The organism is Pseudomonas sp. GOM7 (genome assembly GCF_026723825.1).
Lineage (GTDB): Bacteria > Pseudomonadota > Gammaproteobacteria > Pseudomonadales > Pseudomonadaceae > Aquipseudomonas.
On the sequence record NZ_CP113519.1, the window covers coordinates 3,925,341 to 3,979,637 of the forward strand.

Genomic DNA, 54,297 nt, shown 5'->3' on the forward strand with positions numbered 1-54,297 from the left:
TGAGCAGCCCGCTGGGGGTGGAGCCAGGTGGCACCTGCAACAGGCGCTCCGCTTCCAGCCCCAGCGGTTGCTCCAGGGCCTCGTGCTGCAACCAGGCGGCGCTGACGACCAGCAGCGCGGCCAACAACAGGCCGCATTGCAGCAGCAGTAATAGCTTGCGTAGCACGGATCAGGATTCCAAGAGACGGCGAACGATGGCCTGCAGTTTACGGGTGAGCGTACCGACCGGCCAGTGCTGCGCCTGCAACGCGCGCACCGGCCAGATGCCGTACAGGCTGTTGCAGAGAAAGACTTCGTCAGCCGCCAGCAGTTCGTCGAAGGCAACATCGCGTAACTCAATAGGCACTCCGAGCACCTGCGCCTGCTCGATGATCTCGGCGCGCATCACCCCTGCCACGCCACAGCGCGACAGTTCGGCGGTAACCAGGGTGCCAGCGCTGACCAGGAACAGATTGCTATAGACGCCCTCGATGACCCGGCCACTGCCGTCACGCATCAGGCCTTCGGCACACTCGGCATCCTGCCACTCGGCACGCGCCAGTACCTGTTCCAGACGATTGAGGTGCTTGAGCCCAGCCAGCAGAGGCTGCTCGGCCAGACGGGTGGAACAAGGAAACAGGCGCACGCCCTGCTCGGCATGGGCAGCGGGATACTGCGGCAAGGGGGCTGCCTGGAGGATACGCAGCGGCTGGCAGGGCTGCGGCGGCGCATAACCACGCTGACCTTCGCCACGGGTGAGGATCAGCTTGGCCACGCCCGTGCCCAGTTGCCCAGCGAAGGCTTGCAGCTCGCCTTCCATTAGCGCCAGGTCGAGGGGAATGGACAGACGCCGGCAGCCTTCGCCCAGACGCGCCACATGCCGTGCCAGCAGCGGGATGCGGCCGCCACGCACGGCGATGGTCTCGAACAGGCCATCACCGTAAGCCAGGCCACGGTCGCGAACCGACAACTGCTCGCCGGGCGCGCCGTTGACCCAGCTCAGCATCAGCCGTGGTACCGACGGAACAGCAGCGAACCGTTGGTGCCGCCGAAGCCGAAGGAGTTAGACAGGGCAATCTCGATCGGCATGGCCTTGGCCTGGTGCGCAACGAAGTCCAGGTCACAGCCTTCGTCCGGCTCGTCCAGGTTGATGGTCGGCGGCGCGACCTGATCGCGCAGCGCCAGCACGCTGAAGATCGCCTCCACCGCGCCCGCCGCACCCAACAAGTGACCGGTCATGGACTTGGTCGAGCTGACCGCCAGCTTGTAGGCGTGATCGCCGAACACGCGCTTGACCGCTTGCGCCTCGGCAAGGTCGCCAGCCGAGGTGGAGGTGCCATGGGCGTTGATGTACTGCACCTGGTCGGCGTTGATGCCGGCATCGCGCAGGGCGTTGGCCATGCAGCGGGCGGCACCGGCGCCATCTTCGGGCGGCGAGGTCATGTGGAAGGCGTCGCCACTCATGCCGAAACCGATCAGCTCGGCATGGATGGTGGCACCACGCGCCTTGGCGTGCTCCAGCTCTTCCAGCACCAGGGCGCCGGCACCATCGGAGAGCACGAAGCCGTCACGCCCCTTGTCCCAGGGACGACTGGCCTTGGTCGGCTCGTCGTTGCGGGTCGACAGTGCGCGGGCTGCGCCGAAGCCGCCCATACCCAGGCCACAGGCCGCCATCTCGGCACCACCGGCAACCATCACGTCAGCCTCGCCATAGGCGATGTTGCGCGCAGCCATGCCGATGCAATGGGTGCCGGTGGTGCACGCCGTGGCGATGGCGTAATTGGGCCCCTGCAGGCCCAGGTGGATCGACAGGAAACCGGAAATCATGTTGATGATCGAGCCTGGCACGAAGAACGGCGAAATGCGCCGCGGCCCCTGCTCATGCAACACCTTGCAGTTGTTCTCGATATTGGTCAGGCCGCCGATACCGGAGCCCATGACCACACCGATACGCTCACGATTGGCATCGGTGATGTCCAGCCCGGAATCGCGCACGGCCTGGAAGGAGGCAGCGAGACCATACTGGATGAACAGGTCGAGCTTGCGGGCTTCCTTGGCGGAAAGGTACGGCTCGACATCGAAATTCTTGACCGACCCACCGAAACGGGTGGAGTAGGCGGACAAATCCATGTGCTCGATCAGGCCAATGCCACTGCGGCCGGCCAAAATGCCCTGCCAGCTGCTCGGCACATCGTTACCCAGTGGCGATAACATGCCCATACCGGTAACCACGACGCGTCTACGCGACACAGCAATCTCCTCTTGTTCTACTACTCAGGCGCACAGGCGCCTTGCACGTAAAGAAAAGCCGCACGCCTGTTGAGGGCTGTGCGGCTTCTGCAGCTCGGGAAGCTGACGGTGACTTATTGCGCGTGGGCAGTCACGTAGTCGATGGCTTCCTGAACGGTGGTGATCTTCTCGGCTTGCTCGTCCGGGATCTCGGTCTCGAATTCTTCTTCGAGAGCCATCACCAGCTCAACGGTGTCAAGAGAGTCGGCACCCAGGTCTTCAACGAAGGAAGCACTGTTGGTCACTTCCTCTTCCTTGACGCCAAGTTGCTCGGCAACGATTTTCTTGACGCGTTCTTCGATGGTGCTCATACCTTGTTTTCACTCCTAATTGGACAAATCCAGGCAGCTGGTAGCGGCCAAGTGTATAGAAAGGGTTTTTAGCATTTCAAGCTGAATGCCGGGGAGCCCCCAGGAACACTTCAACGATCTGTCTATAAACCTGTTGCAGCTTTATAACGGATTTTAGACAGCGACTATGACAGTTTTCTGATGGCTCGCGTCACATTCGAGAGCCTCCGGACGTTCGGAGGCCCCATTATCAGCTCATGTACATACCGCCATTGACCGGAATGGTAGCCCCGGTCACGTAACCTGCACCGTCGGAAGCCAGGAAGCCGACCACCTTGGCGATCTCCTCGGCCTGGCCCAGACGGCCCAGCGGAATCTGCGTCAGCAGCGCATCGCGCTGGCCTTCCGGCAGCTCACGGGTCATATCGGTGTCGATGAAGCCCGGTGCCACCGAGTTGACCGTGATACCGCGCGAACCCACTTCACGTGCCAGGGCGCGGCTGAAGCCTTCCAGCCCCGCCTTGGCCGCAGCGTAGTTGACCTGACCGGCATTGCCCATGGCTCCGACGACGGAACCGATGTTGATGATGCGCCCGAAGCGCGCCTTGGTCATGCCACGCAGCACGGCCTTGGACAGACGGTAGAGGCTGTTCAGGTTGGTATTGATCACGTCGTGCCACTCGTCGTCCTTCATGCGCAGCATCAGGTTGTCACGCGTGATACCAGCGTTATTGACCAGGATCAGCGGTTGGCCAAGATGTTGCTGAATATGTTCGAGCGTGGTGGCCACGGATTCGTCGTTGCTTACGTCGAGCACCAGGCCGGCACCTTCGACACCATTGGCCTTCAGCGTTTCGGCGATACGCTCGGCGCCCGAGGCGCTGGTAGCGGTGCCGATGACGATAGCGCCCTGACGGCCCAATTCCAGGGCGATTGCCTGGCCGATACCACGGCTGGCGCCGGTGACCAGCGCGACCTTACCTTGCAGACTCATGTTCGTTCTCCTTTCCTAAACCGTTTCAAGCCAACGCTGCGCGGGCGGCGGCAAAGGCATCGGGGGTGTCCAGATTATGGGTATTGATGCCTTTGACGCAGCGCTTGTTCAGGCCGCTCAGCACCTTGCCAGGGCCGCACTCCACCAGGTCGGTGACACCCTGTTCGGACAGGCGCACCATGGACTCTACCCAACGTACCGGGCTGTAGAGCTGGGCCAGCAGGTCGGCCTTGAGGGTAGCCAGATCGGACACCACGGCGGCGCTGACGTTCTGCACCAGCGGGATCTGCGGCGCCTGCCAGCTCAGCGCCTCCACCGACTCGGCGAAACGCTCGGCGGCCGGCTTCATCAGGGCGCAGTGCGACGGCACGCTGACCGGCAGCGCCATGGCGCGCTTGGCGCCACGCGCCTTGCACGCCTCGATGGCACGCTCGACGGCAGCCACGCTACCGGCGATCACCACCTGGCCGGGGGCATTGAAATTGACCGCACTGACCACGTCACCTTGCGCGGCGTCGGCGCAGGCAGCCAGCACGTCGGCATCTTCCAGACCGAGGATGGCAGCCATGCCGCCCTGCCCGGCCGGTACAGCCTGCTGCATCAGTTGGCCACGGCGCTCCACCAGCTTCACCGCATCGGCAAAACCGATGCTGCCAGCGGCAACCAGCGCGGAATATTCGCCCAGACTGTGGCCGGCAACGAACGACGGTTGGGCGCCGCCCTCGGCCTGCCACAGGCGCCACAGAGCGATGGAGGCGGTGAGAATGGCCGGCTGGGTCTTGTCGGTCTGGTTCAGTTGCGCTTCCGGGCCTTGCTGGGTCAGCGCCCAGAGGTCATAGCCGAGGGCTTCGGAGGCTTCGCCGAAGGTGTCGAGTACCAGCTTCTGCTGGGCACCGTGATCGGCGAGCATGGCCAGGGCTTGCGAACCCTGACCGGGGAAGACGAATGCGAGGGATGCAGACATGGATAGGTCCCTTGAGTCGAAAAACCAGCGCCAGGCGAGCCTGGCGCAGCAAACTGACAGTTGGATGACAGGCCGCGTGCCGCAGTCACATTCCGCTACGGCCAGCGCTCTGAAAACGTGACGAGTTTACAGCAACATGTCCTCGAGGCGACCATGCAGTCGCTGCGGCAGATTTTCCTGCACCTCGCGCAATGCGCAGCGAATGGCACTCTGAAAACCCTCCTCGCCAGCGGCACCATGGCTCTTGACCACAATGCCCTGCAAACCAAGAAAGCTCGCGCCATTGTGCTGGGCCGGCGCCAGATCATCCTTCAGGCGGCGCAGCAAGGGCATCGCCAGGGCGCCGATGGTCTGGGCGAACAGACCCTCGCTGAACAAGCGCTCGAGCCGCCCGGTGATCATCCGCGCCAGCCCCTCGCTGGACTTGAGCAGGATGTTGCCGACGAAACCGTCGCACACCACCACGTCGGCCTCTCCGCGATACAGGCCATCACCCTCTATGTAACCGATGAAATTCAGCCCCGAGGCCTGGCGCAAAAGGCTGGCAGCCAGCTTGACCTGCTGGTTGCCCTTGATGTCCTCGGTGCCGACGTTGAGCAGCGCTACGCGCGGCTGCTCGATGCCCAGCGTCTCGGCCGCCACCGCGCCCATGATGGCGAACTGATAGAGATGCTCGGCACTGCAATCGACGTTGGCGCCGAGATCCAGCAGGTAGCAATGACCCTGCTCGGTGGGAAGCGGGCTGACCATGGCCGGTCGGTCGATGCCCGGCAGGGTCTTGAGCAGGTAACGCGACAAGGCCATCAGCGCGCCGGTATTGCCGGCGCTGACACAGGCATGGGCGTGGCCCTGACGCACCAGCTCCAGCGCCACACGCATCGAGGCATCGGGCTTGCCGCGTAGGGCTTGGGCCGGGCGCTCGTTCGCGGTAATCACTTCGCTGGCGTGATGAATCTGCAGGCGCGCGCGGTCGACATCGCCGGACTGGCGTTCGAGCTGCTCTTCGATGAGGGAGGCTTGACCGACGAGGGTCAGGTGCAGCGAGGGACATTCGGCCAGCGCGGAAATGCAGGCCGGAACAATGCAGTGGGGACCGAAGTCCCCACCCATTGCATCAATCGCGATGATCGAGGCGGACAAGATTACTCGTCAGCGCCCTTGTCGATCACCTTGCGACCACGGTACACGCCTTCCGGAGAAACGTGGTGGCGCAGGTGAACTTCACCGGTGCTCTTCTCTACGGACAGGGTGTTCGCGTCGAGCGCATCGTGGGAACGACGCATATCGCGGGCGGAACGGGATTTTTTGTTCTGCTGAACAGCCATAACTCATCAACTCCTAAACGTTTGGGTCACGCTTTAACTGCGCCAATACACTGAACGGGTTGGACCGCGATACCTCGTCCTCGCCTGGCTCGGGCTCATCGAGACCGGCCGGCTGCTGGCATTCACCTGGGGCATGAGCGGGAACGATCGGCAAAGCAAGGAGCAGTTCATCCTCGACCAGACCAAGCAGCTCCAGCGGCTCTTCACCCACTTCCAGCACGTCGTAGCCCTTCGGCAAGGACTGAGTGTTCGCTCCAACCCGAACCACTGCGTATTCACATTCGCTGCGGATGGGTAGCGCGACCAGCTCCAGACAACGCTGGCAGACCATTTTGACCTCGACCTCGAGCTCACTGCGAATCACCACAGTTTTCTGCTCATCACGTGCGAAATGAAATTTCGCCTGCACTCTACCTGCCGTATCGGCAAGCGGGTCGCAGAGACGCTCCAGGCTGGCCAGTTCGAGCTGCCCTTCGAGGGTAGCTTCGCGGTCGGCGAGCTTGCGCGGATCAACGTGAGGTGGAATCGGCCCATTCAACATAGGCGCAGCATTCTAGGGATGCACCCTGCCCGTGTCAAAGGAAATTCGGCCTGTTTTAAGGCTCCGGCGATCAGTAGAATTTCCCGCCCGCCTATATGCATATATAAGGAAGAGAACATGCCCGCGCTGCTGCTCGCCTCCAGTTCGCCCTACCGCCGCGAGTTGCTCGGTCGCCTGCAACTGCCCTTCACCTGGCAGTCACCGAGCATCGATGAAAGCCGGCGAGAAGGCGAAGCAGCCGTAGACCTGGTCAAACGTCTGGCGGAAGAAAAGGCCCGCGCCCTCGCCGCCAGCCATCCCGATCACCTGATCATCGGCTCGGATCAGGTCGCCGTGCTCGGCAGCGGCGAGATTCTCGGCAAGCCCCACGACCTGCCGCGAGCCCAGGCGCAACTGCGCGCCGCCAGCGGCAGCAGTGTCACCTTCCTCACCGGCCTGGCCCTGCTCGACAGCACCAGCGGCAACTGCCAGGTAGACTGCGTGCCCTTTACCGTACTCTTTCGTGAGCTGAGCGACGAACGGATTCTGCGCTACCTGCAGCGCGAACAACCCTTCGATTGCGCCGGCAGCTTCAAGTCCGAAGGCCTGGGCATCAGCCTGTTCCGCAGCACCGAAGGCGAAGACGCCACCAGCCTGATCGGCCTACCACTGATCCGCCTGGTAGACATGCTGCTGAAGGCTGGTATGGAGGTTCCCTGACAATAGCGGCAAGCTTCAAGCGACAAGCCTCAAGTCGAAGCAAAAGTAACTGCGCTTGAAGCTTGAAGCTTGAAGCTTGCCGCTGCCTTTATCGCAGCGTCGGCCCCTGAAAGCCCATCCACAGCGCGATACGGTCGGCAACACTGGCGCCCAGACGCTTGGCGAAGCGGTCGAACGGCGTGTCACGCTGCGTGAAGTCGACCATTTCCTTCTCGCCGATCACTTCACGCGCCACGTAACTGGCACTGCCCAGAGCATCCACCAGGCCGAGCTGCAGCGCCTGCTCGCCCGACCAGACCAGGCCGGAGAACAGCTCCGGATGCCCCTCCACCTTGAGCCGGTCGCCACGCCCTTTCTTCACGCTGTCGATGAACTGCTGATGGGTGGTGTCCAGCACGGTTTTCCAGAAGCGCGTTTCCTCCTCCTTCTGCGGCTGGAAGGGATCGAGAAAGGCCTTGTGCTCGCCCGAGGTGTAGACGCGGCGCTCGACGCCCAGCTTCTCCATGGTGCCGACAAAGCCGAAGCTGGCCGCCGTGACACCGATGGAACCGACCAGGCTGGCCTTGTCGGCGTAGATCTCGTCGGCCGCGCTGGCAATGTAGTAGGCGCCGGAAGCACCCAGGTCGCTGATCACAGCATAAAGCTTGATCTGCGGATACTCGCCACGCAGACGACGGATCTCGTCATAGATATAGCCGGACTGCACCGGACTGCCGCCTGGGCTGTTGATGCGCAGGATCACACCCTTGGTGTTGGGATCCTCGAAGGCGTCGCGCAAGCTGCCGATCACCTTGTCGGCACTGGCCTCCTCGCGGTCGGCGATCATGCCGCGAATCTCGATCAGCGCAGTGTGCGACCCGGTCGTGGTCACCTTGCTCTGGTACAAGGTCGACAGGAACAACCCCAGCGCTACAAAAAGGTAAATGAAGGTCAGCAGCTTGAAGAAAATGCCCCAACGCCGCGAGCGACGCTGCTCCTGCACACCAAGCAGCAGAACCTTCTCCAGCAGCTTCCAGCTCTTGGCATCCTCACCATCCGACGACGATGACTTCCACTCATCCGACATCTTCACTCACCTCCATAGAAGGCTGCACATGCCGACCTTGCAGCCAGGCACGCAGCTCGTTGAACTCATTGATCGCCAGACATGGCGCACATTCACGCAGCACCGACAACGGCTGTGCCCCGAAACCCACCGCCACCGCATCCATGCCGGCATTGCGCGCCATCAGCAGGTCGAAGGTCGAATCCCCCACCATCAGCGCCTGCTCCGGCTGCACCCGGCAATGCGCAAGAATTTCGTGCAGCATCAGCGGATCAGGCTTGCTCGCCGTCTCGTCAGCGCAGCGGGTAATGTCGAAATAATCCAGCCAGCCCTTGTCCGCCAGCACCCGATTCAGACCATTGCGCCCCTTGCCGGTCGCCACCGCCAGACGATAGCCCTGCTCACGGAAGACCTCGAGCGACTCCTCCACACCCACAAACAACGGCGAAGGCTCGGTTTCCAGCGCCAGGTACTGCTCGCTGTAGGCACGCCGGATGGTTTCGATACGCAACGGCTCGTCGAGTTCCGGATAGAGGGTACGGATTGCTACCCCCAACTCCAGCCCGATGATGCCACGCACCGCGACATCACTGCAGCGCGGCACGCCAGCCGTGTCGGCAGCGCGATGCATAGCCTCGACGATACGGCCGATGGAGTCCACCAGCGTACCGTCCCAGTCGAAGATCAGCAGTCGATAGTCAGGCACTCAGACGCTCCAGGGTCTTGGCCCACATTTCGTCCACGGGCGCTTCCAGCTTGAGCACCCCGCCCTCGGGCAACGGCACGTGCAGCTCGTAGGCATGCAGGAACAGACGCTTGCCACCCAGCTCGCGAATCTCACGGGTGAAGTCATCGTCGCCATACTTGGAGTCGCCAGCGATGGAGTGCCCAGCATGCTTGGCGTGCACGCGAATCTGATGGGTACGCCCGGTCACTGGCTTGGCCTCGACCAGGGTGGCGAAATCGCCGAAGCGGCGCAGCACGCGAAACAACGTCAGCGCCTCCTTGCCCTCGTCATCGACCTCGACCATACGCTCACCAGAGCGCAGATTGCTCTTCTGCAGCGGCGCATTGACCTGCTTCCTGGCCGTCGCCCAGTGGCCACGCACCAGCGCCATGTAGCGCTTGTCGACGCCATCGCCACGCAACTGCTCATGCAGATGACGCAGCATGCTGCGCTTCTTGGCAATCATCAGCAGACCGGAGGTATCACGATCCAGACGGTGCACCAGCTCCAGATCCTTGGCCTCAGGGCGCAACTGACGGAAGGCCTCGATCACCCCGTAGTTAAGGCCGCTGCCACCATGCACGGCGATGCCAGCGGGCTTGTTGAGCACGATCAGCGCCTTGTCCTCGTAGACGATGGCCGCTTCCAGGCGCTCGAGCAGCCCCTGCGCCAGCGGTTCGGGCTCGTCGCGCTCGGGCAGACGCAACGGCGGCACCCGTACCACATCGCCGGCCTGCAGCTTGTATTCGGGCTTGATGCGCCCCTTGTTCACACGCACCTCACCTTTGCGCAGGATGCGGTAGATCAGCGTCTTGGGCACGCCCTTGAGCTGAGTCCGGAGGAAGTTGTCGATGCGTTGGCCGGCAAGTTCCGGTGCAACCTCGATCAGCTGGACGCCGGAGGTTGGAGAGGCAGGAGTAGTCATCGCGCAATCATAACAATTTTTTATGGAATTGAAGCACTTAATCATTACTGCTATAGTCGCGAACGCCGCCAAAAGCGGCCTGGCTTGCGGATGATCGCCAAACTTGCCATCCCCTGCCCGCGCAATCCTTTCGGGACGTGAGGCCGTCCGACGGATTCCTCGGTTTAGAACGGCCAAAAAGGCTGCGAAGAATTCGGAAATAAAGCCTTGAGTATGATGCGCGACTCGCCCGCCGGGCGGTCGTGATAATGACAACCGCTGCGGAATCCGCGCGGCACCCGATTTTCAGCGATACGTGTAGGGTGGAGATGTACAACAGCAGGCCTGCGTAGCCTCTGGCTTGATCAAAGACGCCTTATCTCGTCCGCGACCTGCAGTTGATTCCTCCTCCTGATTGAGTGCTTTCTGTCACCACAGCAAGCAGGAGACGTCCGTCGCGACCGCAGCCTCTGATGGCGCCGTCGCTCGACAGGGGAACGATTTACGACCGTTTCTGACGCGCCTGACACCGACCCTGAGAGTCGTGTGTGCCTAACGTGGCTTCCGCTAGCCCCGGAACCCATTGGTACCACATGAAAAGAATGCTCATTAACGCAACTCAGCCCGAAGAGTTGCGTGTTGCCCTGGTAGATGGCCAAAAACTCTACGACCTGGACATCGAGTCCGGTGCCCGCGAACAGAAGAAGGCCAATATCTACAAAGGCCGCATCACCCGCGTAGAACCCAGCCTCGAAGCCGCCTTCGTCGATTTCGGCTCCGAACGCCACGGCTTCCTCCCCCTCAAAGAAATCTCCCGCGAATACTTCTCCAAGGCCCCCGAAGGCGGCCGCGTCAACATCAAGGACGTGCTCAAGGAAGGCCAGGAAGTCATCGTCCAGGTCGAGAAGGAAGAACGCGGCAACAAGGGCGCAGCCCTGACCACCTTCATCAGCCTGGCCGGTCGTTACCTGGTGCTGATGCCCAACAACCCCCGTGCCGGTGGCATCAGCCGCCGCATCGAAGGCGAAGAGCGCAACGAACTGCGCGAGGCACTCAATGGCCTCAACGCTCCGGCCGACATGGGCCTGATCGTGCGCACCGCCGGCCTGGGTCGCTCCAGCGAAGAAATGCAGTGGGACCTCGACTACCTGCTGCAATTGTGGAGCGCCATCAAGGAAGCTTCCACCAGCCGCCCTGCCCCGTTCCTGATCTACCAGGAATCCAATGTCATCATCCGTGCCATCCGCGACTACCTGCGCCAGGACATCGGCGAAGTGCTGGTCGACAGCGTCGAAGCCCAGGAAGAAGCCCTGTCCTTCATCCAGCAGGTGATGCCGCAGTACGCCAGCAAGATCAAGCTGTACGAAGACAGCGTGCCGCTGTTCAACCGTTTCCAGATCGAAAGCCAGATCGAAACCGCCTTCCAACGTGAAGTGAAGCTGCCCTCCGGTGGCTCCATCGTCATCGATCCGACCGAGGCCCTGGTTTCCATCGACATCAACTCGGCGCGCGCCACCAAGGGCAGCGACATCGAGGAAACCGCGCTGCAGACCAACCTGGAAGCAGCCGAAGAAATCGCCCGCCAGCTGCGCCTGCGCGACATCGGCGGCCTGATCGTCATCGACTTCATCGACATGACTCCGGCGAAGAACCAGCGCGCCGTGGAAGAGAAGGTGCGTGAAGCCCTGGAAGCCGACCGCGCCCGCGTGCAGGTCGGCCGTATTTCGCGTTTCGGCCTGCTGGAAATGTCCCGTCAGCGCCTGCGTCCGTCTCTGGGCGAGACCAGCGGCATCGTCTGCCCGCGTTGCAACGGCCAGGGCATCATCCGTGACGTAGAATCCCTGTCGCTGGCCATCCTGCGCCTGATCGAAGAAGAAGCGCTGAAGGATCGCACCGCCGAAGTCCGCGCTCAGGTACCGATCCCGGTCGCCGCCTTCCTGCTCAACGAGAAGCGCAACTCGATCACCAAGATCGAACTGCGTACCCGTGCACGCATCGTCATCCTGCCCAACGATCACCTGGAAACCCCGCACTTCGAGGTGCAGCGTCTGCGTGACGACAACCCCGAAGCGCTGAGCGGCCAGACCAGCTACGAAATCGCCGCCACCACCGAAGCCGAAGACGCCGCTGCCCAACCGGCCACCGCGACCCGCACCCTGGTTCGCCAGGAAGCCGCGATCAAGGCCGCGCCGCGCAGCAGCGCACCGGTCGCCGCCGAGCCGCAACCGGCTCCGCTGGCGCCGACCAAGGCGCCTGAGCCGAGCCTGTTCAAGGGCCTGGTCAAGTCGCTGGTCAGCCTCTTCGCCGGCAAGGAAGAAGAAGCCCAGCCGGCTGTGGTAGAGAAAAAGAGCAGCGAGCGCCCGCCGCGCGAAGAGCGCCGCAACGGCCGTCAGCAGAGCCGTAACCGTGGCGGTCGTCGCGACGAAGAGCGCAAGCCCCGCGAAGAGCGCGGCGCGCGTGAGGAACGTGCTCCGCGCGAAGAGCGTCAGCCTCGCGAGGAGCGCCAGCCACGCGAAGAGCGTCAGCCGCGCGAAGGCCAGGAAAACCGTCGTGAGCGTCGCCCTCGCGAGGAGCGCGCACCGCGTGAAGAGCGCGTGCGCGAACTGCGCGAGCCGCTGGACAACAACGCCGCCGAATCGCGCAAGGAAGAACAACGCACCGAACGTCAGCCACGCGCCGAACGCCAGGAGCGTCAGCGTCCGCCACGCGAAGAGCGCCAGCCACGCCCGGAACAGGCCGAGGCCCTGCAGGACGAAGCGCTGCCGAACGACGAGCAACAAGGCGATGACGAGCAGGAGGGGGGGAACGAGAACGAGCGCCCACGTCGCCGCTCCCGTGGCCAGCGTCGCCGCAGCAACCGTCGCGAACGTCAGCGTGATGCTGACGGTAATCTGATCGAAAGCGCCGAGAACAGCGAGGCAGCCGGTAACAACGAAGCACAGACGGTCACTCCGGCAGCCACTGCCGCAGCCGCTGCCGTGGTTGCCGAAAGCGTCGACAGCAGCGAAAACGTGGCCAGCGAGGCTCCTGCGAGCGACGCTCCGGTTACTCAGGCCGAAGCCCCAGCAGCAGAACCCACAGCCATGCCGAGCGAAGCGGTCGAAGCCCCGGTGAGCGAGGCGTCTGCTGCCGAGGCCGAGCCTGTCATCGCCAGCGAAGCACCTGCCGAGGTTGAAGCGCCTGCCGAGCCTGAAACGCCGTCCGCCGAACCGCTCGCTCCAGCAGAGCCGGTGGTCGAGGCCGCTCAGGAGCCGGCTCCAGCTCCGGCGCCGGTCGAAGAGGCTGCTCCGGCTCCTGCGCCGGTTCCAGCCAACGCCACCGGCCGTGCCCCGAACGACCCACGAGAAGTGCGTCGTCGCCAGCGCGAAGCCGAGCGCCTGGCTCGTGAGGCCGCCCAGGCCGAGCAGAACGCTCCGGCACAGGAGGCTGCAGCCGAACCCGCTGCCAGCCAAGAGCCTGCCGAGCAGGCAAGCGAGCAGCCCAGTGAAGCCGTGGTGAACGACGAAGCGAAGCCGGAGGACATCAAGCACAACGCTTGATGGCCGCGCTTGCAACGCAAAAGGGGATGCTTCGGCATCCCCTTTTTCATGGGCAAAAAAAGGGGCGGGAAAAACCCGCCCACTTTTTGTCCCTAGTCCCTCTATTTCCCAACTCATCGTCCTGATGAATCGCTTCGTGCGATATTCCTGGCCATCTTCCTGACGACCTGTGCTTTTCCCTAAGCACGGGCTCGATATTACTCGCGCCCGTTTCGCGCTCAACCCCATACAAATCACCGGCATGTCATTTCGGCAAACAGAGCGTTTATAAAAACTCCCTTAGTATCAATCGCTTGAAAATTTCACACAGACAAATCGGAAAGAATCAGAGCCCGTTTGCCCTGAAGACTGACGCCTCATGTAAGCGATGACTGACAAGCAGCATCGAAGATCTGCTGCTCGACCGCCTGAACCTCTCAACAAGAAAGCTCTTCGGGCGATGTGACAAACGGCCGGTTTTGCGCTTCGCTCGCGATGCTTGCCAACCAGTCCAGCGCAGGCACGCCAGGAGTGCGTGCAGCGCTCAGGAATGCAGGAAAAAAGGAATGGCGACCAACAGGGTACCGGCCATCACCAGCCAGAGCGTGCTGCTCATCAGGTAGGGAGCGCCCATCAGGCCCATCCCACAGAGGAAAGGAATGGGCTTGCGCTGACGCCGCCCGTAGATGACGAAGCCCAGGCCGATGCTACCGAACAGCAGGCCCCAGAGCAGAGCTGCGCTGTCCATCAGGCGAACCTCGAAAAATCTGGCTTTCTGCGCTGCATGAACGCCGACAACGCCTCGACGGCCTCCGGCGAGCGCAGCCGCTGACTGAACAGAGCGCCCTCCTCTTCGATCACCCGGCGCAGGGCCTCACGATCCGGTGCTCGCATCAGGCGCTTGCTGTCGGCGACTGCCGAGGGCGCTAGCTCGAGAAAGCGCAACGCCATCTCACGGGCCTTGGCCAGCGTGGCAGGGCCATCGTCGAGTGCCTGATTGGCGATGCCCCAGGCGGCAGCCTGCTCGCCGCTGAAGCTCTGGCCGAGCAACAGCAGCTCGGCGGCCCGCGCATGCCCCAGCAGGCGTGGCAGGATCAGACTGGAGCCGTATTCGGGGCACAGCCCGAGGTTGACGAAAGGCATCTTCAATTGCGCGTCGCGGCTGACGTAGACCAGGTCGCAGTGCAGCAGCAAGGTGGTGCCGATCCCCACCGCCGGCCCGGCAACGGCTGCCACCACCGGCTTGGGAAAATCGAACAGAGCCCGCATGAACTGGAACACTTCGCTGTTCAGGCCGGAAGGTGGCGCCTGCAGGAAGTCGGCGACATCGTTGCCGCTGGTAAAGCAGTGCTCGTCTCCGCTCAACAGCACCACGCGTACTGCCGCGTCGCGGGCCGCCTCGTCCAGCACTTCGGCCATACCGGCGTACATGGCTCGGGTCAGCGCATTCTTCTTGTCCGGACGCTGCATGCGCAGGGTCAACAGGCCAGCGTCGCGTTCGATATGCAGATGTTCACTCATGCAATGCTCCGAAGCCGTAGGCACCTGGGTCTACGCGTGGGTGAGAAAGGCGTCGGCAAACATCTGGCCGCGCGGCAAACCCGCCATGTACAGGCGCCGCGCAAAGCTGTCGAGTGCCTTGGGTTGGCCGCAGAGTAAGGCGAGGGTCTGCCGCGAAACAAGGCGCAGTTCGGCCAAAGCAGCCGGCAACTGCGCCGCCGTGATCAGCTCGACCTGCAGGTTGGCATGCGCCTCGGCCAGTGCTTCGAGCTCGCTGGCCAAATAATGCTCGGCCGGTTCGTGCGCCAGATGCAACAGGCGGATGGCGCCCCGATGTTCCTGGCGCAGCGCCTCACGCAATACGCCATAAAGAGGCGCCAGGCCGGTGCCGGCGGCCAGCAGCCAGAGCGGCCGCGTCTGCCAGTCCGCGTCATACTGCAAGGCGCCGCCACGCAGCTCGCCCAGACGCAGACTGTCGCCCACCTGCAAGCTGCGCGCGGCATCGCAGAAGGCCCCTGGCTGACGACAATCGATATGGAACTCCAACCAGTCATCCTCACCGGGCAGGCTCGCCAGCGAGTAAGGGCGAGCCACATCGCCATGCCAGAGCAGCAGATGTTGCCCGGCGCGATAGCGTAGCGGCCTGGCCGGCTGCAAACGCAGGCGCAATACCTGCGGGCTGGGCCAGTCCACTGCCATGACCTTGGCCGCCAGGCCATCGCGCTGCGGGTCGAAGGGCTCGACGCTCAGATCACCGACCACCTGACACTGACAGGCCAGGCGCCAACCTTCGGCACGCTTGTCTGTCGCCAAGGCCTCGGGCTGGCGATCATGCGCCTCACCCTCGACGCAGCGCACCAGGCAAGCATGGCAACTACCGGCGCGACAGCTATGCGGCACATTGATACCGTTACCCAGCAAGGCATCGAGCAGATTGCTCTGTGCGGCCACCTGAAATCGCCGCTGGCCGACCCGCAACTCAGGCATCGGCCTGTTCCCAGGTGGCCTCGCAGCGGTTACGTCCGCTGCGCTTGGCGTGATACAGGGCCTGATCGGCGCGGTGCAGGGCTTCGTCGAGGTCATCCCCGGCATTGAGCAGGGTCATGCCCATGGACAGGCTGAGCTCCCCCACCTTGACGCCTACCGGCTCGGCCTTGGAGAAGGCCTCACGCAGGCGCTCGCAGCAGGCCGAGAACTGGTCGGCGTCGGTATTGGGCAACAACAGCACGAACTCCTCACCGCCATAACGGGCGATCACGTCACCGTCACGCAGGCAGGAGCGCGCGACCGAAGCGAAGGTCTGCAACACGCGATCTCCAGCGGCATGACCGTATTTGTCATTGATGCGCTTGAAATGATCGAGATCGATCAAGGCCAGACCATGCTGCCGTTCCACCTGCATATGTTGCAACTCGCGACTGGCCATGCGCAGGAAATGACGGCGATTGAACAAGCCGGTCAACTCATCGGTCGCGACCAGATCCTCGAGCTGGCGCATCATCCCACGCAAGGTGTCCTGATGCGCCTGCAGGGCGAAACGACGCTGACGCATGCGTTGGCGCATGGCCTGCATGTAACCGGAAAACAGGCACAGCCAGACCAGCAATACGAACAGGATCGACACCTGCAGCCAACTCAGCCCCGGATCGCTCAGGCGCATGCGATAGGCCTCGACCAGTACCATCGTGGCAAACCCCAGGAAGGCGAATACAGCACAGCGCACGAACACGCGCGGCGTTAGCTGGAAGACACCGAACAGCAGGATCAATACGTAGAAGACCAACAGACTGCCGCGTGCGCTATCGAAGCAGGCCTGCACCAGCGGTTGCCACGCCAGCGCCACCAGCACCTGCGCCTCGGTGAGGCTGGGATCCTCGAAACGCAGGTTCTGCCCCGAGAGGAACAAGGCCAGGAACACCAACTGACTGGCGAAAACCCCGAGCGTCAACCATGCCGCACTGCTGACGGAGCCCACGAACAGATCGTTGAGCACAGCGAGCCAGCAAACGAGCGCCATCATCACATAGGTCGTGAATGCCATAGCGAAGCGTTTGAGCAGAAGATTTTGCAGGCTGCTTTGCGTGGCTCGTCGTCTGGTTGAGCTCATGGGCTCCGCCCCATACTGGCATCGTGCCTTACTCTACAGATGTGCCCGACAAAAGCCTAGGGAAGCGATAAGCAGGCGTTACGATCCCCAGCGGCTGTGCCCGTTACAGCGGGTGCGTTATACTGCCGCGCCTTTTTCGGCCCCACTTCGAGCATCAGGGCGACACGGCGCGACTGCAGCGTCGGCCCGCCCGGGTAATTGCTGAGGGTGCCCTTTTGCCGTTGCGCCGAGTCACGACTCGGCGCTTGCCTACCGATGTTCCCAGCCAGAGGAGCGCCCCATGACCGTGATCAAGCAGGACGACCTGATTCAGAGCGTCGCCGACGCCCTGCAGTTCATCTCCTATTACCACCCCGTCGACTTCATCCAGGCCATGCACGAGGCCTACCTGAAGGAAGAGTCGCCGGCCGCCAAGGACGCCATGGCGCAGATCCTGATCAACTCGCGCATGTGCGCCACCGGCCACCGCCCGATCTGCCAGGACACCGGTATCGTCACCGTGTTCGTCAAGGTGGGCATGGACGTGCGCTGGGACGGCGCCACCATGAGCGTCGACGACATGATCAACGAGGGCGTGCGCCGCGCCTACAACCTGCCGGAAAACGTGCTGCGCGCCTCGATCCTGGCCGACCCGGCAGGCGCGCGCAAGAACACCAAGGACAACACCCCGGCAGTGATTCACTACTCCATCGTCCCCGGTGACAAGGTGGAAGTGGACGTTGCAGCCAAAGGCGGCGGCTCCGAGAACAAGTCGAAGATGGCCATGCTCAACCCGTCCGACTCCATCGTCGACTGGGTGCTCAAGACCGTGCCGACCATGGGCGCCGGCTGGTGCCCGCCGGGCATGCTCGGCATCGGCATCGGCGGCACCGCCGAGAAGGCTGCGGTGATGGCCAAGGAAGTGCTGATGGAGCACATCGACATCCACGAGCTGAAGGCCCGCGGCCCGCAGAACCGCATCGAGGAACTGCGCCTGGAGCTGTTCGACAAGGTCAACCAACTGGGCATCGGCGCCCAGGGCCTGGGTGGCCTGACCACCGTGCTCGACGTCAAGATCATGGACTACCCGACCCACGCCGCCAGCCTGCCTGTGTGCATGATCCCCAACTGCGCCGCCACCCGTCACGCCCACTTCGTGCTCGACGGCTCCGGCCCCGCTTCGCTGGAGGCACCGGATCTGGACGCCTACCCGGAAATCGTCTGGGAAGCCGGCCCGAGCGCGCGCCGCGTCAACCTCGACAGCATCACCCCGGAAGAGGTGCAGAGCTGGAAGCCGGGCGAGACCATCCTGCTCAACGGCAAGATGCTCACCGGCCGCGACGCCGCGCACAAGCGCATGGTCGACATGCTGAACAAGGGCGAGCAGTTGCCGGTAGACCTGAAAGGTCGCTTCATCTATTACGTCGGCCCGGTCGATCCGGTGGGTGACGAAGTGGTAGGCCCAGCCGGCCCCACCACCGCCACCCGTATGGACAAGTTCACCCGCCAGATCCTGGAAAGCACCGGCCTGCTGGGCATGATCGGCAAGTCCGAGCGCGGCCCCATCGCCATCGAGGCGATCAAGGACAACAAGGCCGTGTACCTGATGGCCGTGGGCGGCGCCGCCTATCTGGTGGCCCAGGCGATCAAGGCCTCGAAGACCGTCGCCTTCCCCGAGCTGGGCATGGAGGCAATCTACGAGTTCGAGGTCAAGGACATGCCGGTGACCGTCGCGGTCGACACCAACGGAGAGTCGGTGCACAACACCGGCCCGGCGATCTGGAGCAAGAAGATCGCCGACAGCCTGGCGGTCGAGATCAAGTAAGCCTCACAGCGCTACCCCACGAACCCGGCCCAGTGCCGGGTTCGTCGTTTCTGGCAGGCATGCCCGCCCGTCATGCCCGCCCCGCTCCCCGTGACAGCCTGCCACCAAAATGCCATTATCTGCATCTAGAGTGTCCATTACGTGCGATCTCGCTGCATGAGGTCATGGGTTTCAGCAGTCGAGATCATGAAAACACTGCAGATCACCAGCCGATCTCAGGCCCAGCAAGCCTTTCGCTAGCGTCTCCCCAGGCCATGGGGAGCAAAGATCGAGCGCCAATCTGCTTCCCTGGAGCGGCTTGCAAGATATCGAGCGCTCCCTGAAAGCCTGCCCATACATCGTTCATCGAGATACCTGCAGGGCAATGGATAGGCGGTTGTCCTGCCAGCCCTGATCAATCTCTTCGCCCCCAGCAGGCCCCCTGCAGGGGCCTCGAGCGGAACCAAAGAGCATCAGCATGACCCTTGAATTGGCAGCAACCAATAGAGCCCACAGCCCCGCTCTGCATGCGAGCGGACAGACAGACGAGGCCCTGGCCGGGGGCGTGAGACGCCTGGCGGCATTCGCCGCATTCGCCGCATTCGCCGCATTCGCGGCCGCTCTGCTGCTCTCGGGCTGCGCCACCAAGCCAGAGGCCGAGACCTCAAACCAGGAGGCCAAGACTGGCCTTGCTCACAGCGAATATCAGGCACTGCTGGATCAGCCCTATATCGACCCACTGGCGGACTATCTCGTGCGCTACCGCACTGACCCGAGCCGCGCCGATTACCTCAAGCTGGTCAGCGCGGAACGGGAAAAGCGTTGCGCAGTGATCGCCAGGCGCTACCAGGGCAGAGCGCTGAACCCGGCCAATCTGAGAAAGCTCAGGAGCGGCTACGGCATCGCTTGCCCAGCCGTCGTCGCCGACTTTGCCGCACGCCTGCCTGCGCAGGCCGGCAATGTCGAAACACCCAGCCCGCGCACGCCAGCGCCCGAGGCACCCAAAGCAGCGCCTGCCTCGTCGAAAGAGCTGCAGAACTGCTATTTGCTGTTCTCCATCGCCAACTACCGCGAAGCCGAGCGAGTCTGTCGCGCCCCGGCCCAGACAGGCGATGCCAGAGCCCAATACAACATGGCCGCCATCGCCCAGGTATTACAGCGCCCCCTGGAGTCGCTCGAATGGACGCGCAAGGCCGTGGCCCAGGGTTTGCCAGAAGCCGAGCTGCACCTCGGCTTGTTGTATCTGGAAGGCAAGGGCCTGCCCAAGGATGCCGGCCAAGCATTGAAATGGTTTGAAACCGCAGGCGATCACGGACTGGCCGAAGCGAATTACCGCGCCGGCCTGATGCATTACCGAGGCGATGGAGTTCCGCAAGCCTCCGACAAGGCCAGGCAACGCTTCCTGGCAGCCGCACAGGAGGGTAATACCAAGGCTCAGATGCTCCTCGCCGAGCTATACGAGAAGGGCCTAGGCGGTGCTGCCGACGCCGACGCCGCACGGCGCTGGTTGCGCAAGGCAGCGGAGAATGGTCTGGCGCAGGCGCAAAGCCGCCTGGGAACACTCTACGCCAAAGGTGAAGGCGTGCAGCAAGACGACGCGGAAGCCTTCTATTGGCTAAGCCTCGCCACGGCCGGTGGAAACGCTAGCGCGAGGTCGCTACGTGACGATGTCGCCCAGGCCCTCACTCCCGAGCAACTCGAAGCCGCCCGTGAGCGCCTGAACCAGAGGCTGGAGCGCCGTCCATGAACGCCAATCACCTGGCCGGCCTGATGCGCTGGATACGCGTGCCATCAGCAATTGGCGACCGGGGGGACATGAAGTCCCTGAAAAAGCTGATCATGGCCATCCTGCTGCTGTTGGTGACCCTGTTCATGTCCGGCATGGGCCTGATGTCCTGGTTGAACCTGAGCTACTCGCAAGAAGCCATGTCAGCCCTGAGGATGCGCCAGATCGAGGATACCTTTCATGCCAACCTCGACCGCATCGACAGCCAGCACAAACTGCTGGAGATGCATACCAGCGCACTGGCGCGCCTCGGTGAGCTTTTCTATCGCCAGCGGCACAAGGGCGCCAGCAACACGCAGACGTTCGAGCGCGCCCTGATCGAACGCGTGCGCAACTTTCCCGAAGCCTACGGCGGCGGCATCTGGTTCACACCCTTCACCTATACGCCCAGGCAGCGTGCGTTCGCCCTGTTCGCCCATTGGGACAAGAATGCCGTCGCCATCGACCCCAGGTACAACGACGAGTCCTCCCCCTACATGGAGCAGGACTGGTACAAAACGGCCCTGCCGACCGAACAGGGTGCCTCTTGCCCGCAGAGCTTTCATTGGACACCGGCCTACTACGACCCCATCGCCGAGAATGCCATGCTGGCGGTCACGACCTGCATGTATGACGATCAAGGCAAGTTCATCGGCCTCGCCAGCACCACCTGGCGCAACGATGACATCATGCGCCTGGTGCGCTCGGTGGATGTGACGCAGAGCAGCTTTGCCTTCTTCATCGATGGCAACGATCGCAAACTGTCCAGCCTCACCATGGGCAAGAACGCCGATACCAGCCAGGCGATCATGGACTCGCTGTCCAACGATTACTTCTCCTCGCCAGCCGCCGCGCCGGAAATCTCCTCTTCCGGGCGTTTTCGCGTACCGGTGATGGTACACAAGCTATCGATAGAGGGGCGTGACTACAGGCTGTTCGTTTCCAAGACACGGGCCAACATGACCTTCGGTATCGGCGTGCCGCAAGACGAAATCGACTCCGTGCTAACCCCCATGCGGCAGAGCAATCTGCGCATCGCCATCGCCACGGGCATCGTGCTGCTCGTGCTGTCGATGGTCATTCTGTACATAGTCGCCACCATCATGCGCCTGCTCCAGGCCCTCTACACCGATGCACTGACCCAGCTCGAGAATCGCGCGAAACTGTTGCACGACACGCACGTGCCGGGCCGCGAGAGCCTCATTCTGGTCAACATCGACGCCTTCAAGGAAATCAACGACTTCTACGGTCACCAGTGTGGCGACAACCTGCTGCGCGAACTGGCCGAGGCCCTGAGCGCGTTCGTCGCCCGCGAGTCGGCCTGGTCGGACTGCGTGCTCTACAAGATGCCTGCCGACGAGTTCGCCGTGCGCTTCCCTGTCCCCCTGGATCCGGATGATCTGGAGGCACGCATGGCAGCCCTGGCGGCCTTCGCGGGCACCCAGGTATTTCGTTGGGACGGCCAGGAATTCGGCATTTCAGTGACCCAGGGCGCTGCCACCAGCGCCCGCGGCCCGCACACGGCCAATGGCGCAGAGCTGCTGTCCTGCGCCAATATCGCGCTCAAGCTCGCCAGGCGCCAGCACAGGCATTTCGGCGTCTATGATCCCGCGCTCAGGGTCAGGGAAGAATACGAGCACAATCTGCTCTGGGCCTCCCTGCTCAGAGCCGGGCTGCAGGAAGACCGTGTCGTGCCCTTCTTCCAGCCGATCCTCAACAACCACAGCGGGAAGGTGGAGAAGTTCGAGTGCCTGGTGCGTCTGATAAACGAGCAGGGCCAAGCGGTGAGCCCGGGCCTGTTCCTGGACATTGCCAAGAAGCTGCGCATCTATGGCCAGATTACCCGGATCATGGTGGACAAGAGTTTCGCTCAGTTCCGCGACGAACCCTTCGATTTCTCCCTCAACCTGTCCTATGAAGACCTCACCGACCCTGCCACCATCAGTTTCATCAGGACGCGCCTGAAGGAGACCGGCATAGGCCCCCGAGTGATCTTCGAGATTCTCGAATCCGAAGGCATCAAGAACTATGACGAGGTCAAGTCCTTCATCGACGATGTGAAAACCTTCGGTGCCAGAGTAGCCATCGACGACTTCGGCGCGGGTTACTCCAACTTCGAGCATTTGCTACGCCTGGGCGCCGACATCATCAAGATCGACGGCAGCCTGATCCACAATCTGGACAACGACGCCAACGCCCGCACCATCACCCGCGGCATCGTCCAGTTCGCCCGCAAGTTGCGCATGCAGATAGTCGCCGAGTTCGTGCATTCACGCTCGGTGCAAGAACGTGTTCTGCACCTGGGCATCGACTACTCTCAGGGCGCCTGGCTCGGCATGCCTGCCGCACAGCTCTGTGACCGCGTGCCCGAAGCACCTTCTGGTGAGGCGTACAAGCCCGTAGCACCGCAGGACTGAGCCCCCGGCGCAAGCCTCGGCGCTTCACGAACCCGCTGCAGAGCCGGGCTCGCACCTTTGCAGGGGCACTCAAGGCAATAGCTGTCGACCACGCGCCAGGTAACTGTCCATCTCTGCCTGCGGCACCATGCTGCCGCCCGTGGCCCAGACCAGATGGGTCGCCCGCGCCAGACGCTGCGGCGTCAGGCCCATGCGCTGGCGATAGCCCTGCTGCTCGGCCAGAACACGCAACACACCGGGCATGCCGACCAGGGCCGAAGGCTCCAGACGCTGGCCCTCGGTCTGTTCCAGCAACGCCAGATAGCGGAACATCTGTTCATCACTGACCGTGTAGTAGCCATCGATCAGCCGCTGCATGGCGCGGCCGACGAAGCCGGATGGACGGCCGACCGCCAGACCGTCTGCGGCAGTACGGTTGTCGATGCCGAAGTCCTGCACCGCCAGTTCGTCGTGCCGGCCCGTATGCACGCCGAGTAGCATGCAGGGCGAGTGCGTCGGCTCGGCGAACAGGCAATGCACTGCATCGCCAAACGCCAGCTTGAGCCCGAAGGCCACACCACCCGGCCCGCCGCCGACGCCACAGGGCAGGTAGACGAACAACGGATGCTCGGCATCGACCACGACGCCGGCCGCCGCCAGTTGCTGCTTGAGGCGCTCGCCGGCCACTGCGTAGCCGAGAAACAGGTGCCTGGAGTTCTCGTCATCGACGAAGTGGCACCGCAAATCAGCCTCGGCCTGGCGCCGTCCCTGCTCCACCGCGACGCTGTAGTCGCTGGCGTACTCGACCACCGTCACGCCATGCTCGCGCAGCTTGTCCTTCTTCCACTGGCGGGCATCGGCGGACATGTGCACCGTGGCCTGAAAGCCCAGGCGCGCGCTGATGATGCCGATGGACAGGCCAAGATTGCCGGTGGAACCGACCGCTACCTGATAACCGCCGAAGAAGGCGCGCATCGCGTCGCTGTCGAGGCAGGCATGATCGTCGTCGAGGCTGATCAGCCCGGCCGCCAGCGCCAGATCCTCGGCATGCTTGAGCACCTCGTAGATACCGCCACGGGCCTTGATCGAACCGGAGATGGGCAGATGGCTGTCGCGCTTGAGCCACAGCGTGCCGATCTCGCCTTCGGCCTCTTCACACAGCAGCGCCTGCATCTGCGGCAAGGGCAGAATATCCGACTCGATGATGCCGCCACTACCGGCCGTCTGCGGGAATACCCGGGCCAGATAGGGTGCGAAACGTGCCAGCCGGGCGCTGGCCTCGACCACATCGGCCGCGCTCAGGCCGACATCGGCCAGCGCCTCGACCGCAGGCGCCACGACAGGGTTGAACCAACTGGTTTCGCGCAGGGCGATCAGCTCGTCGAGCAGCGGATATTCCGCACACCAGTCGGCGAGCGGTTTGCCAAGGATCATGGCGGTACTCCTGATTGCATGCGTTGGACTGCGCGCATTAGACGCTGCCCTGCCTGATCAGGCAAAGCCAACCAAGCGGAACGATACCCGTCCCGGCCTGGCCTAAGCTGAAAATCGCCGAGGAGCCGTCATGACCTTTTCCCTTATCGCCCGCTGCCCGCGTAGCGGACAATTCGGCGTTGCCGCTGCCACGGCCATGCCGGCGGTGGGCAAGCTGCTCAGCCATGCCGCTGCCGGCGTGGGCGCGGTGGCGACCCAGGCACAGGTCAATCCCTATCTCGGCCTGGATGGCCTGCAACTGCTGCGCCAGGGGCTTTCGGCCGCCGAGGCGCTGGCGCGTTTGCACGACACCGATCCCTGCATGGCACTGCGCCAATGTGCGCTGATCGATGCCCGTGGCGATGCCGTCTGCTGGACGGGTGAGCGCTGCATTCCCTGGGCCGGCTCACTGAGCGGCGAGCAGTTTTCCGTGCAGGGCAATCGCCTGGTCGGGCCGCAGGTGCTGGATGCCGTGGCCGAGGCCTTTTGCCGCGAAGAGCAGCGCCCGCTGATCGACCGCCTGATCGAGGCGCTGGCCGCTGGCGATCGCTGCGGTGGCGATCGTCATGGCGAGTCGTCCGCGGTGATCTACATAGTCGATCAGGAGCAATACCCGCTCTGGGACATCCGCGTCGATCACCACCGCGACCCGCTGGCCGAACTGCGCCGCCTGCATGCCGTATTCGCTCGCGAAGTGCTACCGGAGATACTCGCCATGCCCACCCGGCAGAACCCGGCGGGCAAAGCGGCGGAAGAGTCGGTCTAACAGGCCGTTGAAAAACGTAGGCGACGACTGCATAGATGCAGGAGGTAGAGCGACGCAAGAAGCCAAAGCCGAGGTAGTTTTTCAACAGCCTGCTAACGCGCGGCGGTGCCGAAGCGCCGACGATAGTCGCCTGGCGATAGGCCTACCAGGCGGGCGAACACCTTGCGAAAAGCACCACTGTCGCGATAGCCCACCTGCCAGGCCACCTGATCGATGCTCTGGCGGGTGAACTCGAGCAGCTCACGGGCCTTGGTCACGCGCAACTGCTGGCAGTACTCGGTGGGTTTCAGCCCGGTGGCAGCACGAAAACGTCGCAGGAAGGTACGCTCGCCCAGGCCGGCACGCGCGGCCATGTCCGCCAGCCCCGCTTCGGCCCCAGCGTCGCCCTGCAGCCAGTGCTGCACCGCCAGCACGGCGGCATCGCCATGGTCGAAGCTGGGCACGAAATGGCTGAAGTGCCGCTGTGACTCCCGGTTCAGATCCACCACCAGAAAACGCGCAGTTTCCGCGGCGACGGTCGGCCCCAGCAGGCGTGTCACCAGGGCCAGGCCCAGGTCGGTCCAGGCCATCAGGCCACCCGCTGTGATCAGGTCGCCGTCATCGACCACCATGCGCTCCGGTAGCACCTGCACCTGCGGGAAACGCGCCGCCAGTTCCGCCGCCAGCGCCCAGTGCGTGGTCACCCTGCGCCCATCGAGCAGGCCGGCATGCGCCAGCGGGAAGGCACCAGCGCAGACCGAGGCCAGGGTCACCCCGGCGCCATGCTGCTGGCGTAACCAGTCGCCATAACAGGCCGCCAGCGATTGCTCGGCATCGCCGCCCAGGCAGGGCGGCAGAATCACCACCTGCGGCGCCCCGACGGCCTGCGGCTGGCTGTCGAACACGCGTACCAGAGCGCCCGTTGCATCCGCCTGCCAGTGGCTGATGCGCAAGCTCGGCAGTCCCTGCCGCTGCTGCTCGGCAACCATGCGGTTGGCCACGGCGAACAGATCGCCCAGGCCATGAACCGCCGCCAGTTGCACACCGGGATACAGCAACAGCCCGATCTCCAGGCAACGCTCGCTCATTGTCAGTTTTTCCCCGCAGATTGTCGGCCTCGCCCATCCTCGCCTCAGCATTGCAGCGCTAAGGTGGGCGCACATCATCCCACGGAGAGTCCCATGAGCAAGCGTGCCCTGATCCTTATCGATATCCAGAACGATTATTTTGCAGGTGGCAAGTGGCCCCTGGCGGGCATGGACAGCGCCGCCAGCAACGCCGCACGCGTGCTCGAAGCGGCTCGCGCGGCAGGCGATACGGTGATTCACGTTCGCCATGAGTTCGAGAGCGACGACGCGCCCTTCTTCGCCCCCGGCAGCGATGGCGCGCGTCTGCATGCCAGCGTGCTGCCGCAGGTAGGCGAAGCCATGGTGCTCAAGCACAAGGTCAACGCCTTTCTTGGCACCGATCTGAAAGCGCAACTGGATGCCGCCAGCATCGAACAGGTGATTCTGATGGGCGCCATGAGCCACATGTGCATCGCCGCCGCCGCACGCGCCAGCGCCGACTTCGGCTACGCCACCACCGTCATTCACGACGCCTGCGCCACCCACGACCAAGCCTTCGAGGGCAGCACGATCCCCGCCGCCCAGGTGCATGCAGCCAATATGGCGGCGCTGGCGTTCGCCTACGCCACGGTGCTCGCCACCGAACAGTATCTGGCTGGCTGATGGCTCGCCAAGACGACGGTTTGCCTCCATTGGCAAACCGTCGTTCTCGGCCTTGGCGCTGCCGAGTGCAGCAGCAAATCGCCAATATCCAGGCGCAGCAAAACGCCATCAAACCGTCAGTCGCCTGATCGCTGCCCTCCATCCGCAAGCAGACCCAGCGCACATCAGCGCCAGCCTGCCGCTCCTATGCTGCTACTCCGATCACCCTGCAAGGGGAAGCAGCCATGTTCCACTACCTGTACAAAGGATTCGCCACCCTCCTGCTGGCCGCAGGCGTCGCCTTTGCCGCCCAGGCCAGCCCTTCCTATTCGATGAAAGCACCGCGCACGGTAGCCTGGGCCGACTTTCTCGGCCTCAACGTGCAATTGCCCTGGTTTCCCGAAGCGGCCTATCGCCAGCAGATAGCCAAGCTCAAGGAGCTGGAGCTGCAGTGGATTCGCATGGGCCTGCACTGGGATCGTCTGGAGCCCGCCCCCGGGCAATGGCAATGGGCGGAGGTCGACCGGGTGATGCAGGTGGTCGAGCAAGAGCAACTCAAACCGCTGATCTATCTGGTGGGCTCGGCGCCCTTCGCCACCTCCGCACCCAGCGGTGTGAGCAATCGCGACCAATACCCGCCGATCAACGCCCAACTGTTCGCCAGCAGCTTCGCCACCCTGGCCAGCCGCTACCCTTACGCCAAGGCCTGGCAGGTGTGGAACGAGCAGAACATTCCCTCCTTCTGGCAACCAGCGGAAAACCCGCTGCAGTACCAGCAGTTGCTGGAAAGCAGCCTCAACGCCCTGGCCAGCGCCCGCCCGGACGCCACCCAGGTGATCGGTGGCAATGCCTACTACAGCCAGATGCCGGTGCGTGGCGGGCTGATGCTCGAAGCGCTGCTGCGCCTCGGCAGCGTCAAGCGTGACCGCGTCACGGCCTATCACCCCTACAGCCAGGAACCGGAAGGCGACGTGCCCGGCGCGGGCGACTTCATCAGCAACGCCAATACCGTCAACCAGTACCTGCGCCAGTACGGCAGCGGGCCGATCTGGGCCACCGAGTTCGGCTGGTCGAGCTACCCCGGCCCAGCGGAACTGCAGCCGATCATCGGCGAACAAGGCCAGGCCGACTACATGCTGCGGCGCCTGGCCCTGATGAGCGCGATGGATTTCGACCGGGTGTTTCTCTTCACCCTGAGCGACCTGGATGCCCGCGCCACACCGCGTGATCGCTACTACGGTCTGCTGCGCCTGGATGGCAGCGAGAAACCCGCCTACCAGGCCCTCAAACGCTTCCTGCAGATCAGCGGCCCACGCCTGACGCCGCTGAACCCACCGAGCTTCGCCAACGCCCCGGCCGGCATGCTCAGCATCGCCTGGCAGCGTGCCGACGGCCGCTGGCTGTGGTGGTTCTGGGCACAGGAGGAAGGCAGCGTGCGCCTGCCGCGCAACGGCAGTGGCACCCTGTACAACCCGCTGCAGGGTACCAGCCAGGACGTGCACTCCAGCAGCGGCGGCATCACCGTCAAGGTCAGCCGCGAGCTGCAGATGCTCTTGCTATGAGCGGCCGAAGCGCTGCAACTGCATCTCGCGCAAACGGCTGAGCGTACGGCGAAAGGCAAACTCGAGGTAGCCCTGGGTGTACAGCTCATCCAGCGCCACCTCGGCCCCGATATACAGCGGTACGCGGCGGTCGTAGCACTCGTCGACCAGGGCGATGAAGCGGCGCACCGCATCGTCGTTGCGTGCCAGCGCCGGCAGTTGACGATCCCCGGCATCGACCCGCTCGGCAGCGTCCTCGGTGCCACGGGCGATACGCCCCTCGCGTGGCTCGCCACCCAGGCGCGGTACCCCGTCAAGCAGGATGGCCGGAAAGCGTCCGCACAGTTCGATGAAATCCGGCGCGGCCAGCGGCTGTTCGCATAGATCGCTGAAACGGCACCACAGCGCTGCCGGGCTGTTGCCCAGATTGGCGATATGCCGATGGCTCAGTTCGACCGGCTCACGGCTGACCACCTGGCCCTGACTCAAGCGAGCGAACAACTCGGCCAGCGCCTGCGGCTGCTGCACCCAGTAGCGCTGCACCTCGGTGCCGGGGTGCAGGCGATGATCCTGCTCGCCGTCCACGGCCACCACCTGCATATACGCCTCGAGCACGGCGATGGCCGGCAGGAAACGCTCGCGGTTGAAACCGTCGGCATAAAGCTGATCCGGCGGCTGGTTGGAGGTGGCCACCAGCACCACGCCCTGCTCCACCACCAGGCTGAGCAGACGGCCGAGCAGCATGGCGTCGCCGATATCGCTGACGAACAGCTCGTCGAAGCACAACACACGCACCTCGCGCCCCAGCTCCTCGGCCAGCAGACGCAGTGGGTCGGCATTACCGGTCAACTCGAACTGGCGGCGATGCACCCACTGCATGAAGTGATGGAAATGCTGACGCCGTGCTGGCACACACAGGCTGTTGTAGAAGCTGTCCATCAGCCAGGTCTTGCCGCGCCCCACCGGCCCCCAGAGGTACACACCGGGCGGGCATTCCCCTTGATGCAAGGCCTGGTGGCAAAGCTGCAGCGCCTCGACCGCACGGCGCTGCGCGGCATCGGCGACGAAACCACCCGCCAGTGCCTGCTCATAAGCAGCCAGCGGCGAATCAGGCAATGCCTCTGGCGCGTTCAACGCAGCACCAGCCGACCATCGTCGAACTGCCGCGGCCAGTCGCGCCGGGTGAACACCTGACCCTGCTCGCGCACCCGGCGCACCTCGGCCAGATCCAGCTCGGCGATCAGCCAGTGACTACGCGTGGGGCACAGCGCTTCGCTCTCGGCAATCACCCCAGTGGCCGGCATGCCATAGTCCGACGGCACGTACAGCGCGGCTAGGCCGATATTCTCGTCCAGCGCCGGCGACCAGGGTGCCAGGCCCACCGTGGGCGACTGCAGCACGGCAATCTGATTTTCCAGGGCACGGGCCTGGGCGCCGATGCGTACGCGATGGAAGCCGGCCTCGGTATCGGTGCAGCTGGGCGCCAGGATCAGATCCACCCCGGCCTCGGCCAGGGTGCGCGCCAGCAGCGGGAACTCGTTGTCGTAGCAGATCAGGATGCCCAGCTTGCCCAGCGCCGTGTCGAACACCTTGAGCCCGCTGCCAGCGGCGATCTGCCATTGCTCCAGCTCGAAGCGGGTCATCATCAGCTTGTCCTGGCTGCCCAGGCAGCCGTCGGGGCCGAACAGCCAGGCGCGATTGCGGTAGACGCCGTCATCATCCAGCACGGCTACCGAGCCGGGTTGCAGATATACCTGCAGCCGCCGCGCCAGGCTCTCGCACAATTCCAACCAGCGCGGCAGCAGCGCCTGAATGCCAGCGATGGAGCCATGCAGGTCACTGCGTTCTGCTTCCGGCAACTGCCCGGTCAGCACCAGCCCGGCATATTCCGGCAGCAGCAACAGCTCGGCGCCCTGCCCGGCCGCCTCCTCGCAGAGCCTGGCGAGGTGCTCGGCGTAAGCATCCCAGCTCGTCAGCAGGTCGATGTGATATTGGCAGGCGGCAACCTTGATCATGACTGGAGTTCCTTGAGCCAGAACGACATGGGCTTGGCCGATTCCTCGGCTTCGTCCAGGTCGCGCCAGTGGTACTGGGTATGCAGTTCGGGATGATGGCGATAACCCCGGCGCGCCCAGAAGGCGTCCAGCGGCTGGTAGTCGGCGGGCCGCCGCGGATGATCGGCCGGGCGCTGCACGGCGCAGAAGGTGCACCAGTCGAAGCGACCCAGCTTGCGCGCATGGGCCTCGCGCTCGGCGAAGAAGCGCACGCCCAGGCCATGGCCGCGCCAGGCCGGCAACACCACCGACTCGGCGCAGTAGAAAATGCACGCAGGGTCCCAGCCCGCCGAGAGGAACGGCTGCTGGAATTCCACGGTTTCATCGGCCAGCGGCAGTGCCGTGGAGGCGCCGACCACCCGGCCCCCGTCCCGTACCAGCACGCACAGGCTATCGGCACTGCGCACGTAGGTGTCGAGGTATTCGGCCTCGTAGTCGAGGCTGCCGTCGTAGAGGTAGGGGAATTCGCGGAAGACCGTGATGCGCAAATGCGCCAGGTCTTCGATATGGGGCGCTATCTGCCGCCCCTGGAGCAATTCGATATCCATCTGGAGTCGTTCGCCAGCAGCAGGGTGACGCCGGCGGCTATGCCGGCATGAAAGCGCGAACTTATCATGCGAGCCATTCCACCACTAACCACGCTACGAAAGGAACTTAGCCATGACCGCCACCGAACTGGTTCAGGCCTACTACGCCGCCTTCAACGCCGGCGACATGCCCACCTTCCTCGACCTGCTGGCCGAGGACGTGGTGCACGACATCAACCAGGGCGAGCGCCAGGTCGGCAAGGCCACCTTCGCCGCTTTCATGGACAAGATGAACCGCTGCTACCGCGAGCGCCTGGCCGACATCGTGGTCATGCAGAACGTCGCAGGCGATCGCGCCGCTGCCGAATTCGTGGTGCATGGCGAGTACCTGGCCGACGACGAAGGCCTGCCACCGGCCAACGGCCAGACCTACGTCCTGCCGGCCGGCGCCTTCTTCGAGATCAAGAACGGCAAGGTGGCGCGCATCAGCAACTACTACAACCTCAACGACTGGATTGCGCAGGTAGGCTGAATTTGCTCAGGCAAGGGGGCCGGGCCAGTCAGGTGCTCGGCGCTCTGGCACAGCAGGCGCAGGTAATGCTCCAGGCTCAGTCAATCCAGTACAGGCCACGTTGCTCGGCCAGGCGCGCTCGCTCTCGATCCAGCTCGGCGCGTAACTCCTCTTCGCTGGGCAGCACCAGCTTGTACTTGCTGGCAAAAAGTTGCTCGCTGCCCTGCAGCACCGGATCGCGCACGACCTCACGCGGGCTCTTGCCCAAGGCCCGCAGCTTGCTCGCCACCTCCTGCTCGACCGCCGCGCGATCCTGACTGGCCAGCAGGCGCTCGTAATACAGCGTGCCAATCTGGCGTTCCAGCGCGCGAGTGCTCCAGTTCTGCGTGGCGGCTTCGTTCATGTACCATTGCCGCGCTGTCGCTGTCCAGCTTGAGAAGGGTGCGATAGTGCGTCCAACTCAATTCGTGACGCAGTGCGTCACAAATTGGAAAGGCTTGGTAGAACAGACGCATATAACGCAGGTTAGAAGCATCGAAGCCCTTGCCGAACTCGGCCGTCAGCCCCTTGGTCGGTAACAACTTCTTGCCGTAGGCGGCACGCGTCTGCCCGCCTTGCTCGAACTCGACGATATGTCGGCCGATTTCCCAGCAGGTTTGCACCTGAATCGCATCCACGGCCCGCACTGCTTGTTGCCGCGCCTGGCGAATCAGCTCGGCCAGTTCGGCGAGCAAGGGTTGCAGCCTGGGGTCAGCGTTGGCTGGCGTCATCTTTCCTCCTTGAATGCCCAATCTTGATCCTGTCAGCAATGGCCTGCCCAGCGCGAACCTTATCCGCTGGAGCAAATTCCTTCGTGATAGTGCAGCGCCCGAAACATTCTGCAAAGCCTTAATACAGCGTTAAGCCAGCCCCTCGCACAATCGGCCCCAGGTTCATTACCGAGATCCCGACGATGGAACTCCCCTGGGCACAGCATGATCGTCCCGTGGCCCGTATCGGGCGCGGAGATACTTACGAACTCCACCTGGCTTCCCCCGACAGCGCGCGGCGCGCGGCGCTGGAGCATTTCATCCGCCAGCGCTTCGAGTTGCAGCATGGCGCGCACATCCGCCACTTCATGCCCTGTCTGTTCGGCCTGGAGAACCCAGCCGGGCAGTTGCTCGGCGCGGTGGGTGTGCGCAGCGCAGGCAATGGCTCGCTGTTTCTCGAGCGCTATCTGGACGAGCCGATCCACAAGACCATTGGTGCACGCCTGGGCCACACCGAGCCTGGCCGTGGCGAACTGGTGGAAGTGGGCAACCTGGCCGCCGACAACCCCGGCGCCGCACGCCTGCTGATAGTCGCCCTCACCGATCTGCTGGTGGCGCTGGGTTTTCGCTGGGTCACCTTCACCGGCACACCGACCCTGCTCAACAGTTTCCAGCGCCTGGGACTGACCCCAATCGCACTCGGCGAGGCCGACCCGGCGCGCATGGGCGCAGAGCTGGCCGACTGGGGCAGTTACTACGACAGCCGCCCACTGGTGATGGCCGGCGATATCCATGGCGGCCATCAGCGCCTGCTGCAACTGGGCGCCTACCCACGCCTCGGCCATCAACCGCTCTATGCTCTGGAGGAAATGCCCGATGTGGTCTGTAGCTGAGCCTTTCTTCACGCGCCTGGCCCAATATGGCGAGCATGTCGCGCTGATCGAGGGCGAACGTACGCTGAGCTACGCCCAACTGCTCGACGCGGTGGCAAGCCGCGGCAGGCACCTGCGTGACCTGGGCGCACAGCGCGTGGCGCTGGCACTGGACAACGGCATCGACTGGGTGCTGTGGGATCTGGCGGCGATGCATGCCGGCCTGGTCTGCGTGCCCGTGCCGGGGTTCTTCTCCGCCGATCAGCAACGCCATGTGCTCGACAGCGCCGGCATCGATTGCCTGATCGGCAGCGCAGCCCCTGGCTTCGTCTGCCTGGAGGGCGACATCCATCGCCGCCACGTGGCGCAAGCGGCCACGCTGCATCCGAATACCTGCAAGATCACCTACACCTCCGGCACCACCGGCCAGCCCAAGGGCGTGTGCCTGGATCTGGTCACGCAACTGGCGGTGGCTGGCAGCCTGGTCGAGGCCAGTGCCAGTCGCAACGTCGAGCGCCACCTGTGCATCCTGCCGCTGGCGACACTGCTGGAGAACATCGCCGGCGTCTACGCACCGCTGCTGGCCGGGGCGCGGGTGGAGCTGATGCCCATGGCGCAAGTCGGTCTGAGCGGCGCCAGCGGCTTCGACCTGATGCGTTTCCTGCAGGCGCTGCAAGCGGCCCAGCCGCACAGTCTGATCCTGCTGCCACAATTGCTGCTGGCGCTGGTCAGCGCCGCCGAGCGCGGCCTGCCGTTGCCGAGTTCGCTACGCTTCGTCGCGGTCGGTGGTGGGCGGGTCTCTGCACAATTGCTGGAGCGGGCCGAGGCGTTGGAGCTGCCGATCTTCGAGGGCTACGGGCTGTCCGAATGCGCCTCGGTGGTGTGCCTGAACACGCCCGAACAGCGCCGTCTCGGCAGCACCGGCAAGCCGCTCGGCCATCTGCAGGTGACGCTGGCGGACGATGGCGAAGTACTGGTCAAGGGCGCACGCATGCTCGGTTATCTCGGTGAGCCGGCACCGCAAGGCGAATGGCTGGGCACCGGCGACCTCGGCCATTTCGAGGACGGTTTCCTGGTGCTGCATGGGCGCAAGAAGCACCAGTTCATCACCGCCTACGGGCGCAACGTCAACCCGGAGTGGGTCGAATCCGAGCTGGTGCAGCAATTGCCCATCGCCCAGGCCTGGCTGCATGGCGAGGCGCTGCCGGCCAACGTCGCGGTGCTGGTGCCACGCTTCCCCAATACCCCCGACGCGCAGCTACAGGCAGCGGTGGACGCGGTCAATCGCGGCCTGCCGGATTACGCCCGCGTGCACCACTGGCTGCGCGCCGATTCTCCCTTCAATGCGAGCAACGATCTGGCCACGGCCAACGGTCGTCTGCGTCGCACAGCCCTGTTCACCCATTACCAAGCCGTCATCGATGAGTTGATGGCAGAAGGAGTACCTGCATGAGTTTCTACCAATCCCTGCTGGAGCAGACCCAGGCCGAACGTGATTACCTGCTCGGCGCGCCGATCATCCAGCAGGCCATGACCGGCCAGGTGGCGCTGCACAGTTACATCGCCTTCCTCACCGAGGCCTATCACCACGTCAAGCATACCGTGCCGCTGCTGATGGCCTGCGGCGCACGTCTGCCCGAACGCCTGGAGTGGCTGCGCGAAGCCATCGCCGAATACATCGAGGAGGAAACCGGCCACCAGGAGTGGGTGCTCAATGACATCGCCTCCTGCGGTGTGGACAAGGAAGCCGTACGCCATGGCACCCCACGCCTGCCCACCGAGCTGATGGTGGCCTACGTCTACGACCGCATCGCCCGGCACAACCCGGTGGGTTTCTTCGGCATGGTCAACGTCCTCGAAGGCACCAGCATCGCCCTGGCCACCCAGGCCGCCGGCATCATCCAGGACAAGCTACGCCTGCCGAGCCAGGCCTTCAGCTACCTCAACTCCCACGGCAGCCTGGATCTGGACCACATCGAGTTCTTCAAGAAGCTGATGAACCGCCTGGACAACGACGATGACAAGGCCGCCGTGGTGCACACCGCCAAGGTGGTCTACCGCCTCTATGGCGACATGTTCCGCAGCCTGCCGCTAGCGGGCGAGGAGTAAGCTCATGCAACCGACGGATTGCCGTGCCTTGCTCACCGGGGCCAGTGGCGGTATCGGCCTGGCCCTGGCCGAGCGCCTGGCCAGCGAGGGCGCCCATCTGCTGTTGGTGGGCAGACGCCTGGAGCCCCTGCAGGAACTGCTCCAGCGCTACCCCGACCAAGTGCAACTGGTACAGGCCGATATCGGCAGTCGTGCCGGGCGCGATGTGCTGGTAGCCGCTGCGCAGAACTTCGGTGGGCTGAACTGCCTGATCAACGCCGCCGGGGTCAACCGTTTTGCCTTGTTCGACCAGCAGGACGAACAGCAGATCGCCGAGCTGATCGGCCTCAACGTCACCGCCACGCTGCAGATCACCCAGCGCCTGCTGCCGCTGCTGCGGGCACAACGGCGAGCCCTGGTGATCAACGTCGGCTCCACCTTCGGCGCCATCGGCTACCCCGGCTTCGCCGCCTACTGTGCCAGCAAGTTCGCCCTGCGTGGCTTTTCCGAGGCCCTGCGGCGCGAACTGGCCGATACCCATGTGCGCGTTCTCTACTTCGCTCCGCGCGCCACCCGCACGACGATGAACGCCCCCAGCGTGGTGGCGATGAACGATGAGTTGGGCGTGGCCATGGACGACCCCGAACAGGTCGCCAATGAACTGCTCGACACCCTTCGCCGCGAGCAGGAAGAACGCCATCTCGGCTGGCCCGAGCGGCTGTTCGTACGCCTCAACGGTCTACTGCCCAAGGTGGTCGACCAGGCTCTGCGCAAGCAATTGCCGATCATCCAACGCTTCGCCCGTCATAAACCCTGAGGAAGAAACTCGTGAACGCATTGCGTACCCTGCTCATCGCCACGCTCGGCTTCACCACCCTGCCCGCCTTCGCCTTGAGCGCCAGCGGCGAAGCGCAGTTGCACCAGTTGCAGACCCGCTGGGCCGAGATCAACTACCAGACGCCGGAAAAGCAACGTGAAGAGGCCTTCGCCAAGCTGGTCAGCCAGGCCGACGCGGCCCTGGCCAGCGAGCCCAAGGCCCCCGAGTTGCTGATCTGGCGCGGCATCATCCTGAGCACCGAGGCTGGTGCCAAGGGCGGCCTCGGTGCCCTGAGCCTGGTCAAGCAGGCCAAGGCCAGTCTGGAACAGGCCCTGGCCATCGACCCGCAGGCACTGGCCGGCTCGGCCTACACCAGCCTCGGCAGCCTCTACTATCAGGTTCCGGGCTGGCCGATCGGTTTCGGCGACGACGAAAAAGCCGAGCAGATGCTCAAGCAGGCGCTGGCGATCAACCCGGATGGCATCGACCCGAACTACTTCTACGGCGACTTCCTGCAACGCCAGAAACGCTACGACGAAGCCCGCACCGCGCTGGAAAAGGCCCTGGCCGCCAAGGATCGCCCTAGCCGCGAGCTGGCCGATCAGGGGCGCCGTGCAGAAGCCAAGGCGCTTTTGCAGCAGGTCGAGAGTAAACTCCGCTAACTCGGACCGCTTACAGGAGTTGCCATGCGCATTCTTCTCGTCGAAGACGACCCGGCATTGGGCGAAGGCATTCGCACCGCGCTGAAACCCGAAGGCTATACCGTGGACTGGCTGCAGGATGGCGCCAGTGCCTTGCACGCCCTGAGCCACGAGAGCTTCGAGCTGGCCATACTCGACCTCGGTCTGCCGCGCATGGATGGCTTGCAGGTGCTCAAGCACCTGCGCGCCGCCGCCAACCCGGTGCCGGTGCTGGTGCTGACCGCGCGCGATGCCACCAGCGACCGTATCGCTGGCCTCGATGCCGGCGCCGACGACTATCTGATCAAGCCCTTCGATGTCGCCGAACTCAAGGCGCGCCTGCGCGCCCTGCTGCGGCGCAGCTTCCAGCGCCCACAACCGGCACTGGAATACCGTGGCATCCGTCTCGACCCGGCGAGCCAGATGGTCGAATACCAGGGCCAGAGCCTCAACCTGCCGCGCAAGGAATTCCTTCTGCTGCACGAGTTGCTGATCCAGCCCGGCCGCGTGCTGACCCGCGACAAGCTGCAGCAGGCGCTCTATGGCTGGGACGAGGAAGTGGAAAGCAACGCCCTGGAAGTGCACGTGCACCACCTACGCAAGAAATTCTTTCCGGAGCTGATCCGCACCGTGCGCGGCGTTGGCTATCTGGTGGACAAATGAGGCTGCTGAAAGTCTTCGGCTCCATCCGTACCCGCCTGCTGGTTCTGTTGCTGCTGATGCTGGCCGCCAGCTTCGGCCTGATCAGCCACAAGATCTACCACGACTCGGTGCATGAGGTACGCGAGCTGTTCGACGCCCAACTGTCGCAGACCGCACGCCTGCTGATGGGGCTGGTGCGCCATGACCTGAACGCAAACGAGCGCCGCGAGATGCAGGCCGTACTCGACGAAGCCTTGCTGCTGCGCAACGTGCGCAATCCGGACAACCTGTTCGGTCATGAGTATGAAGGCAAGCTGGCCTTCCAGATGCTCAACTACGATGGCGAAGTGCTGTTCCAGTCCGCCAGTGCGCCACCCGGGCTGCTCGACGACATGATCAAGCAGCTCGGTCTGACCCTGCCCGATGAAGGCCAGCCGATGCACGAACGCTTGACGCAACTGGCACGCTACCTGATCGGCTACCACACCGTGAGTATTGGCGAACACCGCTGGCGGGTGTTCGTTCTGCAGGATGTGCGTGACAACCACTGGGTACTGGCTGGCGAGCGCGAGGACGTGCGCGGCGAACTGATCGACAAGATCGCCCGGCGTAGCCTGCAGCCCTTGTTGTACGGCCTGCCCATCGTCGGCTTGTTGTTATGGTTGGTCGTGGGCTGGGGCCTGAGCCCGCTGCAACGCATGGCCCAGGCCATTCGCGGGCGCGCTCCGGACAACCTGGCGCCGCTGGTCTTTCCGCCACTGCCGGGCGAGCTGGAACCGATGGCGGCGGCACTGAACCGGTTGCTGCTGCAGGTCAACCAGTTGCTCGATCAGGAGAAACGCTTCATCGCCGACGCCGCCCACGAGTTACGTACGCCGCTGGCGGTGCTGCGCATCCACGCACAGAACGCCCTGGAGGCAGCGGATGCCCGCGACCGTGATGAGGCCCTGCGCCAGCTCGCCGGCGGCGTCGACCGTGCCACCCGCGTGGTGGCGCAACTGCTCACCCTGGCCCGCCTGGATCCCAACAGCGTGCGCCTGAGCATGAGCAATCTCGATCTGCTGGCCTTCCTCCGCGGCGAGCTGGCCGAACTGACGCCCCTGGCCCTCGAGCGCCAGCAGGATCTGGTGCTGGAGGCCAGCGACAGCGGTGACTACCAACTGATCGCCGACGCGCCGAGCCTGGGCATCCTGCTGCAGAACCTGGTGAGCAATGCGGTGCAGTACACCCCGCTCGGTGGCAGCATTCAGGTGCAGTTGCTCAGCGATGCGCAGGCGCTGACCCTGCAGGTGCACGACAGCGGCCCCGGCGTGCCGGTGGACATGCACGAGCGCCTGTTCGAGCGTTTCTTCCGCCTCGGCGAAGGCCAGGGGGCGGGGCTTGGCTTGTCCATCGTGCGTCGAGTGGTGGAACTGCATCAGGGCAGCATCGCCCTGGAGGACTCACCGCTGGGTGGGCTGCAGGTCAGTGTGCGCTTGCCTCGACGCTGAAGGGCGACATAAATAGACAGGCATTATCGAGCGAATAGGAACAATCCGATTTCCCTATGACCACTTGAGACTGATCATGCCCGCCTGTTTCCCCTACCTACAGGAGCCCGACCATGAGCCTGATCAGACGTTTCTTCCAGTCAAACCGCCCCGCCCAGCAAAGCGTTGCGCCGAGCGTGCAGGAACACCCGAACTTCTGGATGTATCAGTGATTCAGGCGCCGCTGCCGACCAGGCGCAACGGCACCTGGCGCCCGGCCTTCTGCGCCAGGTAACGGGTGCAACTGACGCGCAGGAAGGAAGCGAAGTTGACCACCTCGCCGCGAAAATCCATCACCTCTTCATAGAGTTTGGCGATCAACTGGTTGGTGGTCATGCCATCGACCTCGGCGATCTCGCGCAGGATGTCCCAGAACTGGTTCTCCAGGCGCAAGGTGGTCACCACACCACGAATGCGCAGCGAACGTGAGCGCGATTCGTAGAGGATGGGGTCGGCCTTCACATAGAGTTCGCACATCTTTCTGCTCCCTGTCGTAGCCCGCATGCAATCCGGTAAATCCAGCCCATCATGCGCCCCCGGATTGCGTCCGGGCTACGGGTTTACAGGCGAATTTCCGTGCCCAGCACCTTGAGAAACGCCGCCAGCCAGGCCGGATGCGCAGGCCAGGCCGGTGCACTGACCAGCTTGCCATGCACATGAGCCTGATCCACCGGGATCTCCACATAGGTGCCACCCGCCAAGCCGACTTCCGGCGCGCAGGCCGGATAGGCGCTGCATTCACGCCCCTGCAGCACGCCGGCTACTGCCAGTAGCTGGGCACCGTGACAGACGGCGGCAATGGGTTTGTCGGCGGCAGCGAAGGCCTTGACCAGGGCCAGCACCTCGGCATTCAGGCGCAGGTATTCCGGCGCGCGACCACCGGGGATCACCAGGGCGTCGTAATCCTCGGCGCGTACCTTGGCGAAGTCGAAGTTCAGCGCGAAGTTGTGCCCCGGCTTCTCGCTGTAGGTCTGTTCGCCCTCGAAGTCGTGGATGGCGGTACGCACCGTCTGCCCGGCGGCCTTGCCTGGGCACACCGCATGCACGCTGTGGCCGACCATCTGCAGGGCCTGGAACGGCACCATGGTTTCGTAGTCTTCGGCGTAGTCGCCGACCAGCATGAGAATCTTCTTGGCTGCCATGATCGTCTCCTGAAGTGGAATGGAGCGAGCTGATTATTCGCCCTCGCTCCCAGCAGCAGGTAACAGCCGGGTACTACGCCTCTCAGATGCCGATCTTGTCCAGCGCCTCGCCGACTGATCGCCAGAAGCCGCGCTGCGGGCGCTCGGGTTCTTCCTGGCTGGCAGCGACCTGAGCCAGCGGCTGCACCTGCCGTGTCACCGGCAGCTCGCGCTCGGCCAACTCTGCCGAGACCAGTTGCAGCGGCCCCTCGCCGCCGCCCTCCATGGCCGTGCCCATGGGGGGTGGGCCGTCCTCGTCGTAGCGCAAGTAGTAGGTGCCGCCCACGGCGGCATCCAGGGAGAAACTGGTGATCAGGGTGAAATCCAGCGGCCCGTCGGCCAGCAGCGTCCAGAAGCTGCCGGCCAGTGGGCGGCGCATCTCCAGCTTGTAGTTGGCGGCCTCGAAATCCAGGGCCAGGTAGCCATTGCTCGGCAGACTGCCGATCAACTGATTGTCGATGAACAGCGCCGGCGCCTCCAGTTCCTGATCCGCCCAGTCGTTGCGCGGGCGGTAGAGATAGACCATGGCCCGGTTCTCATCGCTGAGCTGCTGGGGGGTGAAGGGTTCACCGTCGAGATCACCGAAGAAGGCCCCCGGCGTGGAGCAGCCGGCGAGCAGGACGAAGGGCAACGACAGCAGCAGACGGCGCATCGGGGGCTTCCCTGTTGTTGTAGGTATGCAACGAGCTTAGCCCCCCGCAGAGATGCCAGCACCCGACGAAAGTGGGGGCAAAGGGTGACGCGCAGCCTGGATGCCATCCTTGGCGCTAAGCCTATCGCTGCATCAGATCGCGTATTTCTGCAGGTTGGCCATCATTTCCCGCAGCGCCTCGACGTTGTCCGCCGGGTGGGCGGCACCGTCGAAGTCGCAGATACGCTGCCACTGCGCTGCAACATCAGCGGGGCTGAAGCCGGCCTGGGGATCGAAGCCGACGCCCAGGCTGCGCTCCCAGCGTACCTTGCCGATCCAGCCTCCACCGACCTCGTAGAGGCCACCGCTGTCCTGGCAGGCAGCGCTGCCGAGGTACACCACCAGCGGGCTGACCAGCTCGGGTTTGAGCTGCTCGAACACCTGCGGCGGGATCAGCCCTTCGGTCATGCGGGTGGCGCCAGTCGGAGCGATGGCGTTGACCAGGATGTTGTTCTTGCGCCCTTCGATGGCCAGGGTACGGGTCAGCCCATAGAGGCCGAGCTTGGCCATGCCGTAGTTGCTCTGGCCGAAGTTGCCGTAGATGCCGGAGGTGGACGAGGTGAAGATCACCCGTCCGAAATTCTGCTCGCGCAAGTAAGGCCAGGCGGCGTGGGTGGTCTTGTAGGCCCCTTCGACATGAACCTTGTAGACCAGATCCCAGTCGGCATCCTCCATCTTGTGGAAGCTCTTGTCGCGCAGGATGCCGGCATTGTTGACCAGCACGTCGATACGGCCGAAATGATCGAGCGCGGTCTGCACGATCCGGTCGCCGTCGGTCACCGAGTCGTGGCTGGCCACCGCCGTACCGCCGAAGGCACGGATCTCTTCCACCACCTTGTCGGCGGCCGAAGCGTTGGCACCTTCGCCGTGGGTGCTGCCACCGAGATCGTTGACCACCACCTTGGCGCCATGGCGGGCGAACAGCAGCGCATGAGCGCGACCCAGGCCACCACCCGCCCCCGTGACTATCACCACTTGATCTTCAAAACGAACGGTATCGCTCATCGGGCTGGCTCCTCGGGCAGGTTGCGAATGTCCCGAGTGTCAGGCAGCCCCGCAGGCTCTACAAGAGCGTGCGGGGCACCTGAATGACGGCCGATAATGCGACCTTATGCGGCTCGACCGTCAGTTGCCGGAACCAGACCCCGAGCTGGAGCCCGACCCAGAGCCAGTGCCGGAACCAGAGTCGGCACCATCATCACCCGAGCCCATGCCATCGCCTCGCCCCGGACCACCGTCGTTACCCGGGTTGCCATCGCGTGCGGGGCCACCGGCCTTGGGCACGGCCGGCGGAATCTGCGAGCCATCGTCATCGCCCTGCATCGTCGGATCGTCCTGGCCTGGTGTGGTCGGCAAGGTCTGCGCCGGCGCCGGCCGGATGTTGTCTTCATCACCAGCGGCCAGAGCCGGCAATGTCAGGGTGCTGAGCATCCCACCGAGCAGAAAAGCGGACAGTAACTTGTTCATGGATCACCTCGACTTTTTCTGTGATTGACAGAACTAGTGAGTGACGCGCGAGGCAGGTCGTTCGATAAATATCTTCATCGCTGACGCACCCTCCGCTGCTGCCGCTGCGCTCGCCCTGGCCCGCCTTGCCGGCCAGCAAACCGCTATGCAGGCGAGCCCATGGCAGCGCGAAAGCGCAGGTAATGCTCGAGCACCTCGGCCGGTGCCTCGAGCTGCGGATAGTGGCCGATGCCTTCGAGCAGGACGGTATCGGCATCGGCGATCAACTCCCGATACCGCGCCACCATATGCGCCCCGGATATGGGATCGACAGCGCCATCGATCACCCGCATCGGCACGTCGGTGGCCTGCATGGCGGTCACCCAACGCTCACGCTGCTGACGACGTTCGGGCATGTAGCGGATCAACCGATGCATCACCGCCGGGCCGTTGTCATGGGCGATCAATTGCCACAGGGCATCCAGCTCGGCGTCGCTGGGCTGGGTCTGCGGGCCGAAGATACGGGCAAAGCTGCGCGCCAGCGAACGCCGCGAAAACAGACGACCGATCAAGGGCCCGAGCGGCCCCAGCAGCAGTTTCTGCACCCGCACCGGATGGTGCGTTTCGGGAAACAGGCCACCATTGAGGAACACGCAACTGGCCAGGTGCAGGCGTTGCTCCCGATGCCGGGCAATCAGCTCCTGCGCCACGCTGTCGCCATAGTCGTGAGCCAGCACGTGCAGAGCACGACGCTCGCCCAGATGCCCCAGCAGCGCCTGTTGCAGGTCAGCTTGTTCCAGCAGGCTGTAGGCATGGCCACGGGGCTTGGCGGAATAACCGAAACCCAGCATGTCGCAGGTGATCACCCGATAACGCTCGGTCAGCGGTGCCCATAGGCGGTGCCAGTCCCAGCTCGCGGTGGGAAAACCGTGAATCAGCAGCAAGGGCTGGGCATCCCGCTCGCCGCCCAGCCAGTAACGAATGGCATGGCCACGAAAGGCAAAGGTATGGCTCTGGGCACGCCAAGCGTCCAGCTCGATACCCGCCAGCGGGCTCATTGATCGTAGCCCGGCATCTGCTGGTCGAGCTTGCGCAGCAGCGCCGGCCAGGGCAGCGCACCGCCCATGCCCTGCGGCGTCTTCATGACGCCGGCGATCATCGCCTGGGCGCCATCGAGGATCTGCTGCGGGATATGGATGAGTTCGGCGCCGCCGCTCTGCGCCATCACCTGGATCTCGCAGGCACGCTGCAGGATGAACATGCCGAGAAAGGCATCGGCGATGCTGCCGAAGGCGGTGAGCAGGCCGTGGTTGGGCAAGATCATGAAGTTCTTGTCGCCCAGATCGGCCTGCAACCGCGCCTTCTCGTCATGGTTCAGGGCCACGCCTTCGTAACCGTGGTAGGCCAGGCTGGACAGCACGAACAGCGACTGCTGCGACAAGGGCAGCAAGCCCTGCTTCTGCGCCGACACGGCGATGCCGGCGGCCGTATGGATATGCAGCACGCAACCTACATCGTGGCGTACCTCGTGCACCGCGCTGTGGATGGTGTAACCGGCAGGGTTGATGTCAAACGGGCTGTCCATCAGCTTGCTGCCGGCCAGATCCACCTTGACCAGACTCGAGGCGGTGATCTCGTGGAACATCAGGCCGTAGGGGTTGATCAGGAAGTCTTCCGTGCCCGGTACCTTGGCCGAGATGTGGGTGAAGATCAGATCGTCCCATCCATGCAGTGCGATCAGCCGGTAGCAGGCGGCCAGGTCGACGCGGGCGCGCCATTCGGCTTCGGAAACCTGATTCTTGACGACGGGCAGTTGCAGCGGAGCGTTCACGGCTGACACCTCGATCTTGTTGTGGGTCGGTGGTGTCCGCAGTCTAGCCGTGGTGTCAAGAAGTGGTAATCGCTCTGGCAGCCCTCTTCATGGCTTTGCAGGCCAGAGGCCCGCTGGGCCGTCGCGATAGCAGGATATTCGCCGCCGTTATAGGAGCAGGAGCAACAGTGGCGCGGCGAAGAAATTCAGCAAGCCCATCAGCACCATCACCAGCCCGGCGACGGTTCCCTCCTCGCTGCCCACCTCCAGCGCCCTGGCCACGCCGGCACCGTGGGCTCCGACACCGAGCAGCGCGCCGCGCGCCAGCGCCGTCTTCAGCGGCAACCAGCGCAGCAGCAGGCCACCGGCTGCCGCACCGAAAACGCCGGTGAGCATGACGAAGATAGCCGTCAGCTCGGCCACGCCGCCGAGGCGCTGCGCGATGGGCATGGCGAAGGGCGTGGTGATCGAACGCGGCACCAGCGAGCGACTGACCTCGCTATCCAGGGCCAGGGCACCAGCCAGCCACCAGGAGCTGAGGATGGCCACCGCGCTCCCCACCAGCATGCCACCGAGCAATGCCGGCCAGTGCCGCGCCAGCAGCGCACGCTGCTGCCAGATGGGCACGGCGAAGGCGACCGTGGCAGGACCGAGCATCACCATCAACCAGTGGGTGTTGCCAATGTACTCCGCGTAGCGCGTGTGCAGCGGAATGGCCAGCGCCAGCAACAGCAGCGGCACCAGGATCAGTGGCGACAGCAGATAACGCCCACTGCGCCGATACAGCCAGCGGCTCAGGCCATAGGCTCCCAGGGTCAGCGCCAGCCACATCAGGGGCATGGGCTCAAGGCTCATGGCGCAGGCTCCGGCGGCACAACAGCTCCACGGTCAGGGCGGTGAATAGCATCACCAGCAGGGTGCTGCTGCCGATCACCAGCAGGATGCGCCAGCCCTCGGTGCGCAGCAGACTGCCATAGTCGAGCAGGCTCATCAGCGCCGGTATGAAGAACAGCAGCATCTCCGCCAGTAGCAACCCCGCCCCCAGTTGCAGTGCCGCCGGTTCGACCCGACCACTGGCGAAAGCCGCCAGCAGCAGGCCAAGCCCGATGACGCCACCGGGAACCGGCCAGCCCAGATAAGCAGCCAGCCAGCTACCGAACAGGTACAGGCCGATCAGGATCGCCAGTTCAAAGCACAGCCGGGAAAGATGGCGGATGCGAGCCATGTGTAAAGCTCCAAAGGATATGGCTAACAGCTTATTCCCGGGCCTATCATCACCAAAGCGAATTGTTAGAATCGAGGCCATTCCATAATGGAATTCAAACAACTGCGCAGCTTCGCCGAGGTGGTACGCCAGGGTGGTTTCACCCAGGCCGCCGCCGTGCTGCACACCAGCCAGTCAGCCGTGAGCAAGCAAGTCGCCCAACTGGAGTCTCGCCTGGGTGTACGCCTGCTGGAACGACACGGCCCGCACCTGCGCCTGACCGATGCCGGCGAAGTGGTGCGCCGTCGCGCCGAGGACTTCCTGCGCCTGCAGCAGGAGCTGTCACGCGAACTCGATGACCTGGAGCAACTGGTTCGTGGAGAACTGCGCCTGGGCCTGCCCATGCTCGGTAGCGATGCACTGTTCGCCGGCCTGTTCGCCGAATACCGACGCCGTTATCCGAAGATCACCATCAGCCTCGCCGAGGGTGGCAGCAAGATGGTCGAGCGCATGGTGCGCAACGGCGAACTGGAGATCGGCGCAGCCCTCAAGCCAAGCGATCCGGACTTCGCCTACCAGCCGTTCTGCAACGAACCACTGGATATCCTCCTGCCCGCCCAGCATGCGCTGGCAAGCCATCAGGGCCTGCACCTGCAGCAGTTGGCCGAGACGCCCTTCCTGCTCTACCAGCAGAGCTTCACCCTCAATGATCGCCTGTTACTGGCCTGCCAGCGCCTGGGCTTCACCCCGCAGGAGGGCGGACGCAGCGGCCAGGCGGACTTCCTCGCAGCACTGGTGGCTGCGGGTCAGGGCGTGGTGTTGCTGCCACGCGTGGTGGCGCGCAGCCTCGAGCGACCTGGTGTGGTGAGGAGAACACTGCTGGACTCGGATCTGCGCTGGGATATCGCGTTCATCTGGCGCCGCGACGCCTACCTGTCGCGGGCAGCGCAGGCCTGGCTCGACCTGCTCCCACCTCAGAGCAGATCGCCGTAATCGCTCAGCAGCAGCGGCCAGTGCGCCTGCGCGGCCGGATCATTGGCGAGCAGGCGGAAGCCCTGGAACTGGAACTCCGGCGCCACAGTGCAACCGACCAGGCTGAAGGCGCCAGTGCAACGCGCTGCCTGCCAGGCCTGTGCCGGCACTGCGCGCTGCGGCAACTGCCCGCTGTCGACCGGGCCGACCCGCTCGATGCGTACCACATCGGGCACTTCGGCGATCAACAGCTCCAGCGGATCGCCCTCATGGAAGTGCCACAGCTCATCGGCATCGACCCGGTGCCAGCGACTGACCACACCTGCAGGCAATAGGAACAGGATGGCGCTCGACGCTGCTCGCCCCTGCGCATCGCGTTGTGCGGAAACGAACAGGCGACGATAGAAACCACCCTCTGGATGCGCCTCGAGCCCGAGGCTGTCGATCAACTGGCGAGCGCGCGGGTACATCTCAGGCCTTCAGCGCCGCCGCGAAGGCTTGCAGCCAGGGTTCGGCATCGCTTTCCGGGGTGACCGTTTCACTGGCATCCAGACGCAGCATTTCCACCACTTCACGCAGGCCCAACTCGGCATAGAGTTCGCGGATCAACTCGCCAGCGCCACAGAAGCTGTCGTAGCTGGAATCGCCCAGCGCCAGCACGGCGGCAGGCTTGCCGCTCCAGGCCGGCAGGCGCTCGCGAAGTTCGCAGTAAAGCGGCAGCAGGTTGTCCGGCAGCTCGCCCATGCCGGTAGTGGCAGTCACGGTGAGCACGGCATCAGGAGCGAAGGCCAGCAATTCATCGAGATTCATGTGGTTCTTGTACCAGGCCTGCAACCCGGCCGCCTCGAGCAGCCGTTCGGCGTGGCGGGCGACTTCTTCGGCGGTGCCGTAGACCGACCCCGAAACGATGGCGACTTTCATGACAACTCCAGATACAGGAAAAACGCCGCGCATTATGCCGCAAGTGGACAGCGCGACTCGATGACTTAGAATGCAGCGCACATCCATCGAGGAATCACCCCCATGATCAATGCCAAGCTGCTGCAACTGGTAGTCGACGCCTCCAACGATGGCATCGTGGTGGCCGAGCAAGAGGGGGAAGACAACATTCTCATCTACGCCAATGCCGCCTTCGAGCGCCTGACTGGCTATGTCAGCGACGACATCCTCTACCAGGACTGTCGTTTCCTGCAGCGCGACGACCGGGCCCAGGTGGGTCTGCAGGCCATCCGTGAGGCGGTGCGCTCACACAAGCCATGCCGACAGATCATTCGCAACTATCGCAAGGACGGCAGTGCCTTCTGGAACGAGTTGTCGATCACCCCGGTGTTCAACGAAGGCGATCAACTGACCTACTACATCGGCATTCAGAAGGATGTCACCGAGCAGGTCGAGGCGCAGCAGCGCGTGCGCGAGCTGGAAGCCGAGGTGGCCGCACTGCGCGCCGAGCTGGCGAGCGTGAAAAGCTGACGAACGTACAAAACTAATGGCCTGAAGCGCGGTCTGCAGTAGGTGAATCACCATGCAGTGACCGTCATGAACCACGACCCGCTCCTGACTCAGGCTGAAATCGACTTCATCCAGCACCTAGCCACGCAGACATCGCGCGAACGCCGTGCACCGTCGGATATCGGCGCCCAACTCGGTGAACTCCTCGAACAACTGGGTACCGACGAGTACCTGAGCCTGGACGCGCGCAGCCAGGACAAGCACCTCAGCTACCCGATCCGCCTGATCCGCAAGGGGCGCCAGGCGCCACGCCTGGAAGTGGGGGCGCCTCTGATTCTCGAACCCGGGGAAGTCGAACGGCCCTGGCGCCTGACCCTGTTACAGCCTCTGGCCCTGCTGGACGGCAAGAACCGTCCCGGCGGTCTGGAAGTCATCGAACTCTCCAGCAATGGCATGCTGGTGCGTAGCGCCAACAAGGGCAAACCGGCGCACACCCTGCACGCCAACCTGCAACTGCCGGACGAAGCCTGCATCCATCTGCAGGCTCGCCTGGTACGTCGCGTTACCGGCACCTGCTACGCCTATCGCCTGCAATCCCTGCACGACGAAGATGAACAGCACCTGCGCCAGTTCCTCTTCGACCACCATGCAGCCAGTCAGACCAGCCAGGCCAGCGCCTAACAGGCCGTTGAAACACTACCTCGGCTTTGGCTTCCTGCGTCGCTCTACCTCCTGCATCCATGCAGTCGTGCGCTGGCAATACTGCGTCAAAAACAGCCTCGCGTGCGAGCCCAGGCTAGGCGCCCCCTCAAAAATGCTCATTTACAGCACGCCAACTGCGCTTTTTCGGCTGTTTTTCGCTTTTCAATGGCCTGCTAAGCGGCTCAGGTATCCAGATGCCCGGCGAGGAACTGCCGCATGCGCCGCTGCATCAGGCGCCCCTCGCTGCCCAGGCAGGCGATGGGTGAGCCTGTCAGGCTTTCTTCGGCCAGATCGGAGCTATCGCCGGCTAGCATCAACGGACAATCCAGCCCCAGCGCCAGGCGCGCCAACTGACGCGGGAAATCCTCCGCGGGCGGCTGGTTGCTGAACAGCACCAGCGCCTGTGGCTGCATCCGCTCGCAGATCAGTGGCAAGTCGAGCAACGCAATGCCAGGGCCAATGACGCTCACCTCGGTTTCCAGCGTGCTCAGCATCAACGCCGCCACCAGCAATTCCAGCTCGCGGCAATGCCCCGGCAGCGCTGCCAGCAACACTCGCCCGCTCGCCTCCTCGCGCGCCCCCATCTGCAGGCGTTGCCAGCAACGTGCCCGCAAGAGGCCATCGAGCAGCAGCCATTCGGCGCGCTGCCCCACCTCATCCTGGCGCAACAGTAACTCCTGCCAGAGCGGCATGAAGATTTCCTGAAACACTATGGGCAAGGGGTAACAGGAGAAGATCTGCCCGTACAGACGCTGCAGGCGTGCCTCGTCGAACCCCTGCAGCGCCTGACGTACCTGCGCCTGCCACTGATTCCAGTCATCACTACTGACTTCGTCGTGAACGGGCGTGGCAACGCTGCGATTGCTGGCACTCTTGGCCAGGATGCTGCCGACCTTGCTGACCGATACACCACGCTCGATCCAGGCCAGAATGCTGCGCACGGCATCGATGTCGGCCTGTGAATAGAGGCGGTGACCGCTGTCGGTTCGGGTCGGCTGGATCAGGCCATAACGCCGCTCCCAGGCGCGCAGCGTGACCGGGTTCACCCCAGTCAGGCGCGACACCTCGCGAATCGGGAACAGCTCTTCCTGCTTCAGCGCACTGGACGCTAGTGATGTGGCACCGGCGGGTTCGGTCATGGCGTGGGGATCGCGGCAAGAGAAAGTTCGGACATTGTAACTCAGCAACGGCCACCTTACATTGGACAACAACTATACAGAGCCCCCTCATGCACAACCCAGAAGCCTGGCCCCTGACGCTCTATTACGACGGCGACTGCCCGCTCTGCGCACGGGAGATCCATTTGCTGCGCAAGCATGCAAGCCCAACGCGCCTGCTGCTGGTGGATATCAGCGCGGCAAACTTCGACCCCGCCGTATTGGGCCTCAGCCTGACAGCCATGCGCGAGCGCCTGCACGCCCGCTGGGCCGACGGCCAGTGGCTGCTGGGGCTGGATGCCAGCCTGTGGAGCTGGCAGGCCGCCGGCCTTGGAACCTGGGTCGCGCCCTTGCGCTGGCGCCCATTGCGCCCCTTGCTGGAATGGGGCTATCGCCTGTTCTGTCGCCTGCGCCCTCATCTGGCACGCTTGCCGCACCCCGACGGTGCAGCGCGCTGTCGGGGTGGCCAGGCCTGCCCGCTGCGAACCCCGTCAGATGGCGAGGCTGGCTAAGCTCGGAAAAACCGGAATAATCCTTGCTGAATTTTCATCGAGCACAACACCCCGTGCTCGATCACGCCCAATGCCATACCCCGGCAAGGGGCCCCAGTCGAGGAGATACACCATGTCCCCCGTTACTCTCATGGTGGCGCGCCGCGTCGCCAATGGTCGCTACAACGACTTCATCAACTGGCTGCACGAAGGCGAACATCTGGCCACCGACTTCCCCGGCTATCTCGGCTCCGGCGTGCTGGCCCCGCCGCCAGGCGACGACGAATTCCAGATCGTGTTCCGCTTCAGCGACGAACGCACCATGGCTGCCTGGGAGCATTCGGCCTCACGCCGGGCCTGGCTGAAAAGGGGCGCAGGCCTCTACGCCCAACCCCAGGAAAAGCGCGCCATCGGCCTCGATGCCTGGTTCGGCAACGGCCTGCGCCAACCGCCACGCTGGAAGCAGAGCATCGCCATCTGGCTGGCCTTCTTTCCGGTTTCGCTGGCCTTCAACCTGTTCTTCGGTCCCTGGCTCGCCGACTTCTCGCTGGTCATCCGCGTGCTGCTCTCGACCCTGGCCCTGACGCCATTGATGACCTACCTGTTCATCCCGCTGTCCACCCACCTGCTGACGCCTTGGCTGCACGGCACCGATGCCGCCCGCCTGGACAGGCGCCCGGCCAGCATCGGCAAGCTCTGACCTCCCCCTCTCTCCTTGCCCATCGGTCAGCCTCGTGCTGACCGATGTCAGCCGGCAAAACCTATACAAACCACCCAATTCGTACAGCAAAAGTACAAAAACAGAGAATACAGGATCACAAGAAAAAGCCTTTCAAGTCAGGCAAATAGGCCAATCGTGACCCTGCAACAATAAAACCATGCGCTTCGCATGGTTGTACAAGATGCAGCTCTGGTATAGCTTTAATCACGGCCTGGTTCGTACTGCCTGCCACTGGTCAGGTATCCCGAGGCAGTACAGCCAGGCCTTCATCGTCTTATTCATGAGCCGCAAATGAGCGCAGCCAGCTTCCCCATACTGATCACCGGTGCCAGTCAACGAGTCGGCCTGTACTGCGCCGAGCGCCTGCTCGACGAGGGCCAAGCCGTGATCATCAGTTACCGCCAGGAACGCGATAGCGTCGCGCATCTGCGTGAGCGCGGCGCCATTGCCCTGCAGGCCGATTTCAGCGAAGAGGCCGGCATCCTGGCCTTTATCGAGCAGCTCAAGGGGCATTGCGACGGCTTGCGCGCCATCGTTCACAACGCCTCGCAATGGCTGGCCGAAACGCCCGGTGAAGAAGCCGAGGCCTTCCGCCAGCTATTCAATCTGCACATGCTCGCGCCCTACCTGATCAACCTGCACTGCAGCGAATTGCTGCTGCGATCGGAGCAGGCCGACATCGTCCACGTCAGCGATGACGTGGTACGCAAGGGCAGCGCCAAGCGCCCGGCCTACTGCGCCAGCAAGGCCGGCCTGGAAAGCCTGACCCTGTCGTTCGCCGCGCGCCTGGCGCCACGCATCAAGGTCAACGCCATCGCCCCGGCGCTGTTGATGTTCAACGAAGGCGATGACGCGGCCTACCGCAGCAAGGCCCTGGCCAAATCGGCGCTGGGCATCGAACCCGGCCCACAGGCCTTCTACCAGAGCCTGCGCTACCTGCTCGACAACCCCTATGTGAGCGGAACCATCCTCAGCCTAAACGGTGGCCGTCACCTCAAGTGAGGCGACCGCCCCAGGACACTGCCATGAGCCATCCTCTTTCCCAGCATTACCGTGAAATCCTTGTTGGCCTCGGTGAAAACCCCGAGCGCGAAGGCCTGCTCGACACCCCCAAGCGGGCCGCCAAGGCCATGCAGTACCTCTGCCACGGCTATCAGCAATCACTGGAAGAAATCGTCAACGGCGCCCTGTTCGCCTCCGACAACGACGAAATGGTGATCGTCAAGGACATCGAGCTGTACTCGCTGTGCGAGCACCACCTGCTACCCTTCATCGGCAAGGCGCATGTGGCCTATATCCCTACCGGCAAGGTACTGGGTCTGTCCAAGGTGGCGCGTATCGTCGACATGTACGCGCGCCGCCTGCAGATTCAGGAAAACCTCACCAAGCAGATCGCCGACGCCATTCAGAACGTGACCAACGCCGCTGGCGTCGCCGTGGTGATCGAGGCCAAGCACATGTGCATGATGATGCGTGGCGTGGAGAAGCAGAATTCGGTGATGAGCAGCTCGGTGATGCTGGGTGCTTTCCGCGAGTCGTGCAACACGCGCCACGAATTCCTGCAACTGATCGGACGGAACAACTGATGCCACGACTGGAACCCGGAATGGCGCGCATCCGCGTCAAGGATCTACGCCTGCGCACCTATATCGGTATCAAGGAAGAAGAGATCAACAACAAGCAGGATGTGTTGATCAACCTGACCATTCTCTACCCAGCCGTCGATGCCGTGCAGGTCAACGACATCGAGCATGCGCTGAACTACCGCACCATCACCAAGGCGATCATCGCCCATGTGGAAGGCAACCGTTTCGCCCTGCTCGAACGCCTGACCCAGGAGATCCTCGACCTGATCATGCGCCACGAGGCGGTGCGTTACGCCGAAGTGGAAGTGGACAAACCGCATGCCCTGCGCTTCGCCGAGTCGGTGTCGATCACCCTGGCCGGTCATCGCTAAAGCCGCGTCGCGCTCGGCTTGCCGGCCCAGGTGGGGGCTTTTATCATCGCCGCCACCGCCCTGCCCTGGAGAATCCGCCATGACCGAGCAAGAACGCCTCGAACTGGAAGCTGCTGCTTTTCGCGCCCTGGTGCTGCACCTGCGCACGCGCCCGGACGTGCAGAACATCGACCTGATGAACCTGGCCGGTTTCTGCCGCAACTGCCTGTCCAAATGGTACAAAGCCGCCGCCGACGACATGGGAGTGGACGTCAGCGTCGACCAGGCCCGTGAAACCGTCTATGGCATGCCCTATGCCGACTGGAAGGCCAAGTACCAGAAAGAAACCACGGCCGAACAGAAAGCCGCATTCGACAAAGGAAAACCCGCATGACCGCCCTCGCCGAGCTGCGCAAGCGCCTGCAGCAAGACGACTTCGCCTTCAGCGAAACCCTGGCCTTCATTGCCGAACACTACGACTACCAGCCCAGCGCCTTTCGCAATGGTGACGTGGAAAACGCTGCCGGGCAGAACGAGGGCTCCTGCAAGACCCTGGGCCTGGCCCTGCTCGAGGGCCTCAGCCAGGACGAAGCCCTGCGTGCCTTCGGCGAGCACTACCGTAGCGTGCTGGCCACTCCGCAAGGCCACGACCACGGCAATATCCGTGCGCTGATGAGTCATGGTCTGCAAGGGGTGGAGTTCGAGCGCCCGCCGCTGACCCGCAAGGGCTGAAAAAAGCGCAAGAAATTGCGCACCTGTAGCAAAAGGCTGACAGACATCACATCGCCATCAATTTATGCTGCGCGCAAACAACTGATGGAACACGAGGGAACGTGTTCGGCGCGCAGCTTGCCCCTTCCCTTCTGTTTCGCGCTCGGCATGGAGTCGTCCGATGCAGCAAACGCTGGTATGGAAACCTTGGCACACCCCTGGCGTGGAATCCCTGCGCCTCACCCATGACGACAAAGGCATTCATGCCGCCAGTCACCTGATGCAGGTGATCAGGGGCGAAAGCGTCGCCGCCAGCTATCTGATCGATTGCGACCCGCAATGGCAATTTCGCCGTCTCTGGCTCAAGGTAGAAAATCATGGCCAGCGCCGCCTGTGCCTGCGCCGCGACGAACAAGGCAACTGGCTGGTGGACGGCGTGGCACGCCCCGATCTGCAGGGCTGCCAACACATCATGCTCTCGGCATCGCCCTTCACCCACACCCCCATCCTGCAGTGCTGCGACCTGCAAGCCGGGCAGAGCCAGGACATGCAGGTCGTTTACATCGACCTGCCCAGCCTGCAGATTCAGGTACGCCAACAACGCTACGAGTGCCTGAGCACGAGCCCCGAAGAAAGCTTCTATCACAGCCAGACCGAAGGCTGCTTCGGGGAAGAGCTGGAGGTCGACGGGCAGACGCTGCTACTCAACGCCAACGAGCGCTACATGTGCTTTAGCCAGCGCGAACTGAAGCTCAATGCGCTGGCGTAGGGTGCGCCGTGCGCACCACCAAACCTAGCAGGCTGTTGAAAAACTACCTACGTTGCCATTGCTGCGTTAAAAACAGCCTCGCGTGCGAGCCCAGTCAAAATGCTCATTTACAACACGTAAACTGCGCTTTTTCGGCTGTTTTTGCGGGGCCGCCATCGGTATTGCACTGGCTGCCTCGCCTACGTTTTTCAACGGCCTGCTAGATCGGCAGTTGACCAAAGGCCCAACGCAACAGGAAGAACACCAGCAGCCCCCCACCGATGGTTGCCAGCAGGTGCCGACTCCAGGCAGCGA

General features: G+C 63.7%; 62 protein-coding genes and 1 pseudogene (2 of these 63 running past the window's edge). 28 read left to right on the forward strand and 35 right to left on the reverse strand.

The features are described from left to right. From mltG to OU800_RS17335, 9 genes are all read right to left on the reverse strand, one after another. A protein-coding gene (mltG, locus tag OU800_RS17295; RefSeq protein ID WP_268178568.1) for an endolytic transglycosylase MltG crosses the window boundary here: on the reverse strand, window positions 1-166 show its 5' portion. The gene continues 887 nt to the left of window position 1, outside the view; only the first 166 of its 1,053 coding nucleotides appear in the window; the start codon lies at window positions 164-166; its stop codon lies off the left edge, out of view. Window positions 167-169: 3 nt separating this feature from the next. Continuing rightward, window positions 170-985: an aminodeoxychorismate lyase gene (gene pabC, locus OU800_RS17300; protein WP_268178569.1), complete on the reverse strand. Its 816-nt coding sequence runs from the start codon at window positions 983-985 to the stop codon at window positions 170-172. Continuing rightward, window positions 985-2,229, reverse strand: a complete 1,245-nt coding sequence (gene fabF / locus OU800_RS17305) for a beta-ketoacyl-ACP synthase II (protein WP_268178570.1) — start codon at window positions 2,227-2,229, stop codon at window positions 985-987. Before fabF ends, pabC begins: the two co-directional genes overlap by 1 nt. Before the next feature lie 113 nt (window positions 2,230-2,342). Beyond that, a complete protein-coding gene (gene acpP / locus OU800_RS17310; protein ID WP_003245177.1) occupies window positions 2,343-2,579 on the reverse strand; it encodes an acyl carrier protein in 237 nt (78 codons plus the stop codon). 229 nt (window positions 2,580-2,808) lie between these two features. Next, window positions 2,809-3,552 (reverse strand): 3-oxoacyl-ACP reductase FabG, encoded by a 744-nt coding sequence (gene fabG / locus OU800_RS17315; protein ID WP_003245179.1) that lies wholly within the window; start codon window positions 3,550-3,552, stop codon window positions 2,809-2,811. A 25-nt stretch (window positions 3,553-3,577) separates the two neighbouring features. Then, window positions 3,578-4,516, reverse strand: a complete 939-nt coding sequence (fabD, locus tag OU800_RS17320) for an ACP S-malonyltransferase (RefSeq protein ID WP_268178571.1) — start codon at window positions 4,514-4,516, stop codon at window positions 3,578-3,580. Between the two features lie 126 nt (window positions 4,517-4,642). Next, window positions 4,643-5,656, reverse strand: coding sequence for a phosphate acyltransferase PlsX (gene plsX, locus OU800_RS17325; RefSeq protein ID WP_442964713.1), 1,014 nt, complete (start codon window positions 5,654-5,656; stop codon window positions 4,643-4,645). A 2-nt stretch (window positions 5,657-5,658) separates the two neighbouring features. Further along, window positions 5,659-5,841 carry a 50S ribosomal protein L32 gene (gene rpmF, locus OU800_RS17330; RefSeq protein ID WP_268178572.1) on the reverse strand — a complete coding sequence of 61 codons (183 nt, stop codon included), beginning with the start codon at window positions 5,839-5,841 and terminating at the stop codon, window positions 5,659-5,661. A 13-nt stretch (window positions 5,842-5,854) separates the two neighbouring features. Further along, window positions 5,855-6,382, reverse strand: a complete 528-nt coding sequence (locus OU800_RS17335; RefSeq protein WP_268178573.1) for a YceD family protein — start codon at window positions 6,380-6,382, stop codon at window positions 5,855-5,857. A 117-nt stretch (window positions 6,383-6,499) separates the two neighbouring features. Here OU800_RS17335 and OU800_RS17340 point away from each other — a divergent pair, with 117 nt between their 5' ends. Then, a complete protein-coding gene (locus OU800_RS17340) occupies window positions 6,500-7,081 on the forward strand; it encodes a Maf family protein (RefSeq protein ID WP_268178574.1) in 582 nt (193 codons plus the stop codon). Window positions 7,082-7,169: 88 nt separating this feature from the next. On the opposite strand, the gene sppA is transcribed toward OU800_RS17340, so the two are convergent. The 3 genes from sppA to rluC are packed head-to-tail and all read right to left on the reverse strand — an operon-like array spanning window position 7,170 to window position 9,778. Beyond that, the gene (gene sppA, locus OU800_RS17345) at window positions 7,170-8,147 is read right to left on the reverse strand and encodes a signal peptide peptidase SppA (protein WP_268178575.1); all 978 of its coding nucleotides are present in this window, start codon (window positions 8,145-8,147) and stop codon (window positions 7,170-7,172) included. Further along, window positions 8,137-8,832, reverse strand: coding sequence for an HAD-IA family hydrolase (locus OU800_RS17350; RefSeq protein WP_268178576.1), 696 nt, complete (start codon window positions 8,830-8,832; stop codon window positions 8,137-8,139). Before OU800_RS17350 ends, sppA begins: the two co-directional genes overlap by 11 nt. Next, window positions 8,825-9,778 carry a 23S rRNA pseudouridine(955/2504/2580) synthase RluC gene (gene rluC / locus OU800_RS17355; RefSeq protein ID WP_268178577.1) on the reverse strand — a complete coding sequence of 318 codons (954 nt, stop codon included), beginning with the start codon at window positions 9,776-9,778 and terminating at the stop codon, window positions 8,825-8,827. Before rluC ends, OU800_RS17350 begins: the two co-directional genes overlap by 8 nt. A gap of 572 nt (window positions 9,779-10,350) precedes the next feature. On the opposite strand from rluC, the gene rne reads away from it, so the two are divergent. Continuing rightward, complete coding sequence (rne, locus tag OU800_RS17360; protein ID WP_268178578.1) at window positions 10,351-13,296, forward strand: ribonuclease E; 2,946 nt, start codon at window positions 10,351-10,353, stop codon at window positions 13,294-13,296. Between the two features lie 523 nt (window positions 13,297-13,819). Here the strand turns inward: rne and OU800_RS17365 are convergent. The 4 genes from OU800_RS17365 to OU800_RS17380 are packed head-to-tail and all read right to left on the reverse strand — an operon-like array spanning window position 13,820 to window position 16,882. Next, on the reverse strand, window positions 13,820-14,023 hold the full coding sequence (locus OU800_RS17365; protein ID WP_268178579.1) for a hypothetical protein: 204 nt from the start codon (window positions 14,021-14,023) through the stop codon (window positions 13,820-13,822). After that, window positions 14,023-14,796 carry an enoyl-CoA hydratase gene (locus OU800_RS17370; protein WP_268178580.1) on the reverse strand — a complete coding sequence of 258 codons (774 nt, stop codon included), beginning with the start codon at window positions 14,794-14,796 and terminating at the stop codon, window positions 14,023-14,025. Before OU800_RS17370 ends, OU800_RS17365 begins: the two co-directional genes overlap by 1 nt. A gap of 30 nt (window positions 14,797-14,826) precedes the next feature. After that, window positions 14,827-15,762 (reverse strand): iron-sulfur-binding ferredoxin reductase, encoded by a 936-nt coding sequence (locus OU800_RS17375; RefSeq protein ID WP_268178581.1) that lies wholly within the window; start codon window positions 15,760-15,762, stop codon window positions 14,827-14,829. Further along, window positions 15,755-16,882: a GGDEF domain-containing protein gene (locus OU800_RS17380; protein WP_268178583.1), complete on the reverse strand. Its 1,128-nt coding sequence runs from the start codon at window positions 16,880-16,882 to the stop codon at window positions 15,755-15,757. Before OU800_RS17380 ends, OU800_RS17375 begins: the two co-directional genes overlap by 8 nt. 280 nt (window positions 16,883-17,162) lie before the next feature. Between OU800_RS17380 and OU800_RS17385 the strand changes: the two genes are divergently transcribed. The 3 genes from OU800_RS17385 to OU800_RS17395 all read left to right on the forward strand — a co-directional run bounded on the left by OU800_RS17385 (window position 17,163) and on the right by OU800_RS17395 (window position 22,847). Continuing rightward, on the forward strand, window positions 17,163-18,686 hold the full coding sequence (locus OU800_RS17385) for a fumarate hydratase (protein WP_268178584.1): 1,524 nt from the start codon (window positions 17,163-17,165) through the stop codon (window positions 18,684-18,686). A 457-nt stretch (window positions 18,687-19,143) separates the two neighbouring features. Further along, a complete protein-coding gene (locus tag OU800_RS17390; protein ID WP_268178585.1) occupies window positions 19,144-20,412 on the forward strand; it encodes a tetratricopeptide repeat protein in 1,269 nt (422 codons plus the stop codon). Continuing rightward, window positions 20,409-22,847 carry an EAL domain-containing protein gene (locus OU800_RS17395; protein ID WP_268178586.1) on the forward strand — a complete coding sequence of 813 codons (2,439 nt, stop codon included), beginning with the start codon at window positions 20,409-20,411 and terminating at the stop codon, window positions 22,845-22,847. The genes OU800_RS17390 and OU800_RS17395 overlap by 4 nt, the downstream gene beginning before the upstream one ends. 69 nt (window positions 22,848-22,916) lie before the next feature. Here the strand turns inward: OU800_RS17395 and dsdA are convergent, their stop codons facing one another. Next, window positions 22,917-24,260 carry a D-serine ammonia-lyase gene (dsdA, locus tag OU800_RS17400; RefSeq protein WP_268178587.1) on the reverse strand — a complete coding sequence of 448 codons (1,344 nt, stop codon included), beginning with the start codon at window positions 24,258-24,260 and terminating at the stop codon, window positions 22,917-22,919. Between the two features lie 130 nt (window positions 24,261-24,390). Between dsdA and OU800_RS17405 the strand changes: the two genes are divergently transcribed. After that, on the forward strand, window positions 24,391-25,065 hold the full coding sequence (locus tag OU800_RS17405) for a DUF1028 domain-containing protein (protein ID WP_268178588.1): 675 nt from the start codon (window positions 24,391-24,393) through the stop codon (window positions 25,063-25,065). Window positions 25,066-25,157: 92 nt separating this feature from the next. On the opposite strand, the gene OU800_RS17410 is transcribed toward OU800_RS17405, so the two are convergent. Further along, window positions 25,158-26,132: a GlxA family transcriptional regulator gene (locus tag OU800_RS17410; protein ID WP_268178589.1), complete on the reverse strand. Its 975-nt coding sequence runs from the start codon at window positions 26,130-26,132 to the stop codon at window positions 25,158-25,160. A gap of 93 nt (window positions 26,133-26,225) precedes the next feature. Here OU800_RS17410 and OU800_RS17415 point away from each other — a divergent pair, with 93 nt between their 5' ends. Both OU800_RS17415 and OU800_RS17420 read left to right on the forward strand, forming a co-directional pair. Then, the gene (locus OU800_RS17415; RefSeq protein ID WP_268178590.1) at window positions 26,226-26,774 is read left to right on the forward strand and encodes a cysteine hydrolase family protein; all 549 of its coding nucleotides are present in this window, start codon (window positions 26,226-26,228) and stop codon (window positions 26,772-26,774) included. Between the two features lie 224 nt (window positions 26,775-26,998). Further along, complete coding sequence (locus OU800_RS17420; protein WP_268178591.1) at window positions 26,999-28,315, forward strand: beta-galactosidase; 1,317 nt, start codon at window positions 26,999-27,001, stop codon at window positions 28,313-28,315. On the opposite strand, the gene zapE is transcribed toward OU800_RS17420, so the two are convergent. From zapE to OU800_RS17435, 3 genes are read right to left on the reverse strand one after another with little or no spacing between them, the layout of a single operon-like run. Continuing rightward, window positions 28,310-29,428 (reverse strand): cell division protein ZapE, encoded by a 1,119-nt coding sequence (gene zapE / locus OU800_RS17425; RefSeq protein WP_268178592.1) that lies wholly within the window; start codon window positions 29,426-29,428, stop codon window positions 28,310-28,312. The genes OU800_RS17420 and zapE overlap by 6 nt on opposite strands. Continuing rightward, window positions 29,425-30,309 (reverse strand): carbon-nitrogen hydrolase family protein, encoded by an 885-nt coding sequence (locus OU800_RS17430; RefSeq protein WP_268178593.1) that lies wholly within the window; start codon window positions 30,307-30,309, stop codon window positions 29,425-29,427. The genes zapE and OU800_RS17430 overlap by 4 nt, the downstream gene beginning before the upstream one ends. Beyond that, window positions 30,306-30,896 (reverse strand): GNAT family N-acetyltransferase, encoded by a 591-nt coding sequence (locus OU800_RS17435; RefSeq protein ID WP_268178594.1) that lies wholly within the window; start codon window positions 30,894-30,896, stop codon window positions 30,306-30,308. Before OU800_RS17435 ends, OU800_RS17430 begins: the two co-directional genes overlap by 4 nt. A 112-nt stretch (window positions 30,897-31,008) precedes the next feature. Here OU800_RS17435 and OU800_RS17440 point away from each other — a divergent pair, with 112 nt between their 5' ends. Then, window positions 31,009-31,407 (forward strand): nuclear transport factor 2 family protein, encoded by a 399-nt coding sequence (locus OU800_RS17440; protein WP_268178595.1) that lies wholly within the window; start codon window positions 31,009-31,011, stop codon window positions 31,405-31,407. Window positions 31,408-31,483: 76 nt separating this feature from the next. Here OU800_RS17440 and OU800_RS17445 read toward each other — a convergent pair. Then, a pseudogene (locus OU800_RS17445) lies at window positions 31,484-32,072 on the reverse strand (DUF1016 N-terminal domain-containing protein). On the opposite strand from OU800_RS17445, the gene OU800_RS17450 reads away from it, so the two are divergent. The 8 genes from OU800_RS17450 to OU800_RS17485 all read left to right on the forward strand — a co-directional run bounded on the left by OU800_RS17450 (window position 32,001) and on the right by OU800_RS17485 (window position 38,724). Then, window positions 32,001-32,183 carry a hypothetical protein gene (locus OU800_RS17450; protein ID WP_268184454.1) on the forward strand — a complete coding sequence of 61 codons (183 nt, stop codon included), beginning with the start codon at window positions 32,001-32,003 and terminating at the stop codon, window positions 32,181-32,183. The pseudogene OU800_RS17445 and the gene OU800_RS17450 sit on opposite strands and share 72 nt — an antisense overlap. Before the next feature lie 155 nt (window positions 32,184-32,338). Next, a complete protein-coding gene (locus OU800_RS17455) occupies window positions 32,339-33,028 on the forward strand; it encodes a thermostable hemolysin (RefSeq protein ID WP_268178596.1) in 690 nt (229 codons plus the stop codon). Continuing rightward, window positions 33,012-34,460 carry an AMP-binding protein gene (locus tag OU800_RS17460; protein WP_268178597.1) on the forward strand — a complete coding sequence of 483 codons (1,449 nt, stop codon included), beginning with the start codon at window positions 33,012-33,014 and terminating at the stop codon, window positions 34,458-34,460. The genes OU800_RS17455 and OU800_RS17460 overlap by 17 nt, the downstream gene beginning before the upstream one ends. Next, complete coding sequence (locus tag OU800_RS17465) at window positions 34,457-35,116, forward strand: TenA family transcriptional regulator (protein ID WP_268178598.1); 660 nt, start codon at window positions 34,457-34,459, stop codon at window positions 35,114-35,116. Before OU800_RS17460 ends, OU800_RS17465 begins: the two co-directional genes overlap by 4 nt. Before the next feature lie 4 nt (window positions 35,117-35,120). Further along, window positions 35,121-35,912: an SDR family oxidoreductase gene (locus OU800_RS17470; RefSeq protein WP_268178599.1), complete on the forward strand. Its 792-nt coding sequence runs from the start codon at window positions 35,121-35,123 to the stop codon at window positions 35,910-35,912. Window positions 35,913-35,923: 11 nt separating this feature from the next. Continuing rightward, on the forward strand, window positions 35,924-36,574 hold the full coding sequence (locus OU800_RS17475; RefSeq protein WP_268178600.1) for a tetratricopeptide repeat protein: 651 nt from the start codon (window positions 35,924-35,926) through the stop codon (window positions 36,572-36,574). Window positions 36,575-36,598: 24 nt separating this feature from the next. After that, window positions 36,599-37,255 carry a response regulator transcription factor gene (locus OU800_RS17480; protein WP_268178601.1) on the forward strand — a complete coding sequence of 219 codons (657 nt, stop codon included), beginning with the start codon at window positions 36,599-36,601 and terminating at the stop codon, window positions 37,253-37,255. Continuing rightward, a complete protein-coding gene (locus tag OU800_RS17485) occupies window positions 37,252-38,724 on the forward strand; it encodes an ATP-binding protein (protein WP_268178602.1) in 1,473 nt (490 codons plus the stop codon). Before OU800_RS17480 ends, OU800_RS17485 begins: the two co-directional genes overlap by 4 nt. 213 nt (window positions 38,725-38,937) lie before the next feature. Here OU800_RS17485 and OU800_RS17490 read toward each other — a convergent pair whose 3' ends face one another. The 9 genes from OU800_RS17490 to OU800_RS17530 all read right to left on the reverse strand — a co-directional run bounded on the left by OU800_RS17490 (window position 38,938) and on the right by OU800_RS17530 (window position 45,116). Then, on the reverse strand, window positions 38,938-39,240 hold the full coding sequence (locus OU800_RS17490; RefSeq protein WP_268178603.1) for a ribbon-helix-helix domain-containing protein: 303 nt from the start codon (window positions 39,238-39,240) through the stop codon (window positions 38,938-38,940). Window positions 39,241-39,323: 83 nt separating this feature from the next. Next, complete coding sequence (locus OU800_RS17495; protein ID WP_268184364.1) at window positions 39,324-39,908, reverse strand: DJ-1/PfpI family protein; 585 nt, start codon at window positions 39,906-39,908, stop codon at window positions 39,324-39,326. Window positions 39,909-39,987: 79 nt separating this feature from the next. Continuing rightward, window positions 39,988-40,596 carry a DUF2846 domain-containing protein gene (locus OU800_RS17500; RefSeq protein WP_268178604.1) on the reverse strand — a complete coding sequence of 203 codons (609 nt, stop codon included), beginning with the start codon at window positions 40,594-40,596 and terminating at the stop codon, window positions 39,988-39,990. A 132-nt stretch (window positions 40,597-40,728) separates the two neighbouring features. Next, on the reverse strand, window positions 40,729-41,640 hold the full coding sequence (locus tag OU800_RS17505) for an SDR family oxidoreductase (protein WP_268178605.1): 912 nt from the start codon (window positions 41,638-41,640) through the stop codon (window positions 40,729-40,731). Between the two features lie 120 nt (window positions 41,641-41,760). Then, complete coding sequence (locus OU800_RS17510) at window positions 41,761-42,102, reverse strand: hypothetical protein (RefSeq protein ID WP_268178606.1); 342 nt, start codon at window positions 42,100-42,102, stop codon at window positions 41,761-41,763. A gap of 143 nt (window positions 42,103-42,245) precedes the next feature. After that, entirely contained in the window at window positions 42,246-43,139 is an 894-nt protein-coding gene (locus tag OU800_RS17515; protein WP_268178607.1) for an alpha/beta fold hydrolase, read from the reverse strand. Beyond that, complete coding sequence (locus tag OU800_RS17520) at window positions 43,136-43,912, reverse strand: class II aldolase/adducin family protein (RefSeq protein ID WP_268178608.1); 777 nt, start codon at window positions 43,910-43,912, stop codon at window positions 43,136-43,138. The genes OU800_RS17515 and OU800_RS17520 overlap by 4 nt, the downstream gene beginning before the upstream one ends. 147 nt (window positions 43,913-44,059) lie before the next feature. Further along, entirely contained in the window at window positions 44,060-44,746 is a 687-nt protein-coding gene (locus OU800_RS17525; RefSeq protein WP_268178609.1) for an LrgB family protein, read from the reverse strand. Further along, complete coding sequence (locus OU800_RS17530; protein ID WP_268178610.1) at window positions 44,736-45,116, reverse strand: CidA/LrgA family protein; 381 nt, start codon at window positions 45,114-45,116, stop codon at window positions 44,736-44,738. The genes OU800_RS17525 and OU800_RS17530 overlap by 11 nt, the downstream gene beginning before the upstream one ends. An 87-nt stretch (window positions 45,117-45,203) precedes the next feature. Here OU800_RS17530 and OU800_RS17535 point away from each other — a divergent pair, with 87 nt between their 5' ends. Beyond that, window positions 45,204-46,088 (forward strand): LysR family transcriptional regulator, encoded by an 885-nt coding sequence (locus OU800_RS17535; protein WP_268178611.1) that lies wholly within the window; start codon window positions 45,204-45,206, stop codon window positions 46,086-46,088. Here OU800_RS17535 and OU800_RS17540 read toward each other — a convergent pair. Both OU800_RS17540 and OU800_RS17545 read right to left on the reverse strand, forming a co-directional pair. Further along, window positions 46,070-46,537 (reverse strand): cupin domain-containing protein, encoded by a 468-nt coding sequence (locus tag OU800_RS17540; protein ID WP_268178612.1) that lies wholly within the window; start codon window positions 46,535-46,537, stop codon window positions 46,070-46,072. The two genes, OU800_RS17535 and OU800_RS17540, sit on opposite strands and share 19 nt — an antisense overlap. A 1-nt stretch (window position 46,538) precedes the next feature. Further along, the gene (locus OU800_RS17545; protein WP_268178613.1) at window positions 46,539-46,988 is read right to left on the reverse strand and encodes a flavodoxin; all 450 of its coding nucleotides are present in this window, start codon (window positions 46,986-46,988) and stop codon (window positions 46,539-46,541) included. 102 nt (window positions 46,989-47,090) lie between these two features. Between OU800_RS17545 and OU800_RS17550 the strand changes: the two genes are divergently transcribed. Beyond that, window positions 47,091-47,537, forward strand: a complete 447-nt coding sequence (locus tag OU800_RS17550) for a PAS domain-containing protein (protein ID WP_268178614.1) — start codon at window positions 47,091-47,093, stop codon at window positions 47,535-47,537. Window positions 47,538-47,603: 66 nt separating this feature from the next. Next, window positions 47,604-48,197, forward strand: a complete 594-nt coding sequence (locus OU800_RS17555) for a PilZ domain-containing protein (RefSeq protein ID WP_268178615.1) — start codon at window positions 47,604-47,606, stop codon at window positions 48,195-48,197. 203 nt (window positions 48,198-48,400) lie between these two features. On the opposite strand, the gene OU800_RS17560 is transcribed toward OU800_RS17555, so the two are convergent. Then, window positions 48,401-49,357 (reverse strand): MerR family transcriptional regulator, encoded by a 957-nt coding sequence (locus tag OU800_RS17560; protein ID WP_268178616.1) that lies wholly within the window; start codon window positions 49,355-49,357, stop codon window positions 48,401-48,403. A gap of 89 nt (window positions 49,358-49,446) precedes the next feature. On the opposite strand from OU800_RS17560, the gene OU800_RS17565 reads away from it, so the two are divergent. From OU800_RS17565 to OU800_RS17600, 8 genes are all read left to right on the forward strand, one after another. Beyond that, window positions 49,447-49,887: a thiol-disulfide oxidoreductase DCC family protein gene (locus tag OU800_RS17565; RefSeq protein WP_268178617.1), complete on the forward strand. Its 441-nt coding sequence runs from the start codon at window positions 49,447-49,449 to the stop codon at window positions 49,885-49,887. 112 nt (window positions 49,888-49,999) lie between these two features. Further along, window positions 50,000-50,566 carry an antibiotic biosynthesis monooxygenase gene (locus OU800_RS17570; RefSeq protein ID WP_268178618.1) on the forward strand — a complete coding sequence of 189 codons (567 nt, stop codon included), beginning with the start codon at window positions 50,000-50,002 and terminating at the stop codon, window positions 50,564-50,566. Between the two features lie 312 nt (window positions 50,567-50,878). Beyond that, window positions 50,879-51,589: a dihydromonapterin reductase gene (gene folM, locus OU800_RS17575; RefSeq protein WP_268178619.1), complete on the forward strand. Its 711-nt coding sequence runs from the start codon at window positions 50,879-50,881 to the stop codon at window positions 51,587-51,589. Between the two features lie 23 nt (window positions 51,590-51,612). Then, window positions 51,613-52,173, forward strand: coding sequence for a GTP cyclohydrolase I FolE (folE, locus tag OU800_RS17580; RefSeq protein WP_268178620.1), 561 nt, complete (start codon window positions 51,613-51,615; stop codon window positions 52,171-52,173). Next, window positions 52,173-52,544: a dihydroneopterin triphosphate 2'-epimerase gene (folX, locus tag OU800_RS17585; RefSeq protein WP_268178622.1), complete on the forward strand. Its 372-nt coding sequence runs from the start codon at window positions 52,173-52,175 to the stop codon at window positions 52,542-52,544. Before folE ends, folX begins: the two co-directional genes overlap by 1 nt. Before the next feature lie 79 nt (window positions 52,545-52,623). Next, a complete protein-coding gene (locus OU800_RS17590) occupies window positions 52,624-52,917 on the forward strand; it encodes a DUF1244 domain-containing protein (RefSeq protein ID WP_268178623.1) in 294 nt (97 codons plus the stop codon). Further along, window positions 52,914-53,255, forward strand: coding sequence for a HopJ type III effector protein (locus OU800_RS17595; RefSeq protein ID WP_268178624.1), 342 nt, complete (start codon window positions 52,914-52,916; stop codon window positions 53,253-53,255). The genes OU800_RS17590 and OU800_RS17595 overlap by 4 nt, the downstream gene beginning before the upstream one ends. 160 nt (window positions 53,256-53,415) lie before the next feature. Beyond that, window positions 53,416-54,003, forward strand: coding sequence for a putative glycolipid-binding domain-containing protein (locus OU800_RS17600; RefSeq protein ID WP_268178625.1), 588 nt, complete (start codon window positions 53,416-53,418; stop codon window positions 54,001-54,003). Between the two features lie 199 nt (window positions 54,004-54,202). On the opposite strand, the gene OU800_RS17605 is transcribed toward OU800_RS17600, so the two are convergent. Further along, window positions 54,203-54,297, reverse strand: partial view of an AzlD domain-containing protein gene (locus OU800_RS17605; protein ID WP_268178626.1) — the final stretch only. It continues 235 nt past the right edge of the window; the window shows 95 of its 330 coding nt (coding positions 236-330); its start codon lies off the right edge, out of view — the gene reads right to left on this strand; the stop codon is at window positions 54,203-54,205.

Coding starts and splice junctions, on each gene's coding strand:
- pabC (WP_268178569.1), bottom strand. CDS start 985: ATGCTGAGCTGGGTCAACGGCGCGCCCGGCGAGCAGTTGTCGGTTCGC.
- acpP (WP_003245177.1), bottom strand. CDS start 2,579: ATGAGCACCATCGAAGAACGCGTCAAGAAAATCGTTGCCGAGCAACTT.
- fabG (WP_003245179.1), bottom strand. CDS start 3,552: ATGAGTCTGCAAGGTAAGGTCGCGCTGGTCACCGGCGCCAGCCGTGGT.
- fabD (WP_268178571.1), bottom strand. CDS start 4,516: ATGTCTGCATCCCTCGCATTCGTCTTCCCCGGTCAGGGTTCGCAAGCC.
- rpmF (WP_268178572.1), bottom strand. CDS start 5,841: ATGGCTGTTCAGCAGAACAAAAAATCCCGTTCCGCCCGCGATATGCGT.
- OU800_RS17335 (WP_268178573.1), bottom strand. CDS start 6,382: ATGTTGAATGGGCCGATTCCACCTCACGTTGATCCGCGCAAGCTCGCC.
- OU800_RS17340 (WP_268178574.1), top strand. CDS start 6,500: ATGCCCGCGCTGCTGCTCGCCTCCAGTTCGCCCTACCGCCGCGAGTTG.
- sppA (WP_268178575.1), bottom strand. CDS start 8,147: ATGTCGGATGAGTGGAAGTCATCGTCGTCGGATGGTGAGGATGCCAAG.
- rluC (WP_268178577.1), bottom strand. CDS start 9,778: ATGACTACTCCTGCCTCTCCAACCTCCGGCGTCCAGCTGATCGAGGTT.
- rne (WP_268178578.1), top strand. CDS start 10,351: ATGAAAAGAATGCTCATTAACGCAACTCAGCCCGAAGAGTTGCGTGTT.
- OU800_RS17365 (WP_268178579.1), bottom strand. CDS start 14,023: ATGGACAGCGCAGCTCTGCTCTGGGGCCTGCTGTTCGGTAGCATCGGC.
- OU800_RS17370 (WP_268178580.1), bottom strand. CDS start 14,796: ATGAGTGAACATCTGCATATCGAACGCGACGCTGGCCTGTTGACCCTG.
- OU800_RS17375 (WP_268178581.1), bottom strand. CDS start 15,762: ATGCCTGAGTTGCGGGTCGGCCAGCGGCGATTTCAGGTGGCCGCACAG.
- OU800_RS17380 (WP_268178583.1), bottom strand. CDS start 16,882: ATGAGCTCAACCAGACGACGAGCCACGCAAAGCAGCCTGCAAAATCTT.
- OU800_RS17385 (WP_268178584.1), top strand. CDS start 17,163: ATGACCGTGATCAAGCAGGACGACCTGATTCAGAGCGTCGCCGACGCC.
- OU800_RS17390 (WP_268178585.1), top strand. CDS start 19,144: ATGACCCTTGAATTGGCAGCAACCAATAGAGCCCACAGCCCCGCTCTG.
- OU800_RS17395 (WP_268178586.1), top strand. CDS start 20,409: ATGAACGCCAATCACCTGGCCGGCCTGATGCGCTGGATACGCGTGCCA.
- dsdA (WP_268178587.1), bottom strand. CDS start 24,260: ATGATCCTTGGCAAACCGCTCGCCGACTGGTGTGCGGAATATCCGCTG.
- OU800_RS17405 (WP_268178588.1), top strand. CDS start 24,391: ATGACCTTTTCCCTTATCGCCCGCTGCCCGCGTAGCGGACAATTCGGC.
- OU800_RS17410 (WP_268178589.1), bottom strand. CDS start 26,132: ATGAGCGAGCGTTGCCTGGAGATCGGGCTGTTGCTGTATCCCGGTGTG.
- OU800_RS17415 (WP_268178590.1), top strand. CDS start 26,226: ATGAGCAAGCGTGCCCTGATCCTTATCGATATCCAGAACGATTATTTT.
- OU800_RS17420 (WP_268178591.1), top strand. CDS start 26,999: ATGTTCCACTACCTGTACAAAGGATTCGCCACCCTCCTGCTGGCCGCA.
- OU800_RS17430 (WP_268178593.1), bottom strand. CDS start 30,309: ATGATCAAGGTTGCCGCCTGCCAATATCACATCGACCTGCTGACGAGC.
- OU800_RS17435 (WP_268178594.1), bottom strand. CDS start 30,896: ATGGATATCGAATTGCTCCAGGGGCGGCAGATAGCGCCCCATATCGAA.
- OU800_RS17440 (WP_268178595.1), top strand. CDS start 31,009: ATGACCGCCACCGAACTGGTTCAGGCCTACTACGCCGCCTTCAACGCC.
- OU800_RS17455 (WP_268178596.1), top strand. CDS start 32,339: ATGGAACTCCCCTGGGCACAGCATGATCGTCCCGTGGCCCGTATCGGG.
- OU800_RS17460 (WP_268178597.1), top strand. CDS start 33,012: ATGTGGTCTGTAGCTGAGCCTTTCTTCACGCGCCTGGCCCAATATGGC.
- OU800_RS17465 (WP_268178598.1), top strand. CDS start 34,457: ATGAGTTTCTACCAATCCCTGCTGGAGCAGACCCAGGCCGAACGTGAT.
- OU800_RS17470 (WP_268178599.1), top strand. CDS start 35,121: ATGCAACCGACGGATTGCCGTGCCTTGCTCACCGGGGCCAGTGGCGGT.
- OU800_RS17480 (WP_268178601.1), top strand. CDS start 36,599: ATGCGCATTCTTCTCGTCGAAGACGACCCGGCATTGGGCGAAGGCATT.
- OU800_RS17485 (WP_268178602.1), top strand. CDS start 37,252: ATGAGGCTGCTGAAAGTCTTCGGCTCCATCCGTACCCGCCTGCTGGTT.
- OU800_RS17490 (WP_268178603.1), bottom strand. CDS start 39,240: ATGTGCGAACTCTATGTGAAGGCCGACCCCATCCTCTACGAATCGCGC.
- OU800_RS17500 (WP_268178604.1), bottom strand. CDS start 40,596: ATGCGCCGTCTGCTGCTGTCGTTGCCCTTCGTCCTGCTCGCCGGCTGC.
- OU800_RS17505 (WP_268178605.1), bottom strand. CDS start 41,640: ATGAGCGATACCGTTCGTTTTGAAGATCAAGTGGTGATAGTCACGGGG.
- OU800_RS17510 (WP_268178606.1), bottom strand. CDS start 42,102: ATGAACAAGTTACTGTCCGCTTTTCTGCTCGGTGGGATGCTCAGCACC.
- OU800_RS17515 (WP_268178607.1), bottom strand. CDS start 43,139: ATGAGCCCGCTGGCGGGTATCGAGCTGGACGCTTGGCGTGCCCAGAGC.
- OU800_RS17525 (WP_268178609.1), bottom strand. CDS start 44,746: ATGAGCCTTGAGCCCATGCCCCTGATGTGGCTGGCGCTGACCCTGGGA.
- OU800_RS17530 (WP_268178610.1), bottom strand. CDS start 45,116: ATGGCTCGCATCCGCCATCTTTCCCGGCTGTGCTTTGAACTGGCGATC.
- OU800_RS17535 (WP_268178611.1), top strand. CDS start 45,204: ATGGAATTCAAACAACTGCGCAGCTTCGCCGAGGTGGTACGCCAGGGT.
- OU800_RS17540 (WP_268178612.1), bottom strand. CDS start 46,537: ATGTACCCGCGCGCTCGCCAGTTGATCGACAGCCTCGGGCTCGAGGCG.
- OU800_RS17545 (WP_268178613.1), bottom strand. CDS start 46,988: ATGAAAGTCGCCATCGTTTCGGGGTCGGTCTACGGCACCGCCGAAGAA.
- OU800_RS17550 (WP_268178614.1), top strand. CDS start 47,091: ATGATCAATGCCAAGCTGCTGCAACTGGTAGTCGACGCCTCCAACGAT.
- OU800_RS17555 (WP_268178615.1), top strand. CDS start 47,604: ATGAACCACGACCCGCTCCTGACTCAGGCTGAAATCGACTTCATCCAG.
- OU800_RS17560 (WP_268178616.1), bottom strand. CDS start 49,357: ATGACCGAACCCGCCGGTGCCACATCACTAGCGTCCAGTGCGCTGAAG.
- OU800_RS17565 (WP_268178617.1), top strand. CDS start 49,447: ATGCACAACCCAGAAGCCTGGCCCCTGACGCTCTATTACGACGGCGAC.
- OU800_RS17570 (WP_268178618.1), top strand. CDS start 50,000: ATGTCCCCCGTTACTCTCATGGTGGCGCGCCGCGTCGCCAATGGTCGC.
- folM (WP_268178619.1), top strand. CDS start 50,879: ATGAGCGCAGCCAGCTTCCCCATACTGATCACCGGTGCCAGTCAACGA.
- folE (WP_268178620.1), top strand. CDS start 51,613: ATGAGCCATCCTCTTTCCCAGCATTACCGTGAAATCCTTGTTGGCCTC.
- folX (WP_268178622.1), top strand. CDS start 52,173: ATGCCACGACTGGAACCCGGAATGGCGCGCATCCGCGTCAAGGATCTA.
- OU800_RS17590 (WP_268178623.1), top strand. CDS start 52,624: ATGACCGAGCAAGAACGCCTCGAACTGGAAGCTGCTGCTTTTCGCGCC.
- OU800_RS17595 (WP_268178624.1), top strand. CDS start 52,914: ATGACCGCCCTCGCCGAGCTGCGCAAGCGCCTGCAGCAAGACGACTTC.
- OU800_RS17600 (WP_268178625.1), top strand. CDS start 53,416: ATGCAGCAAACGCTGGTATGGAAACCTTGGCACACCCCTGGCGTGGAA.